The sequence below is a fragment of the Roseateles depolymerans genome (assembly GCF_003387155.1).
Classification (GTDB): domain Bacteria; phylum Pseudomonadota; class Gammaproteobacteria; order Burkholderiales; family Burkholderiaceae_C; genus Roseateles; species Roseateles depolymerans.
This window is the reverse complement of sequence record NZ_QUMT01000002.1, coordinates 1,162,563-1,219,208: the sequence shown is the minus strand read 5'-3', so window position 1 is coordinate 1,219,208 and position 56,646 is coordinate 1,162,563. Positions and strand designations below refer to the sequence as shown.

The window sequence follows — 56,646 nt, the reverse complement described above, 5'->3', positions numbered from 1 at the left end:
GCCATGACGGCGCCCCGCGATGAGCGTGCGTCCGGTGCCCCCGGCGCGTCCAGTGCTGGGCCGACCGCACCGAACGAGCGGGACGCGCAGCTGGAGCGCCTGATGCAACGCGTGGCCCGCGCGGACCGTCAGGCCTTCCAGTCGCTGTACGAGCTCACCAGCCCCACGCTGTTTGCGGTGGTGCTGCGCATCAACCGGGATCGCAGCGCCGCCGAGGAACTCCTGCAGGAAGTGTTCATGGCGGTGTGGCGGCAGGCGGAGCGGTATGACAGCACGCAGAGCCGTGTCATGACCTGGCTCACCACCATTGCCCGCCACCGGGCCATCGACAGCCTGCGGCGCAAGTCGTCAGAGCCGGTCACCATCAGCCGTTTCTCGAGCCTCGGCGGCGGTGCGGGCGGTTCGGGCGGTGCGGGTGATGACGACGATGTCGATGTGCTGGCGACCCTGCGCAGCGACGAGCCCGGCCCGCTCGAATTGCTGGACGACGCCACTCGGGCCAACGATCTGGAGCGATGCATGCAGCATTTGACGGGGGAACAGCGCAGTTGCCTGGCCCTGGCCTATTACCAGGGGCTGTCCCACGCGGAAGTCGCCCAGCACATGAGTCAGCCGCTGGGCACGGTCAAGAGCTGGGTGCGACGCGGGCTGCAAAGCCTGCGCAGCTGCCTGGACCGCGCGGTGCGGCAGGTGCGTGCCGAGGGAAGGGTGGCCTGATGGATTACGGACATCCCGAGCGCGCGGATCGCCTCGCCGCCGAATACGCCGCGGGCTTGCTGCGCGGTGGCGCCCGAAGGCGGTTTGAACGGCTGCTTCCGGCGCATCCCGCCTTGGCTGCGGCGGCCGCTCAATGGGCTGATCGGCTGGAACTGCTGGGCAATCGCATCCAGCCGGTGGAGCCGCCTGCCCGCGTGTGGATCGGCATCCAGCGCAAGCTGTTTGGTGCCGCGAATGACGCGCAGGCGCCGTCGCCCGTGTCACCGGTGTCGCTGGTGCGGCCGGATCGTCATCAGGATCGTCAATTGAGGGTCTGGCGGGTGATCGGCTCGGCGGCGCTGGCAGCGTCGGTGGCGCTGGGCTTCCTGGTGATCCGCCCGGTCGAGCCGCAGGCGCCGATCGTGGTGGTGCTGCACGAGACGCCGCAGGGCTTGGCCTTGTCCAAGACCGGCTTCGTGGCCAGTGTGTCGCCGGACGGCCGGGCCCTGGTGCTCAAGCCGCTGGGGCCGATGAAGATCGAAGCATCTCAGGCGCTGGAGTTGTGGGCCGTGCCCGCCGAAGGCACGCCACGGTCGCTGGGCTTGCTGGCCTCCGGCGACGGCGCGACAACCGTGGTTCGCGCGGGGTTGCTCAAGGGGACCAAGGCCTTTGCAGTCAGCCTGGAGCCTGCCGGTGGATCACCGACGGGGCAGCCGTCTGGCCCGGTCGTGTCCGCCGGGAACGTCTGAGGGGCCTAGCCGGTTGCGCGTCGGGGCAGCGTCAATGACAGGGCGTGGGCCTTTCCCGGGAGGGCCGCGCTATTCGCGGTCCGACGTGGCTCGCGCGCGCTCCACCCGGTAGCGTTCCTGAGGAACACTCGTTCGGTCCATGCATTGACGGTAGTCCGACTGGCTCCGCAACGCCCCGCATTGTTGTCGTTCTCTGGCCTGGAGAAGCGGATAGGCCGATTCAGGATTGATGCCGCAGGCGCTGAGGGGGAGCAGCAGGGCCAGGATCAATGAGGTGCGCATCGTTGGGTTTGGGCGGTTCAAAGGGGCTGAACCAAGGATAGCCTGTTCCCAGCCGGCACCAGGCCCCTCAGGCCGCCCGCGGCCTCACAAACACCGGCCGCCGGTCCAGATGCCCGATCCAGTGGTGATACACCGCCCGCGCCGCGCGACGCAGCCGGGCCAGCCGCTCCGGCAGGTCCGCCAGGATTTCCTGCTCCGTCTGGACCGTGGGCCCGTGGCATTGCGCCAGCTCGGCGCGGCCCTGGGCGCACCAGGCCCGCAGCCCCGGGTCGGTGACCTCCAGGTGGCTTTGCAGGCCCAGATGCGGGCCAAGGGCAAACCCCTTGTTGAGGTTGTGCACGCCAAACAGGGTGCGGGTGGCCCCAGGCGGCATCTGGAAGCTGTCGTGGTGCCAGTTGAAGCTGAGCAGCCGGTCCTGGCCGTCGAACAAATGGCGGGCCGCCGGCGTGATCCACAGCTCGCGCCAGCCGATATCCGGCCGCGGATTGCGGTGGACCGGCGCCCCCAGCGTTCGTGCCAGCTGCTGGGCGCCGAAACAGTGTCCCAGCACCGGGCGGCCCAGCCGCAGGGCGTCCGCCAGCAGCAGCCGCTCCCGGGCAATCCAGGGCAGGTGGTCCTGCACCGAATGGTCGCTGCCCAGCAGCACCAGACCGCTGAAGTCACCGGCATAGGCCGGCGGACGGTCGCCCAGGTCGGGCCGCAGCAGTTCCACGTCCAGGCCATGCTCACGCAGGCATTGCAGCAGATAGCCGGGACCCTGGGCGGGTTCGTGCTGGAGGATGAGCACCGGTCTCATGCAAGGGGCGTCTTCAAGACGCTGTGGTGACGATGCCCGCAGGGTAGGAAAACGGCTGTCCAGACGGTGGCAAGACCTGGCGGCGGCGCGTCAAGAAGTCATCAAGACCCAGGGCAGGGCGCCCCAATGAGAAAATGCGCCGCATGAATTCGCCCCGCGTCCGCATCCAGACCGAAGACTTTGACCTCAGCGCCGAAACCCTGTCCTTGCGGGCGGAGGACGGCGGCGTGGGGGCGGTGGTGAGTTTTGTCGGGACGGTGCGGGACGGCGCGGACGGCAGCCCCGTCACGCTGATGGAGCTGGAACACTACCCGGGCATGACCGAAGCCTCGATCGAGGCGATGGTGGACGAAGCCTTCCGGCGCTTTGACATTCGCGGTGCGCGGGTCATCCATCGGGTCGGGCCGCTGGAAGCCCGTGCGCAGATCGTGCTGGTGCTGGTCAGCTCCCGGCACCGCGGGCAGGCCTTCCAGGCCTGTGAGTTCCTGATGGACTACCTTAAGACCCAGGCGCCGTTTTGGAAAAAGGAACATGGGCCGCAAGGGGCCCATTGGGTGGATGCCCGCGTCACGGACGATGAAGCGCTGGCGCGCTGGGGCATCACGACGCCGGGGAATGGGGTCTGAGGGGCCTGAGGGGCCTGAGGTGTAGAGCGCGAAGGACTCGCGCCTGGCGAGGCCCTCAGGGCCCGACCGCGCCCGCCAGCCACATCGACAGCATCACGCCCGCTGCCAGTGCTGCAATCCACAGCCGCATCGGCGCGGGCTCCGTCCGTGGCCGGCGCACCTGGTGCCGGTGACCCAGGAAGCAGGCGACGGCGGCGCCGCCGGCCACCAGGAAGACCAGCGCAAAACCCAGGCCCTCCACACTGCGTCCGTGGTGAATCGCCAGGGCCAGGACAATCTGGCCCAGCATCAGTCCGGCGACGCCCGATACGGCGGTCGAGGACAGGGCGGAAGTGGTGGCAGAAGACTTGCTCATGACCGGCGACTCACTGGCAACAACAACGATCCACAAATTGTGGTGTCCCCCCTGGACTTTCATGACGTGGAAAACGGGAGGAAGTCCGCAGTAATTGGCAGTGCGTCGGTTTTCGGATCGTGTTGTTGAGATGCCAATTCGATCCCCCATGAATGCGGGGTCAACCATAGAAACGCTTGGTCTGTAGTCCCCCCTGGAGGTGACAAGTGCCCGGGCACTGTGGGTGGGCGCACAGACGTGAATTTCTCACGGTGGCGAAATGCCGTTGGTCCGCGAGGTGCGGACATCTTTATATCGGAGCAACCACCATGACCCTGCCTTTGCTCTCCCGGAAGTCTCCGGCGTTCCAGCGTACCCTGCTGGCTCTCGCCCTGGCTGCCGCTAGCGCCAGTGCTTCTGCACTTCCTTCGTTCACCTGGGACCCGTCCAAAGCTGGTCTCGCCGGTGACGCCTTCACGGCTGACAACCTGCTGATCTCGAACTACTCGACGATCAACTTCACGGGTGCCAACACCTTCACTGAAGAAGGTTACCTGGCCGTCAGCGCTGCCCAGCTGGGTGGCACCTCGGTGCTGCCCGCTGGCCTGAACAGCGACTACGGCATGTACATCAAGTTCAGCGGCACGGGCACCATCAGCTCGGGCGACCCGGCCACCACGGTGACCCTGGGTCAGCTGACCTCGCTGACCTACACGCTGTACGGCTTCAACGGCACCTCGAACTACACGTTCGACGGCACCCAGTGGAGCGAGTCCGCCACCGGCGAAGTGGCCCTGGCTTCGGGCAACCTGAACTGGGGCAACGTGGCCACCGTGCCCGCTGGCAACGGTTCGTTCAATCCGTCGGCCAACGCCGGCCTGAACATCAACTGGCTGGTGGACGGCTTCTCGAGCCCCACCTACCTGCTGGGCCTGACCTCGTTCTCCAACACCACGTCGCAAGTGACGGTCACCCCCACTGGCTTCGTGATCAGCCAGGGTGGCGGCTCGATCAACTTCGCTTCGCCGGTGCCGGAACCCGCCAGCTACGCCATGCTGATCAGCGGCCTGGCTGCTGTGGGCTTCGTGGCCCGTCGTCGTAACCGCGGCGAGAAGTAATCGGACGGCAACCTCCGGGGCTTCGGCCCTGGTGGTGGCAAGGCTTGGACGGGACGTCTTCGGAGGTCCTGCCCAAGCCGTCCTTCCAGTGCCGGGTGAAGGCCTTTCGGGGTGATCGCCCGGCACAGGGAAGGGCAGTAGGACCCGTGACCCACAAGGTCGCGATTCATCGGCCGCAAGGCCAATGAAAAAAGGCCCTTACAGGCCTCTTTGCGTGGAATGTGGAATGACCGCGGACGTTGCTCAGGCACCGGCCGTTTTCTTGCCACGTTTTTTCCACGCGCCAAAACCGCAGCCGCGTGGCTGCAGTTTTTGGGAGTGAACGGGTTTGTTGAAGTGACGGAGTGGTTCCGTCTCAGGCTTGGACAGCAACTGGCGCGAAGGCGGCAGAGGTGGTCGCGTGAGTTTCAGTCACAGCTTGAGGCAGCAGCCGCTGGAAGTCCGGCTTCAGCAGGGCATAGCATTCGCAAGCCCGTGCTTCCAGCCCCGGCCGATCCAGGACCGCGATATGACCTCGCGTGTACCGGATCAGGCCGGCGGCCTGGAGGCGTTGTGCCGCTTCGGTCACCCCTTCGCGGCGCACCCCCAGCATGTTGGCGATCAGCTCCTGCGTGACAGAGAGTTCCTGATGCCCATGCTGACGATCCAGCACCTGCAACAGCCACCGGCACAGCTGACGCTCCAGCGAGTGATGGCGGTTGCACACCGCCGTCTGCGCCATCTGCGTCATCTGGGACTGCACATAGCGCAGCACGGTATGCGTGACGAGACCGCCACGCAGGAATTCTTCCTTCAGCACATTCAGTCGCAGCCGATAGGCCAGGCCGGCCCGCTGCACCACGGCGCGGGAGGCGGGAGATTCACCGCCGAGCAGCGACGAGACGCCCACCAGACCCTCAGGACCGATCATCGCGACCTGCGAGGAGGCCCCGGCGTGCGTCGTATAGATCAGCGACACGATGGAGCTGGCGGGAAAGAAAACATGCGGCGACGGAGCGCCGGCTTCAAACAGCACCCGGCCCTTGAGCAGTTCCACTGCTTCAAGATGGGGCAGCACGCGAGCGAGTTCCTCCTGCGGCCATTGGGCCAGGAGGTAGTTGCCACGGGGGACCGTCGCACTGATTGTTGTAGAGGACATGACCATGAATTCGCTCCAACGTGTTCCAAGGAAGAGCAGTGGCAAACCGCGTGCCCGTTCCCAGGGACGAGAGATTTCATCGATGCCCAACTTCAGGAAAGTTGAACCGCAATTCGGCATCGGAGGCATTGAGCAACCGACGTGCCCGGCGTCGCACAGGCGATCAACCGCACTGCAGATGTGCAGCGGACCGCAGAAGTGTCCTGCAAGCTGGACACACTGCGTGCAACCGATTGCAATTTCATGGCAACAGCTTCATTCCCCCTCCCGGGGGATGGATGCCCGATGGAATCAGGGATCTGCGCGGTTTTGAATGAACACGCCGCTACGTCCGAAACAGTTTTGGACGTGAATTCAGGTGCGCATTTCCAGCACGTAGCCCATGCCGCGCACGGTGTGGACCAGGGGCGTGTCAAAGGGCAGGTCCAGCTTGGTCCGCAAACGCCGCACGGCCACTTCCACCACGTTCGTCTCGCTGTCGAAATTCATGTCCCAGACCTGCTCAGCCAGCTCGGTTCGGGACAGCACCTCCCCCTGGCGCCGCAGCAGCAGCGTGAGCAGGCTGAATTCCTTGGCGGTGAGGTCCAGGCGCTGCCCCTGGCGCTGGGCCTTGCGGCGCAGCAGGTCCAGTTCCAGGTCGCCCAGCTTGAGCACGGTGGCGTCCCCGCCGTGCTGCCCCTGGCTGCGGCGCATCAGCACATGCAGTCGCGCCACCAGTTCTGAGAAGGCAAAGGGCTTGACCAGATAGTCGTCGGCGCCGGATTGCAGCCCCTTGACCCGGTCTTCCACATCGCCGCGTGCGGTGAGCATGAGCACTGGCAGGGATTGCGTCTGCTTGTGCTGCCGCAGGGCGGCCAGTACGGCCAGGCCGTCCAGGCCGGGCAACATGCCGTCCAGCACCATCAGGTCGTACTGGCCTTCGCAGGCTTGATGCAGCCCCTGCATGCCGTCGTTGGCAACGTCCACGATGAAGCCTTCCTGCGTCAGACCATGGCGCAGGTAGTCGGCCAGCTTGATTTCGTCTTCCACCAGCAAAAGCTTCATGATCCCCATTCTGCACAAACGACTGCTGACATTGGCTTACCGTTTTGTCATCTCGACGGAAGGTCGGCAATGAAGAGCGACTGCACGCAAAGGGCGATTCACGATCCGCTTTCGCGTTTATCCCACTGCCGCCGGGCCAGGCAAAGAATCGACCGGCCTCTAGAATCCGTCGATGCCCTCCGCCGCCGCAGTCACTGCCCCGCCATTGAGGTCCAGTTCCATCAGCGGCAAGTTGAAGGCCATGGTGTGGCTGATGGTGCTGCCGACCTTGCTGCTGTCGATGATGGCGGGGGTGGCTGTCTTCCAGACGGAGCAGCGGGCGGCCATCAATGCCGCCATGGAAACGGCGGAAGCGCTGAGCCTGGTGACCGACCGGGAAATGGCGGTGCGCAGCGCCATGCTGCAGGCGCTGAGCATCGCGCCCAGCCTGGCGGAGGGGCGCCTGGACCAATTCCATGCGGAAGCCCGCCGGCTGGTGGCAGGGTCGGCCAGCACCATCGCGCTGACGCGCGAAGATGGTCAGCAAATGATCAATACCCGGGTGGACTGGGGCGTGGCGCTGCCCAAGACCTCGATCTTCCGGACGGGCGTGACGCCCAACAGACCCTTGATGGTGTCGGATCTCTACACCGGCCCTCATGACAAGCGGCTCAGCTTCGCCGTCCGGGTGCCGGTGACCGTCGCCGGTCAGCCGATGCGGCTGGGCCTGGGCAGCCCGGTGACGGATTTGCAGCAGATCTTCCGCCAGCAACCGCTGCCCAAGGGCTGGCTGGGCGTGGTGCTGGACAGCCAGGGGTATGTCGCCGCCCGCACGCTGGACCCCGACAAGCGCGCCGGCCAGCGGGCCAGCGCTGCCATGCTGGAGGCCATGGCCAAGGCCGACCGCGGCGTGGTGGAAACCAAGACGCTGGACGGCGTGCCGGTGTTCACCGTGTTTGCCCGCGCGCCGGACTCCGGCTGGCTGGTGCTGATCGGCCTGAGTCGAGGCCAATTGGCCCATACCGCCTGGATGGCGTTCGGCGTCACGCTGTGCGTGTCCTTCATCTTCATCGTGGTGGCCACCCTGGTGGCGCGGCGCATCGGCGGGTCCATCGTGCGCCCGCTGCAGGGGCTGCGGGACGATGCGCTGGCCATGGGCAGCGGCGAGCGGGTGCAGGCCACGGCCAGCGGCCTGGAGGATGTGGACATCGTGCAGCGTGCGCTGGTGGCGGCCAGCGAGGAACGCTCCGGCCATGAGCAGCGCATGCGCGCCGAGATCGAAGCGGCGGTGGCGCAGGCCCGGCTGGCGCAGGAAGCCGCCTTGCGCAGTCAGAAGCTGGAAGCGCTGGGCCGCTTGACCGGCGGCATCGCCCACGACTTCAACAACCTGCTGCAGACCATGACCACCGGCCTGCAACTGGCCAAAAAGCTCAGCGCGGACCCGCGGGCCGACCAGGCGCTGGCCGCCTGCCAGCGTGCCACGGCCAAGGCGTCGCAGTTGACGCGTCAGTTGCTCGCCTTTGGCCGGCAACAGGTGGGCCATGAATCGGTGCTGGATTTGCGCGAACAGCTGCCCGAGCTGATGGAGCTGGTGCGCGGCGCAGTGGGCAGCGCCATCGACAGCAGCCTGGAGATGGAGGACGGCCTCTGGCCGGTCCGGACCGACCCGGTGCAGCTGGAGCTGGCCATCCTGAACCTGGCGCTCAATGCGCGGGATGCCCTGCACGGACGCGGACGCTTGACCATCCGCGCAGCCAACCGTCAGGTGGTGGCGGGCGAGGTGACCGATCTTCTGGCGGGGGACTATGTCTGCATCACCGTCGTGGACGATGGCGACGGCATGACGCAGGACCAGATGGCCCATGCCTTCGAACCCTTCTTCACCACCAAGCCGGTGGGGCAGGGCACCGGACTGGGCCTGGCGCAGGTGTATGCGCTGGCCCGTGCGACCGGCGGCACCGCCACGCTCAACAGCAAGATCGGCCTGGGGACGGAAGTGGTGCTGTGGCTGCCGCGTTCGCTGGGCCGGACGCGCGCGCTGGAAGCGCAGGCCCCCGCCAGCGGCCAGCGCTACGGCGGCACCGTGCTGCTGGTGGAGGACGATGCCTCGGTGCGCGAACTCACCGCCCAGGCGCTGGAAGACCTCGGGTTCAGTGTGATGACGGCCCCCACCGCGGACCAGGCCCTGGACCTGCTGCGCGGCGGCGCCCAGGTGGACGTGGTGCTGTCGGACATCGTCATGCCCGGCACCCGCAGCGGCGTGGATCTGGCCCGCACACTCAAGGTGCTCAAGCCGACGCTGCCGGTGGTGCTGGCCAGCGGCCATCCGGTGCGCATTGAAGAAGCACCGGATGTGCCGCTGGTGGCCAAGCCCTACGACACCGACCAGGTGGCGGCGCAACTGGCCGCCGCCATGGACCTGGCGCGCAGCAGCCTGCCGCCGGCAGGGGCCTCGGCCCCCGCAGCGGCGGACTGAGCGCTCAAGCCACGCGCGGCATCTTCGCCAGCAGCTTGTCCAGGGTGACCGGGTACTCCCGCACCCGCACGCCGGTGGCGTTGTAGATGGCGTTGGCCACCGCGGCGCCGACGCCGCAGATGCCCAGCTCGCCCACGCCCTTGGCCTTCATCGGGGAGGAGATCGGATCGGTCTCGTCGAGGAAGATCACGTCCTGGTGGGGAATGTCGGCATGCACCGGCACCTCGTAGCCCGCCAGGTCGTGGTTGACGAAGAAGCCGCGCTTCTCGTCCACCTGCAGCTCTTCCATCAACGCCGCGCCGACGCCCATCGTCATCGCACCGATCACCTGGCTGCGGGCGGCCTTGGGGTTGAGAATCCGGCCGGCAGCGCAGACGGCCAGCATGCGCCGCACGCGGATCTCACCGGTGAAGGCGTTCACCGCCACCTCGACAAAATGGCCGCCGAAGGTGGATTGCTGGTACTTCTTGTCCAGGTCTCCGTACTCCATCTTGTCCTCGGCCACCAGGCCTTCATGGCCGGCCGCATCGCCCAGGGTTACCGACTTGCCGCCCTCGCGCACCGCGCCGTCGGCAAACACCGCCTTCTCCGGGTCCATGCCCTGCTTGCGCGCAATGATCTCGCGCAGTTGCATGCAGGCCGCGTACACGCCTGCGGTGGAGCTGTTGCCGCCCCACTGGCCGCCCGAGCCGCAGGAGACGGGCAGGTTGGAGTCGCCCAGCCGCACCACCACCTTGTCCAGGCCGACGCCCATCATCTCCGCGGCGGTCTGCGCCACGATGGTGTAGGTGCCGGTGCCGATGTCGGTCATGTCGGTTTCCACCGTGACCACGCCGCGCTGGTCCAGCCGCACCCGTGCCGCCGACTTCATCACCAGGTTGTTGCGGAAGGCCGAGGCCACGCCCATGCCGATCAGCCAGTGGCCTTCGCGGCGCTGTCCCGGCTTGGTGCGCTGCTGCCAGCCAAACTTCTCGGCCCCCGTGCGCAGGCAGTCCACCAGACGGCGCTGTGAGAACGGACGCTCCGGTTTTTCCGGGTCGACCTGGGTGTCGTTGAGGATGCGGAATTCCACCGGATCGAGCTGCGCCTGCTCCGCCATCTCGTCGATGGCGATCTCCAGCGCCATCAGGCCGGGCGCTTCGCCCGGGGCTCGCATGGCATTGCCTTCGGGCAGGTCCAGCACCGCCAGCTTCATCGCCGAATAGCGGTTGGCGCCGGCATAGAGCAGCCGGGTCTGGGCCACCGCGGTTTCAGGCTGTCCGCCTTCCAGGTCGCCGGACCAGCTTTCATGGGCGATGGCGCTGATGCGGCCATCCTTGCCGCAACCGATGCGGATGCGCTGGATGGTGGCGGGGCGGTGCGTTGCGTTGTTCATGATCAGCGGACGCTGCAGCGCCACCTTCACCGGACGGCCGATCGCCTTGGCGCCGAGTGCGGCCATGACCGCATCCGCGCGCAGGAAGAGCTTGCCGCCAAAACCGCCACCGATGAAGGGCGAGATCAAGCGCACCTTGTCCTTGGGCAGGTTGAGCGTCTTGGACAGGTCGCCCCGTCCCCAGTCGATCATCTGGTTGGAGGTCCACACGGTGAGCTTGTCGCCTTCCCACATGGCCAGCGACGCATGCGGCTCCATCATGGCGTGGGACTGGTCCGGCGTCGTGTAGGTGTGGTCCAGCTTCACCGCGGCCTGGCTGAAGGCTGAGTCGAAATCACCGACCTTGGTCTCGGGCGGCGTCTGCTCATCGCCCTTGGGCGGCTTGGCGCTGTCCATCGCCTTGGCCAGGCTGTAGGCACCAGGCTCGGCCTGGTAGTCCACCTTCACCAGTTCGGCGGCGGCGCGGGCCTGCTCGAAGGTCTCGGCCACCACCACGGCCACGGCCTGGTGGTAGTGCTCGACCTTGGGGCCGGCCAGCAGATGGGCCGTGTTGAACTTGCCCTTGCCGAGCTTGCCGGCATTGCTGGCGGTGACCACGGCCAGTACGCCGGGAGCGGCCTCGGCCGCCTGGGTGTCCATGCGGCGGATCGTGCCCTTGCCGATGCCGGCGCCCACGATCACGCCATAAGCGGCTTGCGGCGCCACGTCATGGCGTTCGTAGGCATACGGCGCGGTGCCGGTGGTCTTGCGGGGGCCATCGATCCGGTCGGTCGGCTTGCCAACCACACGCAGCTGATCGATGGGGTTCTGGGTCGCGGGGCGGTCGAACTTCATGCGCGTGTCCTTGCTTGCCGGGCTTCATCCAGGGCGGCGGCGATGGTTCGCTCCACCAGCGGGATCTTGAAAGCGTTGTCCGATGTGGGATGGGCGTCCGCCAGCAGGCGGGCCGCGATGGCCTGGGAGCCTTGGGGCATGGCGGCATCGGCCGCGTCCATCCGCCAGGGCTTGGGCGCGATGCCGCCCACCGCGATGCGTCCACGGCCGTTGCCCTGCACGATGGCTGCTACCGATACCAGGGCGAAGGCGTAGGACGCCCGGTCTCGCACCTTGTGATAGATGTGCACGCCGGGCACCGGACGCGGCAGCGTGACGGCGGTGATCAGCTCTCCGGCGCTCAGCGTGGTCTCGATGTGGGGCGTGTTCTCCGGCAGCTTGTGGAAGTCGGCGATGGGGATGCGACGGGTCTGGCCGTCGGGCCGCACGGTTTCCACCACGGCATCCAGGGTGCGCATGGCGACGGCCATGTCGCCCGGATAGGTGGCGATGCAGGCGTTGCTCACGCCCACGATGCCCAGCTGGCGGCTGCGGCCGTCGATGGCGCTGCAGCCGCTGCCCGGCTGGCGCTTGTTGCAGGCCTGCTGGGTGTCGTAGAAATACGGGCAGCGGGTGCGCTGCAGCAGGTTGCCGGCGGTGGTGGCCCGGTTGCGCAGCTGACCGGAAGCGCCGGCCAGCACCGCGCGGGAGAGCACGCCGTAATCGCGACGCACGCGAGGGTCGGCCGCCAGGTCGCTGTTGCGCACCAGCGCGCCGATGCGCAGCCCGCCTTCCTGCGTCGGCTCGATGCGGTCCAGCGCGAGGCGGTTCACATCGATGAGATGGGTGGGCGTCTCCACCTGCAGCTTCATCAGGTCCAGCAGGTTGGTGCCGCCGGCAATGAAGCGGGCACCGGGCTGCCGGGCCGCGGCGGCGGCGGCCTGGGCCGGAGTCTCCGGCCGTTCCAGGGTGAAGGGCTTCATGCGGGCCTCCCGGCGACTTCGGTGATCGCGTCAATGATGTTGGAATAGGCCCCGCAGCGGCAGATGTTGCCGCTCATGCGTTCGCGCAGTTCCTCGGCGGACAGCAGCGGGCGCACGTTCAGGTCGGCGCTGACATGGCTGGGCATGCCGGCCTTGAGCTCGTCCAGCACGGCAGTGGCCGAGCAGATCTGGCCCGGCGTGCAGTAGCCGCATTGGTAGCCGTCATGCTTGATGAAGGCAGCCTGCAGCGGATGCAGCTTCTCCGGCGTGCCCAGACCTTCGATGGTGGTGACCTGGGCGCCGTCATGCAGCACGGCCAGTGTCAAGCACGAATTGATGCGGCGGCCGTCCAGCAGCACCGTGCAGGCGCCGCATTGGCCGTGGTCACAGCCTTTCTTGGTGCCGGTCAGACGAAGGTGCTCGCGCAGGGCGTCGAGCAGCGAGGTGCGGTTGTCCAGCGAGAGCGTCTGGCTCTGGCCGTTGACGGTCAGGGTGACCTGGGACGTGGCCATGAGGGCCTCCTGCGAAGCGGGCGGACGGGGGTTGGGAACCTGGGCCTGGGCCTCCAGGGCGAACCCGGAGCCGGCGGCACAGGCGCTGCCGGCGATGAGCATCGTGCGGCGACGTACGCCGGTCAATGGATCTTGCAGGCTATCGGTGCCGAGCCCCGCTTCATGGGCGCGGCAGACATCCGCCGCCAGCGCATCACCGAGGCAGGGCGCGGCGGTGGCGCAGCTGGACGCTGCCAGCGGCAGGCCGGAGGCTGTATCCGTTGCCGCTGGGGTGGGGAAGGGAGAGGGGGAGAGGGAAGTCGGGGATGAGGGCGACGACGGGGTCGCGGGGGAAGATCTGGACGCTGCATCCATGCTGGGACACTCCTGGCTTTGCCGACGTTGGCGCTGCCGGGAGGTGGCAAGGCATGTGCCCGATCAGCGGTGCTGCTGCAGCCACTCCTCCACGCGACGGGCACTGGTGCCCACATCGTCGACGGCCGGCTGGACCAGGTCATGGGCCACGCCCATGCCGTCGCCGGGCTCGGTCCGCTCTTCATCGTCGGTCACGTTGACGCGGTGGGGGTCAGGATTGCGGGTGTCGCTGGCAGTGTCTTTCATGGCGGCTCCTGATGACGTTCAGCGCGGCGAGCCGGAGCGGCTCTGCGGGCGCTGGGGCGGCGGTACCCCGTTGGCATTGTTGTCGAGGCTGGCGCCGGGATCTTCTTCTCCAGCAATGGATTCTTCAAACGCATGGTCCGGCACAGCTGCGGGATGGCCGGCATTGGGCTTGGCCACGCCCGTTGGTTCAGGCAATGGAGACCCTTTGGGCTTGTCGGGAGCAGGGATTTGGGACATCACGAACACCCTTCTGAATGGAACTGAGTCAAACGGCAAACGCAGTGCCCATCGGCATCATTGCAAATCGCGTCATTCGGCGGTCATCCGAAATCAACGCTGTTTTTCAGTGCGAAGCGTCACGGGATGATTTTGCAGGGACATTGAACTGGCAAGGGGGATTCCCTAGTCTCTGCCCACCACAAGCTGGAGGTCCCGATGCGAAGCAATCTGCCGGTTACGCAGCGCGAATACACCTTTCCTGAGGGCGCGACCCTGATGTCCAGTACGGACAAGGACAGCTACCTGACGTATGCGAATGAAGCCTTCATTCAGGTGAGCGGCTTCACCCCCGAAGAACTCATGGGCCAGCCGCACAACCTCGTGCGCCATCCCGACATGCCCAAGGAGGCGTTTGCCGACATGTGGGCGACGCTCAAGGCGGGCATGTCCTGGACCAGCCTGGTCAAGAATCGCCGCAAGGACGGCGACCACTACTGGGTCCGCGCCAATGCCACGCCAGTGGTGCGCGAAGGCCGAGTGGTCGGCTACATGTCGGTGAGAACCCAGCCTTCCCGAGAGGAAGTGCAGGCGGCGGAACAGGCCTATGCGGCATTCCGGGACCAGCGCGCGGGCAGCCGCCGCTTTCACCGCGGGCTGATCGTTCACGGTGGGTGGTCCGCCTGGCGCTCCCTCGGGCAGACGATGCCGCTGAGCTGGCGCCTGCGCCTGGCCATCTTCGGCGTGGTCGCGCTGGCCATGATCGGCGGCGTGCTGGCGGGGCTCGATGCGAAAGAGCTGGGGATCATTGCCGGCCTGATGCTGGTGGGGTCGGTGCTCAAGTGCTGGCTGGTGGAGCAGCAGATCGTCGGGCCGCTGAAAGCGGTGCTGGCCCAGGCACAGGCTGTGGCGGCCGGGCAGGCCGGGCAGAACCTGCATCTGAACCGGGTGGATGAAATCGGCATGCTCATGCGGGCGGTCAACCAGTCCGGCCTCAACCTGAGAAGCCTGGTGGATGACGTGGGCGAGCAGGTGCACGGGGTGCGTCAGGCCAGCGAGGAATTCGCTGCGGGCAACCGGGAGCTGAGCGAGCGGACCGAACAGGCGTCCGAGCGGCTGCAGCAGACCGCCAGCTCCATGAGCGAGATGACAGTGGCCGTGCGGGCCAACTCGGACACGGCGCGGGCCGCCGCCTCGTTGGCGGGGGATGCCCACGACGCCGCTTCCAAAGGCGGGGAGGTCGTGCAGCGCGTGGTGGACACCATGCATCAGATCAGCGCCAGCTCCAAGCGCATTGCCGACATCATCGGTGTGATCGACGGTATCGCCTTCCAGACCAACATCCTGGCGCTGAATGCGGCGGTCGAGGCTGCCCGTGCCGGCGAGCAGGGCCGTGGCTTTGCGGTGGTGGCGGGCGAGGTGCGCAGCCTGGCCCAGCGTTCAGCTTCCGCCGCCCGTGAGATCAAGCAGCTGATCCAGGACAGCGTTGAGCGGGTGAGTGTGGGCAGCGCCCTGGTGGATGATGCGGGCCAGTCGATGGCCGCGATCGTCGGTAAGGTGGGGGAGGTCAATACGCTCATCGAGCAGATCAGCCGTGCGTCTGCCGAGCAGTTGCTGGGCATCGACCAGGTCACGCAGGCCGTCTCCGCGCTGGATCACGCCACTCAGCAGAACACCCAGCTGGTGGCGGCGTCCGCTGAAGCGGCCAACGGGCTGCAGACGCGCGCCGGGCGGCTGAGTGAGGCGATCAACGTGTTCAAGTCGGACGGTCATCCGGCGCCGACGGCACCATCGGATCACTCCGCTCCATCCGCGCAGTCGGTTCTGTCGGCGCTGTCGGCCCGTTCGGCGCATACGGCACATACGGCGCATACGGCGCATGCGGCGCACTCAGTCCGGCCCGCGGCACAGACGCATGCTCGCGATGTCGCCGCGCGTCCCACAAGGGCCCTTGAGCCTGCCTGATTGCCAGCAGCGCAAGCGGCGCAAGCGGCGACGGGGTCAATCCAGCGCGATGTTCAAGCGCTTGACGATGTCCGCGTACTTGGATGATTCGGCCGCCATGAAGCGGCTGAATGGATCTCGCGTTACCGGAAATGGCTCATAGCCGAAGGTGGCATAACGCTGCCGCAGGTCCGGCTCGTCCAGCGCGGCTTCGATGTCGCGCTGGATTTTGTCCGCCACCGCCTTGGGCAGATGGCGCGGGGCCGCCAGGGTGGTCCAGCCGGTCACCTCATAACCGGCCGGACCGCCGGACTCGGCAACGGTCGGCAGGTCCGGGAAAGCGGGGAGGCGATGCGGCGCGGCCACGGCAATGAAGCGGATGCGGCCCGCTCTTTGCAGCGGCCCTGCCGTGGCCATGGACCCGAGCGCGAAGTCCAGCTCGCCGCTGGCCACGGCGGCGTAAAGCATGGAGGTGTCCTTGTAGACGACATGCTGCATCTGCGTGTGGGTCAAGGCCTCCAGCTGGGCGGCGCCCAGATGCACCGCATTGCCCACCGACCATGAACCGTAGTTCAGCGCGCCGGGACGGGCCTTGGCTTCGGCCACGAGGTCTGCGACCGTCTTGTACTTGCTGGAGGCGGCAACGCCGACAAAGAAGTAGGTGCGGAACAGGGGCGTGAGGGGGTCGAAATCCTTCACCGGGTCATAGGGCAGTTTCTTGAACAGATGCGGGTAGACCACCAGGTGCACGTTGTCCAGCTGGATCAGGTCGTGGCCGTCCTGCGCGCCTCGCTTGAAGGCATCGATGGCCAGGAAGCCATTGGCGCCCGGCTTGTTTTCCACGATGACTGGCTTGCCCCATTTTTTCTGGAGCTTCTCGGCCACCATGCGCGCCACGGTCTCAGGGCCGGCGCCGGGCGGGAAGGGGGTGAGGATGCGCACGGGCCGGGTGGGCCAGTCGGTGGCGCTGCGGGTGGCGACGCTGCTGGCGGCATTGCCGGTGGCATTGCTGGCGGCGGCGCCGCTGGTTTGGGATTGAGCGCTGGCCGTCGACAGCGCAACTGGACCCAGGGCCGTCGCTGCGGCCAGCACGCCCAGCGCCTGAGCCGTTTGCCGCAGGGCGTGTCTGCGACGCAAGGGGGGAGTCACGGGGGTCAATGCGGTCTCCATCTGTTCTTGTGTGCCGAGGGCGGCGCTTGTCGGTCGATGCCCGCTTGGAGGCTGGTGGCACCGCTCGCTGCGACGGGAGCAAGTTTGCGCGATATCAAGGCCGCGCCAAGCGGCGCGCCTACATTGCAGTCTTGCATCCACTGGAGACTGCCATGCTGGAGATTAACCCGTCCGTTGTGCCGTCCCGGCGCACCCGCGATTGCGGAGCCAAGTCCCCGACCGGCAGTCTCGCCGTCGGCTCCAGTGAAGAGACCCAGGACCCCGCCCTGATCCTGCTGGGCCTGTGGATGGCCTGGCCCAATGCCTGCCTGACCTGGCAGCGTGAGGTGCATGACACCTGGGTCGCCATTTGGTCCGGTGGCGTGCCACTGGACGGATGAGCCCGGCATGCGGGCCTCTGCGGGTCTGACGTCCGCGCAGGTGACCCAGCGCCGCCAGGTGTCGGGCTACAACGACCTGGCGCGCGCCAAGCCCTCTCGGTGGTCGGCCTTGCTCGCCAGCGTCGTGCGGGAGCCGATGTTTGTGCTGCTGCTGCTCGCCGCTTCGCTCTATGTGCTGATTGGCGACCTGGGTGAGGGGCTGATGCTGGGATGCTTTGCGCTCCTGAGCGTGGGGCTGGTGATCTTTCAGGAATGGCGCAGCGCACGGGCCCTGGACGCCTTGCGGGAGCTGAGTGCACCGAAGGTACGGGTGCAGCGAGACGGCGCCGCCTGCGTGATCGACGCCCGGGAGCTGGTGCCCGGTGACACCTTGCTGATCGGCGAGGGCGAGCGGGTGGGGGCGGACGCCGTTGTCATCGCCTCCAGCGGCCTGTCCGTGGATGAATCGATGCTGACCGGCGAGTCGGCGCCGGTCGCCAAGGTGGCGGCGGGCCCCAACTGGCAAGCCGCGTGGCCGACCCGCGAAGGTGCTGCGGACAGCCCGGTAGCGAGTTCCTTTAGCGGCGCCAGGCCTTCTGGCTGCGAGGACAGCCAGGTGTTTGCCGGCACCCTCGTGGTCCGGGGAGAAGGCGTCGCCGAAGTGGTGGCCATTGGCGAAGACTCCCAGCTCGGCCGCATCGGCGCGTCGCTGGCAGGCATGGAACAGGTTCGCTCCCCGCTGGAGGAGCAGATCCGGCGCCTGGCGTTGGCGTTCTCCGTGCTGGCCCTGGCCAGTTGTGCGGCCCTGGCGCTGTGGTACGGGGCCCTGCATGGCCGGTGGCTGGAGGGCCTTCTGGCGGCGATCGCCCTCGGGATGTCCATGCTTCCCGAAGAGTTTCCGATGGTGCTTTCCGTGTTCTTTGCCTTGGGAGCCTGGCGGATGAGCCGGATCCGGGTGCTGGTCAGGCGATCCGCGGTCATCGAGGCGCTGGGGGCGTGCACCGTCCTCTGTCTGGACAAGACGGGGACCATGACCGAGAACCGGATGGCGGTGCGGGCATTGCACGTCGCTGGCAACCGCCTGATGCTGCCGGCGGATCGGAGCCAACGCAAGGCCCAGATCTCGCAACTCTCGCCCAGCGGGCGTGGCCTGATCGTGGCGGCGCAGGCCGCGGTGAGTCCGGGCAGCGTGGATCCGATGGACCTCGACATCCTGTCCCTGCCCATCGAGTCCCACGGGTTGAGTGACCTGCAGCAAGACTGGCTTGCGCAGGACCGACGCCTCGTCAGGCACGATGGGATGACGCCGGAATGCCTGGTCATGGCCAACCTCTGGAGCGGGGCCCATGGCCGCTGGTGTGCGGCCAAGGGTGCTCCGGAGGCGGTGGCGCGGCTCTGCGGCCTTGGCGGCGAGGAGCTGGCCACGTTGAACGCGCAGATCCTTGCGCTGGCCGCGCAGGGCCTTCGGGTCATTGCCGTGGCGCAGTCCCGGTGCGCCGAAGACACGCCTGCCGCGCTGCACGATCAGGCATTCCAGTTCACAGGCCTGTTGGCCTTTGAAGATCCCCTGCGCCCGGCGGTCCCGCCCGCGATCGCTGATGCCCGGGCGGCTGGCATTGCCGTCTTCATGATCACGGGCGATCACGTCGCCACGGCGATGGCCATTGCGGGCCAGGCTGGGATTGACGTCAGTGGCGGGGTGCTGGAGGGCGCTGCCCTGGAGGGTCTGAGCGACCTCGATCTGCGCGAGGCCGTTCGACAGGTGAGGGTGTTTGCCCGCGTGCGTCCGCAGCACAAGCTGCGCATCGTCCAGGCACTCCGAGCCAACGATGAAGTCGTGGCCATGACCGGGGACGGCGTGAATGACGCGCCCGCGCTGCATGCCGCGCATGCCGGCATTGCGATGGGGCGACGCGGCACCGACGTGGCGAGGGAGGCCGCAGGGATCGTCCTGCTGGACGACGACGTCAGTCACATCATCGGCGGTATCCGCCTGGGGCGGAGGATCTACGACAACCTGCTCAAGGCCATCGCCTACATCGCCGCCATCCATGTGCCAATTGCCGGCCTGACCTTGCTCCCGCTGCTCATCGGCTTGCCGCCCCTGATGGGGCCGGTGCATGTGGTGCTGGTGGAGATGGTGGTGGATCCGATGTGCTCGCTGGCGTTCGAGAACGCGCCGGCGTCCTCGGACCTGATGCAGCGTCCACCACGCCGCCGGGGCGGAACCGTCCCGGCCCTTCGGCACCTGACCACCGGGCTCCTCCAGGGAGGGCTGCTGTTGGTCGCCACCCTGGCGGTGTACTGCGTTGCGCTGCGATGGGATCTGCCGGCGGAGGAGGCCCGCACGCTGGCCATTGTTGCGTTGATGGTCGGCAACCTGATGCTGGTCGCGCAGAACGTCATGCTCGGCAATGGATGGCGGTCGCTGACGGAACCCGGCGCACATGCGTATTGGCTGGTGGCCCTCGTGACCGTCGCACTTTTCGCCGGGCTGATCGCCTGGACGCCAGGTCGGACGTTGCTGCGCATGGCGCAGCCGTCGGCGATGGGCCTGGCCGCGGCCATCCTCGCGGTGCTGGTGGTGTCGCTGGTGGCAGCGCAGCTGTCGAAGCGGCGCTTGGTGGCCGCTGCCTTCCCTTGAAGCCCTGGAGGTCGATCATGAGTACCATCCCGCACGCGCGGCTGCAGTTTCTCGGTGCCGTGGGCACCGTCACCGGGTCGCGTTATCTCATTGACCATGAAGGCCGGCGGCTGTTGGTGGACTGCGGACTCTTCCAGGGGCTCAAGCAGTTGCGCCTGCGCAATTGGGCGCCTTTTCCCGTCGAGCCCGCCTCCATCGATGCGGTGATCCTCACCCACGCGCACCTGGATCACAGTGGCTACCTTCCCCGGCTCATGGAGGAAGGGTTCTCCGGACCCGTGCATGTGACGCCCGGCACGGCGGACCTCCTGCCCATTCTGCTGCGCGACGCCGGGCGGCTGCAGGAGGAGGACGCGCGTTATGCCAATCGCCATCATTTCAGCAAGCATGCGGCGGCCTTGCCGCTCTATACCGAAGCGATGGCGGAGCGGGTGCTGAATCATGTGAAGGCCCATCGATTCGGTGAACGCTTTGATGTGTTGCCAGGGTGGCAAGCCACCTTCAGCCATGCGGGGCACATCATCGGTGCTGCCAGCGTGCACCTGGCCGGAGGATTCGGCTCGCTGCTGTTCTCGGGCGACCTGGGACGCTCCGATGATCCCATGATGCTGCCGCCCGCGCCCGCACCGGATGCGGACATCGTGGTGGTGGAGTCGACCTATGGGGATCGGCGTCACCCGGTCCCGCCGGGCGACGATGAGCTCGCACAGATCCTTTCACGCACGGCCGCGCGCGGCGGAACGACGCTGATCCCGGCCTTTGCGGTGGGGCGGGCCCAGGCAGTGCTGCACGCCATCCTCAAGCTCAAGCGGGAACGACGAATCCCCGATCTGCCGCTGTATCTGAACAGCCCCATGGCCATGCGGGTGAGTCAGCTGCTTCGGCCTCATGCCGACGAGCAGCGCCTGACCGAGCAGGATCTGCAAGACCTGGCGGCCGAGGTCCGCTACGTGGCCTCTGAGCAAGCCTCGCGCGAATTGAACCGGCCTGCATATCCGAGCGTGATCGTGGCCGCCAGCGGCATGGCCACGGGCGGGCGCGTGCTGCACCATCTCAAGGCGCTGGCGCCGCACGCCCAGCACACCCTGCTGTTCGCCGGCTACCAGGCGATGGGCACCCGCGGCGCGGCACTGGTGGCGGGCGCGGAGCGCATCCGCCTGCATGGGGAATGGATCCCCGTGCGTGCGGAAGTCCGTCAGCTGCAGGGCATGTCCTCACACGCGGACCAGGAACAGTTGCTGCAATGGCTGGCCACCCCCACGCGGCGGCCCAGGCGCGTGTACGTCACCCATGGCGAGCCGACCGCGTCAGACACGTTGCGCCAGGCCATCGAAGAGCGAATGGGCGGGACGGTCTCGGTGCCGGAGTTTCTCGATCAGGTCGAGCTGCCGCTCGATTGATGCGTCGGCTCAGGGGACCTGGGAAGGGGTGGGTTCCGCGACGCTGATCGTTCGACGTTCATAATGCCCTCCACTCTGTGCATCGAAGAGAACGGAACCCGGATGGAGCAAGTGGACTGCATCGTGATCGGCGCGGGCGTGGTTGGCCTGGCGGTGGCGCGGGAGATGTCGCAGCGCGGCCTGGAGACGCTGGTGCTGGAGCAGGGCACGGACATCGGCACGGGCACCAGCTCCCGCAACAGCGAGGTCATTCACGCCGGCATCTACTACCCCACCGGATCGCTCAAGGCCGAGCTGTGCGTGCGCGGCAAGGCGCTGCTGTATGACTACTGCGCGGCACGCGGCGTGGCGCATCAGCGCTGCGGCAAGTTCATCGTGGCCACGTCCGTGGAACAGCAGGCCAAGCTGGAACAGCTCGCCGACACCGGTCGCCGCAACGGCGTGCAGGAGCTGGCCATGATGACCGGCGCGCAGGCCATGAGCCGCGAGACCTCGCTGCAATGCGTCGCCGCGCTGGACAGCCGTTCCACCGGCATCGTCGACAGCCATGGGCTGATGCTGGCACTGCGGGGGGATTTCGAGGCGTCGGGCGGCATGGTGGCGTTTGATGCGCCGGTGCTGTCCGGGGACTGCGGCGAACAGGGCATCCAGCTGGAGATCGGCGGGGCGGAGCCGATGGAGATCCAGGCTGCTGTGGTGATCAATGCAGCCGGTCTCGGGGCGCAGCGGGTGGCAGCAGGCCTGCACGGCATGCCGCAGGCGCTGGTGCCGCCGCTGCATCTGGCCAAGGGCAACTACTACAGCCTGCGGGGACGGGCGCCGTTCTCGCGACTGGTCTATCCGGTGCCGGAGCCGGGAGGGCTGGGCGTGCATCTGACCCTGGACCTGGGCGGACAGGCACGATTCGGCCCCGATGTGGAGTGGGTCGAGTCGGAGGACTACCGGGTGGATCCCCGCCGGGCGGATGCGTTTTATGCGGAGATCCGGCGCTACTGGCCTGGGCTGCCGGACGGCGCATTGCAGCCCGCGTATTCGGGCATCCGGCCCAAGATCAGCGGCCCTGGCGAAGCCGCCGCGGACTTCCTGCTGCAGGGGCCGGCGCAGCATGGCCAGGCGGGCTTGATGAACCTGTTCGGCATCGAGTCGCCCGGGCTGACGGCCTCCCTGGCGCTGGCCGAGCGCGTGGCCGAGCTGATGGTGTGAGGCCGACTCGGCGCGTCACGCCGCTTTTCGCGGCTTGGGCATCCTGGCCTTGCGCACGAACGACGGCAGGAAGCTGCGCTCTTCACGGCCGAATCGCACCGTCACGCTCTCCGTGCTGGCGCTGATCACTTCTCCAAGGCCATAACGCGGCACGCGCACGATGTCGCCGGGCTGGAAGGCAGGGGGCGGTGATGCTGCCGGGGTGGACCTGGCGGGCGCCTTCGCGCCTTGAGCGTGGCTCGCCCCCTCGCTGCCGATGGCGCCCGTGGACCTGGCGCCGGACAGCGCCGCCTCGATGGGCGTGACGTTGCTACCCGTCTGGGTGTGAGCACGGGCGCCCGTCGCCGCGTCTCCTTTCGCGGAAGATGCCGCCTCCCGCTCCACCTCATCCGCCGCTTCCGCCACCGCTTCCCGGAGCCGCAACTCCTGCTGATGGACGTCCATCCGCTGACAGTTGTCGCAGCCGTGGCACCGCTGGACATCCTGCCCCTCACCAAAGGCCTCCAGCAGCACCTGCCAGCGGCACAGGCCCGTCTGCGCGTAGAACACCATCTGCTCCAGCCGTTTGCGGTCCTGCTCTTCCTTGTCTTCGTAGCGCTGCAGCGTCTCGGCCAGGGCGTCCCGGTCACCCGGCGGCGGATCCACCAGACGCAGGCCGCCGTGCTCATCACGGTCCAGCCAGCCTTCGCGCTCCAGCAGCCCCGTCAGCACCTTCAGCTTGTTGAGCGGGCGCTGCAGTCGTTCATGCAGCGCTTCCAGCGTCCAGGCAGCAGGCCCATCCGCGGGAACGGGCGGGGCCGTGCGAAGCGCCTCCTGCAAGGCTGTCGCATCTTCCGGGCGGGGATACCGGCCGTTCAGGAAGAACTGCTGCACCGCCTTGTCGCTGTGGACAAACAGCAGCGTGCAGTCGGCCGGCTGACCGTCACGGCCGGCGCGGCCGGATTCCTGGTAGTAGACATCCAGCCCGGCGGGCAACTGGTAGTGGATGACCTGGCGGATGTCCGCCTTGTCGATGCCCAGCCCGAACGCATTGGTGGCCACCATCACCGGGGACTGGCCGGACATGAAGGCCTCCTGCGCCGCCTGCCGCTGGGCCGCACGCAGGCGGCCGTGATAGAGCACCGCGTCATGGCCTGCGTCGCGCAGCGCCTGATGGGCTGCCTCGGCGGCCTTCACCGTGGCGGTGTAGACGATGGACGGCCCCTGGCGCTCCGCGACCCGTTGCAACAGGCGCTGGCGCTTGTCGTCCTCATCGGCCAGAGGCTCGACGCGGTAGCGCAGGTTGGCGCGGAAGCTGCTGGCCGCCAGGCAGCCGCTGCGCGGGATGCGCAATTGCTCCGCAATATCGGCCATCACTTCGTCGGTGGCCGTGGCGGTCAGGGCCAGCACGGTTGGCCGGCCCAGTCGCTGGACGGCCTCGCCGATCTTGAGGAAGGCGGGCCGGAAGTCATGGCCCCATTCACAAATGCAGTGGGCTTCATCCACGACCAGGAGGTCGGTCGGGCCGGAGGCGGCGAGGGCAGTCAGCCACTCGTCGTCGCTCAGGCGCTCAGGCGTGACCAGCACCACCTTGGCCGAGCCGTCCAGGGCCGCTTCATTTTGCTGGCGCAGCGTGGCGGCATCCAGGCCGCTGTGGAGCTGGACCGCGGCCACGCCCAGGCCATTGAGGCGTTCGCATTGGTCCTGCATCAAGGCAATCAGTGGGGAGACGACCAGGGTGCGGTGGGGCAGCAAGCTGGCGGGCACCTGGAAGCACAAGGACTTGCCCGCGCCGGTGGGCATGACGGACAGCGTGTTGAGCCCGCGCAGCACCCGGTCCACCACTTCTTCCTGGCCGGGCCGCCAGCGACGCAGGCCGAATCGCTGGAGCTGCTGCTGCAGCTGGCGTGGGGACGGGAGGGCCGCGGCGGCGGCGCGAGGGGCGCGGGAGGGACGTGTGGGCATGACGCTTTCTGGGCAAGTCTCGCGCCCACCGGCCCCGAGTCAGGGGGACTGGGCACAGCCATTGCCAGATGGGCGGACGGGGATCGATCCCCGCTTCGACCCACAACTCAAACGGAGTCCACCCATGATCAGCACCATCCTGCTCGTCATTCTGATCCTGCTTCTGATCGGCGCGCTGCCGACCTGGCCGCACAGCCGCGAATGGGGCTACTACCCCAGCGGCGGCCTGGGCCTGGTGGTGGTGATCCTGCTCGTCCTGCTGCTGTTGGGATACATCTAAGCCCTCTAAAAGCCCCCGCCGCCCGCGCATCGCCTCAGGGCCACGGGCCTGACGGCGATGGCGATGGCGCCACGCACAAACCTTGCGGCGTGGGCCCTTAGGGGCGGACGGGCCAGAGAGCTCTCAACGGGCCCGCCCGTTCAGTTGCCCCGATAGGTCGAGAAGCCGTAGGGGCTGAGCAGCAGCGGCACGTGATAGTGCTGCTGTGCGCTGTCCACGCGGAACACCACCGGGATTTCCGGGAAGAAACTCGGCTGGTGTTTCCTGGCGTAGAAATCGCCCGTGCGGAACACCACGCGGTAGTCGCCAGTCCGCCACTGGTCCAGCGCCTTGGCGGGCACGAGGGCGCGGATGCGTCCCTGTGCATCCGTGGTGCCGCTGCCCAGCGGCTGCCACTCTCCGCCGTCCCCGCGGCGTTCCAGGTCGACCTGGATGCCGGGCGACGGTTGACCGGTTTGCAGGTCCAGTACGTGCACGCTCAGCGGGTTCTGGGCCTCGGCCCGTGCGGGCAGGGCGGCGGTGCCCAATTGGGCGGCCAGCAGGGCGGCAGCAATCATCGACATACGCATCGTCAGACTCCTTTGGGGGTTCATGCAATCAGGTTCAAGGGGTGGCTGTTGTGGCAGCAAACGCTTGTGCGGCGGACTGTGCACAGCGGTCATCGTTCTCCGGACCGCCACCCCCCGCCACGCCAACGGCGCCTACGACTGCCTCTGCACGTCTCACCGGCACGCCGCCGCCGAGCAACAGGAGCTCCGGCAGATATTGCAGCGCGGCCGTGTCCGGTTGGCTTCGGGCCTGCCGACCCAGCATCAGCGTGCTCTGTTTCGTGGACAGGGCGGTGAAGGCCTTGCGCCGGGCCGCCTCCAGGTTGTGGGGGCCGACCGACGGATTGCGCAGCAGCAGCAAGCTCTGCCCACTGGCATCCACCACGCCGACGGCGATCTCACGTCCCAGCGCCTGGCAGGCGGCTTGGGCATTTGACGCCAGCGTCTGGGCCTCCTCCAACGTCAAGGGGTGATTGGCAGGCGCTGCATGGAGGCTGCTGGCGGCCCCGAGAGCCATCGTCAAGGCCCACAGTGAAGGCGATTTTTCGGACGACATTGTGGTCACCAGGGGCCGGGGAGAGCGGTGTTTGGAAGACATGCCGCCACTGTAGAAACCGGTCGCTGCTGCGACGCTGACGGTTTGATGACATCTTTGCCATCGACCCTCTCGCGCGCTTCAGGCATCCTCACGCCCTGGCGAACAAGGAGACTGTTTTGCGCATTCTGGTGGTGGAGGACGAAGCCCGCGCGGGCGACTACCTCAAGCAGGGGCTGGGCGAAGCCGGCTTCGTGGTGGACATGGCCGCCGATGGCCACACCGGCCTGCATCTGGCCGTCGAGCAGCCCTACGACCTGATCGTGCTGGACGTGATGCTGCCCGGGCTGGACGGCTGGACCGTGCTCAAACGCCTGCGGCAGACGGCGGCTGGACGTCAGGTCCCGGTGCTGTTCCTGAGCGCCAGAGACGCGTTGGCCGATCGTGTCCATGGCCTGGAGCTGGGGGCTGATGATTACCTGGTCAAGCCCTTCGCATTTGCTGAATTGCTGGCCCGCATCCGGACCTTGCTGCGACGAGGCCCGCAGCGGGAAGAAGATGTGCTGGTGCTGGACGATCTGCGGCTGAACGTCCCGGCGCGCACCGTCACCCGAGGCGGGCAACGGCTGCATTTGAGCGCTCGCGAATTCAACTTGCTGCACCTGCTGATGCGCCGCCAGGGGGAGGTGCTGTCGCGCAGCGAGATCGCCTCCCACATCTGGGACATGAATTTCGACAGCGACACCAACGTGGTGGACGTCGCCATGCGGCGTCTTCGCCTGCGCATCAATGATCCGGTGCCGGGGCGCCTGATCCATGCGGTGCGCGGCATGGGCTACGTGTGCGAGCTGCGCGAATGAGGCTGGCGCTGTCCCTGACCTGGCGACTGGGCCTGTCCGGCGCGCTGTTGGCCGCGCTGGCGAGTGCCCTGCTGGGGGCTTATCTGTTCAGCTCCTTCGAGCAGCAATTGCTGCGCCGGGACGATGTGCAACTGCTGGGCAAGATGCGCCAGTTGCGCCAGTTGCTCGGTCACAGCGGGACCCCCGAGCTGCTGGTGCTGCAGGCCGATTACCTGCGCGACACCATGAGCGGCGAGAGCAATGCGCTGATCGAGATCCATGCGCCGCCTGCACAAGGCGGGCGCGTGCTGCTGTCGATCAATCCACCGGGACTGCCGCTGCCCGCGACGGCGCCGCTGCCGCTGGATCAGGAACCGGCCCCGCAGCATCTGTCGCACTGGACCACGCCGGACGGCGTGCCCGCCGCCGGCCTCACGGCCTGGGCCCGGCTGGGGGAGGACGCGGTGCCGATGCAGGTAGAGGTGCGTTTGGCCCGGCTCTATCCGGAGCGACGCGCGTTGCTGGCGGAGTATCGGTGGCGCATTGCCGCCGCCAGTCTTGCAGCGGGATGCCTGGCCGCCGGGCTGGTGCTGGCGCTGATCTGGCAGGGCTTGTCCCCGCTGCGCCGGTTGCGGGCGCAGACGGCGGCCATCGGGCCGCAGAGTCTGGGCTTGCGGCTGGAGACGGCAGACGCGCCCGCCGAATTCCGGCCTTGGGTGGAGGGGCTGAATGCGATGCTGTCCCGCCTGGAGCAGGGCTATGCCCAGTTGAATCAATTCGCCGCCGATCTGGCCCATGAGATGCGCACGCCGCTGGCCACGCTCACCGGCCAGAGTCAGGTGATGCTCAGCCGGACGCGGACGGAGGCGGAATACGCCGCCTTGATGGAGTCACAACTGCAGGAGCTGGAGCGCCTGAACCGCATGGTCGATAGCCTGCTGTTCCTGGCGCGCAGTGAGCATCAGGCAATGGCGGGTGCTTTGCAGGCCCAGACCTTGTCTGCCGGTGCGGAACTGGCACGGCAGGCCGACTACTTTGGGGACCTTGCCGAGGAGCGCGGACTGAGTCTGCAGTGCGATGGCGATGCCCAGCTTCAGGCCGAGCCGCAGCTGCTGCGACGGGCATTGGCCAATCTGATCTCCAATGCGTTGCGTCATGCACGGCCTGGGACTTGTGTGGAATTGAGGGTTCGGCTGGAGCCGTCACGGGCATCGGCGTCTGGCTCCGGCTCCGGCACCGGCTTACGACCGAGGCCAGAGCATGAACAGCCCGGTGTGGTCCTGGAAGTGATCAACGAAGGCGACCCATTGCCGCCACAGGTGCTGTCGCGCCTGTTTGACCGCTTCTACCGGACCGACGAATCACGCCACCGCGATGCCGGCGGCAGCGGCCTGGGTCTGGCCATCGTCCGCGCCATCATGGCCTTGCATGGCGGCACGGCGGAAGTGCGGCAGGTGTCCGCGGAGCGCATTGCGTTTGTGCTGCGGTTTCCAGCACTGGCGTCCACGCAGTCGTCTTTGCATGCACAGTCTTGTGAATCGTCGCCGCCCAATCACGAGAACGGTTGACGCCATTTCAATTCGCATGAACAATCGCGCCCGTCTTCAACCTCGCTTTGCCTGGAGCCCCCTCGTGCCCCGCAAGTCCGTCACCCGCTAATCGCCGACGACTGCCTCCTGCAGCCATCGTGTCGGCGCCGTCTGCGCCCATGAAGGCCGCGGCACGGGTTCCTGCTCTCCGCACGCTTGCCATGAAGCGGGCGGCGCCCGAATCCCCCGCTTCTTTCCCCCGCGACTCCGTTGTTCGGCCTTGAGGCCGAAGGCGGTGACCTGTCTGCGCCTTTCACGTTCGTCGGTTCCTCACTTCAGGAATGAATCCGTCTGCGCCAACAAGGCAGACGGCCGACGAAGATGTCTCTAAACGAACTGCACTCCTTGCCGCTGCTGCGGTATCCCCGCACCGTCCATCTGGCAGGCAGCCGCCTGCAGGCCGGTGATTCCGGCCACGACCAGACGCCGTTGGCCGCACTGGCCGGCTGCCATGTCGTCATTGAAGAAAAACTGGACGGCGCCAATGCGGGCCTGTCCTTCAGTGAGGGTGGCGACCTGCTGCTGCAATCCCGCGGCCACTACCTGACCGGCGGTTATGGCGAACGACAGTTCGCGCTCTTCAAGCGCTTTGCCGCGGCGCACGAATCACGTCTGCTGGAGCGGCTGGAGGACCGCTACGTCCTGTATGGCGAATGGCTCTATGCCAAGCACAGCGTCTGGTATGACCGGCTGCCCCACTGGTTCCAGGAGTTCGACATCTTCGACCGCCAGGCCGGTGTGTTCCTCTCGACCCCGCGCCGGCAGGCCTTGCTCGCCGGCTCGCCGGTGATGTCGGTGCCGGTGCTGTATGAAGGGCCGATGCCGACGAGGGCCGACCTGCTGTGGGCCCTGGTGCGTCCGTCGCTGGCGAAGTCGACCGGGTGGCGGGAGGCCTTTGAGGCTGCGGTTCACCGGCAGCAATTGCCGCTGCCGCTGACCTGGCAGCAGACGGACCGGCACGACGAATCGGAAGGGCTCTACCTGAAGGTGGAGGACGCGCAGCAGGTACGCGCCCGCTACAAGTTGGTGCGGCCGTCGTTCACGCAGACCCTGTTGGACGCCGGTGACCATCACGCCAGGCGGCCCATCCTGCCCAACCAGTTGGCGCAGGGAGTAGACCTGTATGCGCAGCAGCCCCTGGTGACTTGGGAGGACCTGGGTCTGGTGACGTTGCGGTCGCTCGAGCAGCTGTCCGCCGCTGTGCGCGAGGGCTCGCGGGCCTCTCGTCGATCGTCGCCCTGAGCGCGGCCCGACCCTCTGGAGAAGAATATGTTGACCTGGAAAAACCTGCGGGCCCTGGTGCCCGCCCTTGGGCAGACTCCCGACTACGCGGCCTGTCTGGATGCGTTCCCGGTCCTGGCGCTGGCCAAGACCACGCCGCAGGACCCCCGGCATCATGCCGAAGGGGATGTGTGGACCCATACCTGCATGGTGGTGGACGCCTTGCTGGCATTGCCGCAATGGCGCGCCGCGAGTCGCGAAGATCAGGAGACCCTGTTCTTCGCGGCGCTGCTGCACGACGTGTCCAAACACGCCACCACGGTGGTGGACCCGGTCACCGGCGCCATCGGCCAGCCGGGACATTCCCGCATGGGCGCGATCGATGCACGCGTATTGCTCTGGGACGCCGGCATGCCGTTTGAACAGCGGGAGGCGGTCTGCCGACTGATCGCCGTCCACCAACTGCCGTTCTATGTGATGGCGGATCTGCGCAGTGCGCGACCGCCGGAGTTCATCGTCCGTCAGCTGTCCTGTCGCTTGAGCCTGCCGCTGCTGGCCACGCTGGCGGAGGCGGACATGCGCGGGCGCATCTGCCAGGACCAGGCCCGGATCCTCGATCACATCGAGCTGTTTCGCGAACTCGCCCGGGAGGAGGGCTGCTACGGCCAGCCTCGTGCATTCGCCGATGCGCATACGCGCGTGAGCTATTTCCGCGGCGCGGACCTGCATCCGGACTACCCGCTGTTCCAGGAGCCCGGATCGAAGGTGACGGTGATGTGCGGGCTGCCCGCCTCCGGCAAGGATTCCTGGGTGGCGGCCCACCGGCCCGGTCTGCCGGTGGTGTCCTTCGATGACGCCCGGGCCGAGCTGGGGCTTGCGCATGGGAAGAATGAAGGTCTCGTGGCCCATGCGGCCACGGACAAGGCCAAGGCCTTGCTGCGCAGCCGCTCGCCGTTTGTGTGGAACGCGACCCACCTGAGCCAGTCCATGCGCGACAAGACCCTGGACCTGCTGTATGCCTATGGGGCCGAGGTGGAGATCGTGTATTTGGAGCAGTCTCGCAGTGAGTTGCTCAAGCGTAATCATCGGCGCGACACGTCCTTGTCGAACAAGGCACTGCTGGGCATGCTGCGCAAGTGGGAGGTGCCGGTGCCGACGGAAGCGCATCAGGTGTCCTACCTGTGCGCACCTGTCGGGTGAAGGGCCGGGGGCGAAGGCAGGTTCAGTGTCTCAGGCGCCCAACAGGGACTGCCCACACACCCGCAGCACCTCCCCCGACAGCGGCTGCGCCTGCGGTGACGCCAGGAAGGCGATGGCCTCGGCCACGTCGTCCGGGCGGCCGCCTTGCTTGAGCGAATTCAGGCGCCGGCCGGCTTCTCGGATCATCATCGGCATGCGGCCGGTCATGGCGGTTTCAATGAAACCCGGCGCCACGGCATTCACCGTGATGCCCCGGTCCCGCAGTTGGTCGGCGCGGCGGGTGACGTAGCCGATCACCCCCGCTTTGCTGGCGCTGTAGTTGGTCTGGCCCGCATTGCCGGCAATGCCACTGATGGAGGACAGGCAGACCTCACGAGCGCCGTCGCGCCACAGCGAGCGTGCATCCAGCGCTTCGTCGATCGCCAGGATGGCGGCCAGGTTCACCGTCAACACGCTGTCCCATTCCGCGGCGCTCATGCGGGCCAGCGTCCGGTCGCGGGTGATGCCGGCGTTGTGCACCATCAGGTCCAGCGGGCCCTGGGCAGCGATGGCAGCGGCCAGCGCGGCCGGCGTGGCCTCGGCAGTCAGGTCCAGCGGCAGCGCTTCCCCACCGATGCGGGCGGCCAGCGCTTCCAGCGCTTCAGACGCTGCCGGTACATCCACACACAAGACACGGAATCCGTCGAGCGACAGCCGCCGAGCGGTCGCAGCGCCGATGCCGCCTGCCGCGCCAGTCACCACCGCCAGGCGGCGCGGTGCGCCCGGGTCCGGCACCTGCCGCGCGGCAGCGTCACTGCGCCACTGCAGCACCTGCCCGGACACATAGGCGGACCGGTCGCCTCCGAAGAAGCGCAGCGCGCCCGCCAGCAGAGGCAAGGCGCCGTGAGGGGCTGCGGCGGTGGGCTCTGCAGTCGCGGACGATGCCACGTGGGGCACCCGCCCGACTTTCAGGAGATTGACCGTGCCGCCGCGCCGGCCCAGTTCCTTGGCCATTGCGCGGGCAAAGCCCTGCAGTGCCTGCGCCAGGGCAGCCAGTCGTGCGTCCAGCGCCGATGCCGGGTCCGCCGCGAACATCACCACCCGCGCTCCTGGCGTCAAGCGGGCTTGCGAGGCCTGCACCTGTCGGAACACGTCGCGCAACTGGTCCAGGGTGTGAACCGCCGTGGCGTCCACGACCAGCGTGGAGACGGGCGACTGCGCGTCTTTCACGACGGTGGCACCTTCGGCCGAGACGGTTTGCGTCAGGGCGCTGAGCAGCGGTGCCTCGCCAATGCCGATGAGATGGACCGGCCGGCCGGCCAGTTCTTCCGGCATGAATGGGCCGTCCCGGCGCGGCAGCCGCCGCGGCTGCGGCAGGCCCAGGGCATTCAGCAGTTGTCGCCCCCAGGGGTGTTGAGCCAGTTCAAGAAGTCGGTCGGTCATGGTGGCGGCGGTTCAAACGCAGAAGAGGAAAAGGCGAAGCCGCAGTGAGGCAGCGACTCAAAGCCGCAGGCGCAGTACAGGATCGGCGGTGCAGTGTAGGCCGCGACATGCAGACGGATGGGGCGCGGCGTCTGCGCCACGCGCTGACGAATCGATGGGTGCGCAACGCCACAACGCCGGTCAGACCGTGTGAACGCCCGCCACCGACTTCTGCCGCCGACGCCGCCAGCGACGCCGGGGCGAGGAGGGCAGTTCTCCGCCCATCACCGTCAGTCCCACCCGCGTCTGCTCCGGCGTCGAGGTGGCGAAGGGCGCGCCGCCATGCATGCGGGCAATGGCCGCCACGATGGACAGCCCCAGCCCGTGATGATCCGATCCGCGGGTTCGCGACGGATCGGCGCGGTAGAAGCGGTCAAACAGCCGGGGCAGATGCTCCGGCGGAATCGGCGGACCGGCATTGGTCACCGACATGCGCAGCAGCCCGCCACCCATCGCATCGATGCAGATCCGCACCACGCTGCCGCTGCGGGCATAGCGGGTGGCATTGCCCAGCAGATTGGAAAGCGCTCGCTTGAGCAGCGCCGCGTCCACGTCCCCCGCCGCATCCCCATCGACCGTCAGCTGAAGACCGGCTTCGGCAATCGCCGCTTCGTGATAGTCCGCCACATCGCGGGCCAGCGCCGCCAGGCTGGGCACGCGCTGACGCCGGGCCGTGGCACCGCTGTTGGCATGACTGAGAAACAGCATGTCGTTGATGATGCCCGCCATGCGCCGCAGCTCTTCCAGATTGGAACCGAGCTGGTCCAGCGTGGCGGCCGGCACGCCGGGCTGGCGCATCGCCAACTCGGTCGCGGTGATCAGGGTGGCGAGCGGTGTGCGCAGTTCATGGGCCACATCCGCATTGAAGCCCTCCAGCTGCGTGTAGCTGCGGTTCAGACGCTCCAGCAGGGCGTTGAACTGCTGCACCAGCGGCCGCAATTCCTCCGGCTGGTCGCTGCCGTCCAGACGCTCGTGCAAGGTGTGGGCGGCCAGCCGTCGCGTCTGGTCCACCAGCGACCGCACCGGCGCCAGCGCCATGCGCACCAGCACCATGCTGCCGACGGACACCAGCAGCGCGCCGATCAGGGAGGCCACCATCAAGGTCATGCCGAGGCGGCGCACGAACGCATCGTCCGCGCGGGTGTCCAGCCGCAGCGTGGCGATGGGGCCTTGGGTCGTGGGGAAGTCGAGGGTCCGGCCGCTGTCGGTACGGGCCTGCGTGCCAGAGATGCGGGCGTGGACGGCCCGGTCGTAGAGCGTGGTGCCGTCGGCCGTGCGCAGGGTCAGACGCAGGTCGCGATGGACATCCAGGAACTCATCCAGGCGTTTGCGCAGGTCCTCGGTGGGCAGTGCCTGGTGTTCATCGAGCAGGTGCTGCAGGAGCACCTGGTTCTGCAAAAGCGTGTCGTCCTGGCGCGTGCGCAGATCCGAGGCGGTGAGCAAATACACCGCCAGGGACATCAGCACCAGGCCGGTGAAGGTCTGCGTGGCCAGCCATAACGACAGGCGCGGCCCGACGCCGTCGGGAATGCGCCACGGCAAGCGTGTGCGTGTGTGTCCGCGTGTGTGTTCACGTGCGTGCTCGCGTGCGTGGTCACGTATGTCGGAAGGGGCCTGCGCGCGTTCAGATCGCTCCGATGAACGGCCCGCAATCACACTGCTCATACCAGCCCCGCCGAGATGACCAAAACGTAATGTGGCGGTTGGGCTGTCGACAGGGCCTGTTGACTAGAGTGGGATCCATGGCGTTGAAAAACACCGCCGCAACGGCCAGACCTTCCAGGCCCGGCCGCCATGGACCCGCTTTCAACAAGGAGAATTCTCATGCGTCGATTCCGTCCCATTCATGCTCCCCTGGGTGCTCTGGCTCTCGCCGCCGCGATCAGCGTTCCCGCATTCGCGCAGGTGGAAGAAGAGATCGCCTCGGGTCCCAAGTCCCGTGAACAAGTCGTCGCCGAGCTGGAGCAGGCCAAGGCAGACGGCGCTCTCGCTCGCATCAACAGCGAAGCCGGCTACTCGCCTGATTTCGATGAGGCAAAGGGCCTGCCCGTCCGCTATTCCAACACCCAGGGTGATGTCGACGTGTCGGTGAGCATGGACACGTCCCGCGACTTGACCTTTGCGCCGCCTGCTGCGGGTGGCAAGTCCCGTGCCCAGGTCATGGATGAGCTGGCACAGGCCCAGGCAGACGGCTCTTTGCAGAAGATGTGGAGCGACTCGGGATACGCGCCGGAGTTCGAGACGGCGCGTTCGTCGCGCTACTGAGATTCGGCTCAGCCAGTGACGACGTGACCGCAGTGCCTTCGGGCGCTCGGTGACAGCTCGGACGAACGGGGTCCCTTCGGGGGCCCCGTTCTTTTTTTTCGTCCGTAAGTCGGATCCGCTTTGGGATCTCCACTGTGGGGTTGGGCTGGCCGGTCTCGCACCGGCCGCATCTGTGTGGGGCAGGGCGCCAAAACAGTTGAAACAAGGGTGGGGCTAGACCTGGGTTACGCAACGATTGCTGACACGATGTCGGGATTTCCCTCATTACAGTCACTGCAAGTGGGAGCAAAGTGGTATTGCCTTCCTGAGGCAAACAAAAGACCAACTACATACCACTAGGCCAAAGCGGGCGCGCGTCGGGCAGCGACGCCCGGTGGGCTGTCCTTCCGCGAGGGCGCGGAGGGACGGCCACTGACGTCGTTTACAGGAGCACTTGCATGAAGCCTTCCCCCTCCGATCGCAACCGCCACAGCATCCCGCTGCGTGAACTGCGCAAGCTGGCGATCCTGAGCGCTGCCGCATTCGCGCTGCACGCCGCCGCGCAGACCTACGCCGCCTGGGCGCCGGACGTGTATTACGCCGCCGGCACCGTGGTGAGCTACAACGGCAAGCTGTATCGGGCCCTGGTCAACCAGACCGACTACGCCAGCACCGGCTGGAATCCCACCAACGCGGCCTTGTGGACCGACCTGGGCGCCACGGCGGGCCCTTCGCCGTCGCCCGGCCCGTCCCCGAGTCCGACGCCTTCGCCGTCGCCGTCTCCTTCCCCGTCTCCTTCCCCCACGCCGTCGGGCAACTGCGCACCGGTCTGGTCCAGTTCCAAGGTCTACAACGGCGGTGACTTGGCCAGCGTGGCCACCACCAACTACAAGGCCAACTGGTGGACCCAGAACAACAATCCGACCACCAGCAGCGGTGCGACCGGCTCCGGTCAGCCGTGGACGGTGGTGGGCAGTTGCTCGGGTTCTCCGTCCCCTGGCCCTTCGCCTAGCCCTTCACCCAGCCCGTCGCCGAGTCCTTCCCCCAGCCCCTCGCCGAGCCCCGCGCCGTCGCCGTCCCCCGATCTGACGGACCCTGCGGCCAAGTCCGCCACGCAGGCGGGCCGGGTCTACACGGTCTACTACCCGTCGTGGAGTGACAACTGGTTCGATGCCACCGGCATGACCAAGAACCAGGTGTTCAAGGCCAGCAACTTCGCCCGCATTCCGGCCAACTACACCCATGTGGTGGCCGCTTTTGCGCAGCCCAATTTCAGCTGGGGCGGCATGAGCGCCAACAACTGGTCGGGCACCGGCATCAACTTCAATGGCCGTCCGTCCGACATCAAGGCGGCCATCGACGTCCTGCATGCCCGCAACATCAAGGTGTTGCTGGCCGTGGGCGGCGCCACCTACAACAGCTGGAGCACGCTGTCCGCCGAAGGTCACGCCGGCAGCGGCCCGACCATCAACGCCCTGGCCAACATCCTGAAGGACGTGGGGTTTGACGGCCTGGACGTGGACTACGAGATCGAAGGTCTCGATGGTTATGCCGGCGCGGTCAAGGCCATGCGCAAGGCGGTCGATCTGGCCGGCGGCAATCGCATCCTGAGCGTGGCAGCCTGGTCCACCGGTGCCGATTGCACGGCGGCAACAGCCAATGATGCGCAGTGTGCGGGTGTGGGCGTCAGCTACTGGGGCGGCAAGGCCGGCCTGGAGCGGCAACTGGTCAGTGCGTATCCGGCGCTGTCCACGGCCTTCAACCTGGTCAACATCATGAGCTACGACGCCCGTTATGAGCATTACGACGGCGTGACCGCATGGCAGCAATACCGCAAGCTGTTCCCGAGCAGCACCATCGTGTCGATCGGCTTCGAGACGGCGCCGGAAGGTTGGGCGGGGGGGCAGCTGGTGGTGAACAATGCCGATGCGCAGTGCACCGGCTCGGTCATCCTGCAAAACAGCTACGGCGCCAATATCAACCAGCCGTATTCGGTGGAGCGCTACCTGAATGCAGTGACGGGCAGCACGCTGAGCAACCGCAACCCGCGTGACGGCGCGATGCTGTGGCAGGCGCTGAAGACCGCTTCGGGCAGTTGTGGCAGCGCGCCGCTGGCGTCGCCGGGCAGCATCGGCAAGAAGGTCTCCGGCTCGCTGGGCCTGGTGGACGACCCGGCGCTGCAGACGGCGCCCTGGAAGTAAGCGCCGCACCGCCCGGGAAGGGCGGTTCTCACGGGCTTACACCCACGGCCCCGCGCCGTACATGAAACCGCCGCCTGGTCATGCACCGGGCGGCGGTTTTTTACTGCACGGGTCGTGGTAGCGCGTCCCCTGGCGCGCCGCTTGCCGACGCCCTCTCACTTGCGACGATCAGCCCCCTCCCAATGGGAGTGTTGGCAAGCGGCCGTGATCGGCACCATGCTGGTGGCCGTCGGCCAGTCCGATGTTCCAGACCCTTCACCTGAAAGTCAGTCATGGCCAAACTCAGCGACTCCAAGAAATCCGACCTCAAGACCCGCCGCAAGGCACCGCTGGCCACCCCCAGCGACCTGTCCGCAGAAGCCACCACCGACATCGGCGCCGCCCTGAACGGCATCTTGGCCGACGTCTTCGCCCTCTACCTCAAGACCAAGAACTTCCACTGGCACATGAGCGGTCCCCACTTCCGGGACTACCACCTGCTGCTGGACGAGCAGGGCGACCAGCTCTACGCCATGACCGATCCGCTGGCCGAGCGCATCCGCAAGGTGGGCGGCACCACGCTGCGTTCCATCGGCCACATCAGCCGCCTGCAGCGCATCAGCGACAACGACGCCGACTACGTCGACCCACTGGACATGCTCGCCGAGCTGCGTGAGGACAACAAGCTGCTGGCCGAGCGCCTGCGCGAAGCCCACAACGTCACCGACGAGCACCGCGACATTGCATCGTCCAGCCTGCTGGAGAACTGGATCGACGAAACCGAGCGTCGCACCTGGTTCCTGTTCGAATCCAGCCGCGTTCAGCGCCAGGCCTGATCATGGGCTACCGCTGTGTGCATGCGGCCGGTATCCGGCAGGTGGAACCCAGCGCCAAAGGCTGTGAGGAATGCCTGAAGCTGGGCAGTGAATGGGTGCATCTGCGCATCTGCCGCACCTGCGGCCATGTGGGCTGCTGCGACGAGTCGCCGCATCGGCATGCGCGGGCGCATTTTCATGAGACGCAGCATCCCATCATCGAAGGCTACGACCCGCCGGAAGGCTGGGGCTGGTGCTTCGCCGACAAGGTGATGGTGGACCTGCAAGGCGATACGACACCACAGAAGGGCCCCATCCCTCGCTACTACTGATCGTCGCGACGGCTGATTCTCGCCACGGCTGACCCCGCGAAAAGACCCACGGGGCAGCCGCCGGCCTCTCAGCCGCGCGGCTTCCCAGTAGACGCACGCACCACCAGCCGCGGCGGCTCGGTGATGGAGATGGGCAGCGGATGGTCCGGCTTGGCCGTGATCTCCGACTGCAGCATCTGCACCGCCAGCATCGCCGCCTCCGCCGTCGGCATGGCCACGGTGCTGAGCGCCGGCCGCATCTGGTGGGCCAGCTGAATATCGGTGACGCCGATGACCGACAGGTCTCGCGGCACTTCCAGTCCCAGCTCGGCCGCCGCCTGCAGCACACCCAGGGCGGGCAGGTCGTTGGTCGCGAATACCGCCGTCAGGCCAGGCACCCCGGCCAGCAGGCTGTGCGCCGCATTGCGGCCATCGTCGATGGTGTCGTGGCCATAACGCAGATGGCTGGCCGGCAGTTCCACCCCGGCCTTTTGCACCGTGTCGATGAAACCGCGCAAACGCCACTGGTGGTTGCCGGTGGGCTCGCTGCCGCAGACGGCGCCCAGACGCTTGTGCCCCAGCCGCAGCAGGTGTTCCGCGGCCAGCACGCCGGCCTGGTACAGGTCTACCGCGACGCAGGGCAGGGGCGGCGGCTCCTGCGGACGCTCCCACATGCACAGCACCACGGGCACGCCGCGGCGGCGCAGGTCCTGCAGGGCGTCGAGCTGGACAAAGTCCGCATTCATGACGATCACGCCTTGCGCCAGCGCGCCGCCCACCGCATCCAGGTAGGCGCGCTCCTGCGCCGGATCGTCGTTGGTGTTGCACACCAGCAGGAAGTAGCCAAGCTTGCGGGCGGCCCGTTCCACCTCCAGCGCAAACTCCGGATAGAACGGGTTGGCGATGCTGCTCACCACCAGCGCCATGGTGTGGGGCTTGCCCTCCACCAGGGCCCGGGCCATGAGGTTGGGCCGGTAGCCCATGCTCTCCACGGCCGCGAGCACGCGCCGGCGCGTCTCCTCGCCGACCTTGCCGCGATTGCGCAGCACATTGGAAACCGTGGCGGCGGTGACGCCGGCGGCCCGCGCCACCTCAACCAGTGTTGTCATGCCGCGATCGTACCCGCTGCCGGCGCGGCCAGCGGCCAGGCTTGGGCCTTGGCGCCCGGACCGGCCTCGCAGAGGTAGACCAGCGCCGGCAGGCCTTCCGGCGACCGGTAGCCGCGCTCCAGCGCTTCCAGCGCCTTGGGCACCAGGTCCTTCTTCAGCAGCGCGATGCAGCAGCCCCCGAAACCGCCCCCCGTCATGCGGGCGCCGCCCTGGTCGCCCACCACGTCCTGCAGCAGCGCCGCGAGCTGGTCCACGGCCGGCACGGTGATCTCGAAGTCGTCCCGCATCGATTCGTGGGACTGCTTCATCAGCTTGCCCAGGCGCACCAGGTCGCCGGCTTGCAGCGCTTCGGTCGCCTCCAGCACGCGGGTGTTCTCGGTGATGATGTGGCGGGCGCGGCGGAAGACCTTGTCCTCCAGCTGCACGCCGGCGAGCATCTCCAGCGTGGCGTCCCGCAGGGCCGGCACGCCCAGGGCGCGCGCCGCCTGCTCGCACTGGGCGCGGCGCTCGTTGTAGGCGGAATCGACCAGGCCGCGCTTGACCCGTGAATGGGCAATCAGCAGGGTCGTGCCTTCCGGCAGCGACACCGGACGGGTCTCCAGCGACCGGCAGTCGATCAGCAGCGCATGGCCGGGCCGGCCTTCAGCGCTGGCCAGTTGATCCATGATGCCGCACTGGCAGCCCACGAAGCGGTTTTCGGCCTGCTGGGCCAGCCGCGCCAGTTGCTTGCCGGTCAGCGCGCTGTCGCCGGCGATCTGCTGGGCCGCGCGCAGCAGCCCCAGGGCCAGCGATGCGGACGAGCTCAGTCCGGCCCCCATCGGCACGTCCCCGGCGATCACCAGGTTCATGCCCACCGGATGGGCCATCAACGGCACCAGTTGCGCCAGGGTGCCCCGCACGTGGTCCCGCCAGCCGCCTCCCTGGAAGTGGGGCGGCGTGGCGCTCAGGGTGAAGCGGTCGTCGGCGGCGGATTCGTCCAGCGCCAGCGCGTCGACCTCCAGGTCCTGCCGCGGGCCGGCGGCAATCCAGGTGTCCCGGTCAATCGCGGCGGGCAGCACGAAACCGTCGTTGTAGTCGGTGTGCTCGCCGATCAGGTTGACCCGTCCCGGGGCGCGGGCCAGGACCGTCGGTGCCACACCATGGCGCTGCGTGTAGGCCTGCACCACCGCTTCGGCGGTGGCCGGCAGCGGCGTGGGGACAGCGTTGAACAGGGAGGAAGCGGGGGAAGCAGAAGTGGCCATCGGAATTCAGCGCTGGCGATAGTGGACGGTGGATTGCTCGCGCAGGCGTGCGGCGGCCTGCTCGGGCGTGAGGTCACGCTGCGATTCGGCCAGCAGCTCAAAGCCGACCATGAACTTGCGCACCGTGGCGCTGCGCAGCAGCGGCGGATGGAAATGGGCATGCAGCTGCCAGTGGGCGCCGTCGCCCGCGTCCGGGCCGGTCGGCGCACCGTGCCAGCCCATCGAGTAGGGGAAGCTGCACTGGAAGAGATTGTCGTAGCGGGTGGTGAGCTCCCGCACGGCCAGGGCCAGGCTGCGCCGCTGCGAGTCGGTCAGCTGCGGCAGGCGCTGGACGGGGAAGCGCGGCAGCAGCAGCGTCTCGAAGGGCCACTCGGCCCAGTAGGGCACGATGGCCAGCCAGTCGTCGTTCTGCACCACCACGCGTTCGCCGTGCTCGGCCTCGGCGCGGGCCAGGGCCAGCAGCATCGGCTCGCCGCGCTGCTGCAGCCAGTCGCGCTGCTGCTGGTCTTCGCGGTGGGGCAGTTCGGGCAGGAAGTCGCAGGCCCAGATCTGACCGTGCGGATGGGGGTTGGAGCATCCCATCATCGCGCCCTTGTTCTCGAAGACCTGCACCCAGCGCCAACGCTGGCCCAGTTCCTCGCTCTGCGCGCACCACATGTCCACCACCCCGCGCAGGGCGGTTTCATCCAGTTCCGGCAGGCTGCGGCTGTGGTCCGGCGAGAAGCAGATCACCCGGCTGGTGCCGCGCGCCGGCATGGCCTGGAAGAGACCGCCGTCCGCCTCGGCGCCCAGGCCGTCCGGCGCCGGCACATCGGCCATCAGCGCGGCGAAGTCGTTGTCGAAGACGAAGGTGCCGGTGTAGTCGGGATTCTTTTCGCCGTTGATGCGGGTGTTGCCGGCGCACAGGTAACACGACGGGTCATGCGACGGGCGCACCGCCGTGTCCGGGCTTTCGGTCTGGCCCTGCCAGGGACGCTGGCTGCGCTGCGGGGACACCAGCACCCAACGTCCGGCGAGCGGGTTGTAGCGGCGGTGCGAATGTTGGTTGCGGTCGAAGGACATCGTGGGGCTTGGATGGGGCTGAACCTGGGGCAGGGCCCGTGCCTGGGCAAGGGGGCGTGCCGGGGTCAGCCGTGGGTCATCGGGGGAGTGGCGTGGGCAACGAATGGGGAAGCGGTCAGGCAGTCATTCAAGGGTGAGCGAAGAGGCCAGGCGCCGAATCAGCGCGACCGTTGCGCCAAACCGGGGACGACCCAGGCGGCCACACCGCCCGGCGGGAGTGTCGCACTCCCCAGCAGCAACGGCACGCCGGTCGGCAACGGAACGTTCGCATCCGCAGGACCGTGATTGATGGCGAACTGCACCGCGCCGCGACGGCGCAGGCGCAGGCCCGGCGTTTGTGCGGAGATCGCCACCGGGGACAGTCCGCCTCGGCGGGCTGCGTCGTCCAGCCATGCCTGCAGCAGGGGCTCGTCCACCAGGGCGGCATGCAGGTCGACACGGCCGGCGCTGACCCGGGCTGGCCAGCCGTCTTCGCAGCGCTCGCGCACCTGGACGTCCTGGCCTTGGGGCGAGGTGTCGAGGTCCAGCAGGTCCCGCCATTGCGTGGCGTGGCCCAGTGCGGCGCCTGATTCGGCCTGCACGGCATAGCGGCGCCCGGGACGCATCGATTCCACTGCACGCACTCGCACCGGCAGCAGCGTTCGCAGCGGGCCTGGGGGCAGCGGGGCGGCGATGGCCAGGTCGGCGGTCTTGCTTCCGGTGCGAGGGCCGGCCACGATGACGCCGGCGTGCTGTGCGAGGCGGCCCGCCAGGGCGTCACTGACATGCAGGGCTTGCGGCAGGACCACCAGCCGGTAGCCAGTGAGGTCGGTGTCGGGGCCGACCACGTCCACATTCAGGCCGAGCCGTCGCAGGGCCGAGTAATAGCGAATGGCCACGCCGAAGCCGGCCATGTCCTTGCCCTGTGGCTGGATCTGGGTCATCCACAGGGAGGGGTAGTCCACCACCAGCGCCACCTCGGCGCGGTCGGTGGCGAGAGCCTTGGCGGGGAGGGCAGCGCCGCCGGCGTGGGTGCTGCTCTGGGCACGGTTCTGGTCGCTGCTCTGGTCGAAGGCATCGCCGCTGACCTGGGCCATGACTTGGGCCATAACCTGGGCGATCTCCCGCGCCACCTGCGCCGCTTCCTCGCCGCCAACGTCCCGCTTGCCGTCGGGCCGGTTCAGGCCGGAATGCATCTGTTCCTGGCCATAGGGCAACTGCCGCCAGCGGAAGTAGGACACCAGCTCGGCGCCGTGGGCAAAGGCTTCCCAGCTCCACGCCCGGACCATGCCGGGCAGCGGCAGTGCATTCCAGTCCGCCCAGTTGACCGGGCCGGCCTGCTGCTCCATCACCCACAAGCGGCCGTGGCCGATGCCGCGATACAGGTCATGGTGGAAGGCGCTGATGTCGGGATGACCGGTGCGGGCCCATTGCTGGCGCTCGGCTTCGGTGAGGAAGGTCGCGGCCGTGTCGACGTGACCCAGCGGGTAGCTGTCCCATGCGGCGATGTCCAGGTCAGCGGCCATGTCATGGTGGTCGAACTCACCAAACAGGCCCATGAAGTTGTGCAGCACCGGTCGGCCGGGCGCATGGCGGCGCAGCAGGTCCACCTGCATGCGGTTGTAGCGCACCACCTGGTCGGAGCTGAAGCGACGGAAGTCCATCGCATGCGTCGGCAGGGCGCTGGTGGGCTGGCCCACCGGGAAGCCGACATGCTCGAAGCCCAGGAACTGCACGCCCCAGAAGGCCGTGCCCCAGGCCTCGTTCAGCGCTTCAATGGTGCCGTAGCGCTGCGCCAGCCAGTGGCGGAAGGCGGCGAGGGCGGCCGGGCTGTAGGACAGCGTGGTGTCGTGGCAGCCATATTCGTTGTCGGTCTGCCAGGCCACCACGGCCGGATGTTGGCCGTAACGCTCGGCCATGGCGGTGACGATGCGCTCGGAAGCGGCCCACATCGATGGGCTGGAGAAGCAGTAGTGGCGACGAGCACCGAAGGGCTTGACCCGGCCCTGCGCATCCACCGGCAGCACATCCGGATGCGCCTGCACCAGCCACTGCGGTGGCGCTGCGGTGGGAGTGCCCAGGATCACCTGCAGGCCCTGCGCCGCGAGGGTGTCGATGGCGGCGTCCAGCCATTCCCAGTCAAAGCGGCCTTCCGACGGCTCCATGCGGGACCAGGCGAATTCGGCGATGCGCACCGTCGAGAGGCCCATTTCGCGCATGGCGCGTGCGTCGTCGGCCCAGCGCTCACGCGGCCATTGCTCGGGGTAGTAGCACACGCCCAGACGCATCGGCGGCGCAGCAGGAGTCGGGGAACTGGAGGACATGTCTCGCTCAGTTAATCGATTAACTCGATTGGAGCAAGGGCGCTGGACGATGTCAACGACAAGCAGGGTACAGGTTGCGCACGGACGGCGACTTGGCGGGTGGCGGGCGCCTGAGGCCGCATAGAATCGCCATCGGCGCAGCCACGGGGCCTGGCGCCGGTTTCAGGAGGGTCCCGGGTGCGCTCATCGGCGGGGCGCCTTGGGGCTTACCCGCATTGCTCCCTCGTGGGCCGCTTGGTCTACTCTTTTAAATTAATCGCTTAACCTGCTTTTCCCATCGCTGGGGGCAGCCCAAAACAATCGTGAGTGAGACATCCCTTTCGGTGGTCGTGCCTGTGCCGGCCACTCTGGCTGCGCCTGAAACCGGCTTCCTGAACCTCGGCCACCATCAGCATCCCACGCGGCAACTGACGGTCAACAGCCGCTATCTCAGCCTGGACGGCCGGCCCTGGATGCCGGTGATGGGCGAGTTCCATTACAGCCGGTATCCCGAGTCCGAATGGGCCACCGAGCTGGCCAAGATGAAGGCGGGTGGCGTGGACATCGTCGCCAGCTACATCATCTGGAACCACCATGAGCCCTTCGAGGGGCAGTGGCACTGGGACGGTCGCCGCGATCTCGCCCGTTTCATCGACCTGGCCGCGCAGGCCGGGCTGCTGGTCTACCTGCGGCCGGGCCCGTGGGTGCATGCCGAGGTGCGGCTGGGCGGCTTCCCGGACTGGCTGCCGGCCACCGGCCCGCTGCGTTGCAACGACCCCGTCTACCTCGGCCATGTGAAGCGCTTTTATGACCAGATCGGCGCCCAGGTAAAGGGGCGACTCTGGTGCGACGGCGGACCGATCATCGGGCTGCAACTGGAAAACGAATACGGCGCCACCGGGCCCGGCGCGGGCAAGGAGCATATTGCCGAGCTCAAGCGGCTGGCCCTCGAGGCAGGCATGAAAGTGCCGCTCTACACCGTCACCGGCTGGCCGACCCTGGACATCCCGCCCACCGAGGTGCTGCCGGTCTCCGGCGCCTATGCCGATGGCTTCTGGCAGGGCTCGCGCGAGGCGCTGCCGCCGTCCGGCGTGTTCCTGTTCAACACCCGCCGGGTGATCGGCGAGATGGGCAATGTCGACGGCACCCCGGCCGCCGGCCTGATCGATACCGAACACTATCCGTTCTGCCTGGCCGAGGCCGGCGGCGGCATGCACCAGAGTTATCACCGCCGCCCGGTGATCAGCACCGAGGACGTCTACGCCACCACGCTGGTGCAGCTGGGCTCCGGCGCCAATCTCTACGGCTACTACATGTACCACGGCGGCACGAATCCGGTCTGCGAGACCGGGCCGCTGAACGAGACCCAGGCCAGCGGCTACCCCAACGATGTGCCGCAATGGGGCTACGACTTCCATGCGCCGCTGGGCCAGTACGGCCAGGTGCGTCCGTCCTGGGGTCGGCTGCGGCTGCTGCATCAGTTCATGCAGGCCTTCGGGGACACGCTGGCTCCGCTGGTGGCGGTGCTGCCGGAGGCGGGCCCGCTGGACCCGGCCGACCGCACTCAGCCGCGCGTGTCGGTGCGCGCCGTGGGCGCACGGGCGGCGGAGATGGAAGGCTTCGTGTTCGTGAACCACCATGTGCGTCACCATCCGCTGCCCGCCATGCCGGGACGGCACTGGATGCTGCAGACCGCCGAGGGCGATGTGCTGCGCATGCCTTCGACCGGCGGTGTGGACCTGCAATCGGGCATGGCCTTCATCTGGCCGGTGGGGCAGCGGCTGGGCGCGGTCCGCATGCGCCAGGCCACGGTGCAGCCCCTGACGCGCTGGACCGATGCACAGGGAGCAGTGACCTGGGTGGGATTCGCCATCGAAGGCGTCCCCGCCGAAGTGGTGTTGGAGGCGTCCGGGCTCAAGACTGTTGAAGCCGTGGACGCGGTGGACGCCAAGGGGGTGACGGTGGACGTGCTGGAGGACGGCGCCACCCGCGTGCAGCTGTCCGCCACGGAGCGCCCGCAGACGATTGAACTGACCGACGCCGATGGCCGGGTCCATCGCCTGCTGATCCTGCCCGAGACGATGGCGGCTGAATCGCAGCGGATCGAACTGGGCGGGCAAGCACGCCTGGTCCGCAGCAGCCATCCGGCCTTCCTGGATTCGACGGACGATCGTCTGCATCTGCAGCGCCCCGCGGGCGAAGCGGGCGAGCTCTGGATTTATCCGGCCGATGGCCTGGGCGGTGAACGCCACACGGCCGGGGTGACCTGGGCCCGTTGGTCCTTTGCCGCCGAGCCTGCGCGTCAGTGGGCGCTGCAAGCTGCTTTGCAACAGGCGGCGGGTGCACCGCCCGCGATCCAATGGGGCCCGCACATCAGCTGGCGCGACGGTCCGGTGCCCCTGGTGCCGGATGAATCCGCCCAAGCCGGCGCGGCCCGCTGGACGCTGACCGTCCCGCCGCAGGCGCTGCAAGCGCTGCACGGCGCACCGCATCAACGCCTGTGGCTGACCCTGGATCTGGTCGGCGACGTGGCCCGGCTCTGGATCGACGGCCAGGTGGTGGACGACCGCTTCTGCGACGGCAGCCGCTGGCAGATCGCGCTGGACCGCTGGTTGCCCGCAGGCACCGCGCCCACGATCGAGATCAGCCTGCTGCCCATTGCGGCCGACCTGCCGGTCTTCCTGGAGCCCGCCGCCCGTGCGCAAGGGGCTGGCGCTGTGCTGCGCGAAGCGGTGCTGAGCCTGTCGCGGACCGACGCGGTGTCGCCGCAGGCCGGGAGCTGACCCATGGCATCGGTTCAACTCGATCGCATCGGCAAGACCTATGTCGAGGGCGGCGTGCCCACGGTGCATGAAGTTTCGCTGGACATCGCCGAGGGCGAGTTCTGCGTGTTTGTCGGGCCGTCCGGCTGCGGCAAGTCGACCCTGCTGCGCATGATCGCCGGCCTGGACACCATCACCCATGGGGAGCTGCGCATCGGCGGCCGGCGTGTCAATGAGCTGGCGCCCGGTGAACGCGATGTCGCCATGGTGTTCCAGAGCTACGCGCTGTATCCGCACCTGGACGTGGCGGACAACCTGGGCTTTGGCCTGCGACTGGCCCGCGTGCCCAAGCCGGAGGCGCGCAAGCGCATCGAGGAAGTGGCGCGGCTGCTGCAGATCGAGCATCTGCTGCAGCGCAAGCCGCGCGAGCTGTCCGGCGGGCAGCGTCAGCGGGTGGCCATCGGCCGCGCGCTGGTGCGCCAGCCCGGGGTCTTCCTGTTCGACGAGCCGCTGTCCAACCTGGATGCCGCCCTGCGGCAGCAGACCCGGCTGGAGATCGCCCGTCTGCACCGCAGCCAGGGCCGCGCCAGCTCCATCTACGTGACCCATGACCAGGTTGAAGCCATGACCCTGGCCGACCGCATGGTGCTGCTGCAACCGCCGCCGCCCGGTGCGACCGAGCCGCAGGCCAGCGTCGCCCAGTGCGGCGCGCCGCTGGCGCTGTATCACCGGCCGCGCAACCTGTTCGTGGCGGGTTTTCTGGGTTCGCCGCGGATGAACTTCCTGCCCGCGACCGTGCGCGCACGCGCGGCGGATGGCGTGCATGTGGCCCTGCAGGACGGCACCGTGCTGTCGCTGCCGATGCGTGCGGACGCGCTGGCCGAGGGCGATGCAGTGACGCTGGGCGTGCGCGCCGAGCATCTGCGTCCGGCCACGGGCAGCGATCCGCGCCTGACCGAGACGATGCTCAGCCAGGTGCAGTGGATGGAGCATCTGGGCGACCAGAGCCTGGCGTATCTGTCCGGGCCTGGCGGCGCGATGGTGCTGCGTCTGCCCGAAGGCGCCGCCGTGCCGCGGGTGGGCGAAGCCCTGCCGGTGGCGGCGCTGCGGGACGATGTGCATCTGTTCGACACGCGCGGCGTGGCCGTGCCTCGACTGCAGGATGAGGTCGCCTCATGCGGATGACCGGCAAGGACGGCCCGATGGGGCTCATTGATGAGGCGGATCCCGCGCAGATCGTGCCGGGTCGCCGGCAATGGCTGCGCGTCGGTGCGGGACTGGGCCTGCAGGCCGGCCTGGGCACGGTCCTGTCGTCGCTGGCCGGCCCTGCATCGGCCGGGCTGCTGGCCGGTCGCGAGCCGCTGCGCATCTGGATCAACGGCGACAAGGGCTACGAGGGCATCGTCAAGATCGGCGAGGTCTTCACCCGCGACACCGGCATCGCCGTGCGGGTGGAGCATCCCGAAAACGGCGTTTCCAAGTTTGAGCAGGCCGCGGCCGCGGGCAAGGGCCCCGATGTGTGGATCTGGCCGCATGACCGGGCCGGCGGCTGGGCCGCCTCGGGCCTGATCCGGCCGGTGGCCCCGTCGCGCCGGCTGCGGGACGAGATCAATCCACTGGCCTGGTCGCCATGGCGCATCGGCGGGCGCACCTGGGGGTATCCGATCGCCATCGAGACGGTGGCGCTGATCTGCAATCTCGACCTGGTGCCGCGTATTCCGCGCACCTGGGACGAGGTCTTTGCGCTGGACCGCCAGCTGCGTCCCTCCGGACGCCGGGCCATCATGTGGCCCTACAACGAGTTCTATTACACCTATCCGCTGATGTCGGCCGGCGGTGGCTTTGCCTTTGCCCGTCGCGACGACGGCAGCTGGGATGCCCGCTGCAACGGCATCGACACGCCGGGCACCCGGCAAGGCATGGCGCTGCTCAAGCGTCTGGTGGACGAGGGCGTGGTGCCCCGCACCGCCACCTATGCCGAGAGCGAAGCGGCGATCAACGAGGGCCGCGTGGCCATGACCATCAATGGCCCCTGGGGCTGGAACAACCTGACCAAGAGCGGCCTGCGCGTGGCCGCCGCACCCTTGCCGTCCCTGCAGGGGCGGCCGGGACGACCGATGGTGGGCGTGCTGGGCGCGATGGTCTGCGCAGCCAGCCGACAGCCGCTGCTGGCCACTGAATTCATCGAGAACTATCTGCTGAGCCTGGACGGCCTGCGGGCCATGCAGGCCCATGTGCCGCTGGGCGTGCCGGCCAACCGCACGCTGCTGGCGGAGCTCAAGGGTGATGCGCTGGCCGCCGGCACGGCCGAGGCCGCCCAACTGGGCGAGCCGATGCCCAACATCCCGGAGATGGCGCGCTTCTGGACCGCGATGAATGCGGCGGTGCAGAGCATCACGCAGGGCCGGGAAGGGGTGGACGAAGGCCTCACCCGGGCGGCGAAGCGCGTGGCGGGGCAGGGGGGTGACGCGGCGGCGGAGGGCCGGAGCGGCGCCTCGGCCGCCTCGGGGTCGCTCGCCTCGACCGGCGCGGGGTCGCTCGCTTCAGCGGCGTCGAGCGGGGAGGTCCGCTGATGCGCGCGCTGAGCTGGGGCCTTCATGCCCTGAACCTCCTGGCGGTCCTCGGACTGCTGTTCCTGTGCCAGCAACTGCTGCGCGGCCACGAAGCTGGCTGGGCCATGGCGGTGCTGGGCCTGGCCGGACTGCTGGTGATGCTGCAGTTCTCCAAGCGCCTGCAGGCCTGGCGCTATGTGACGCCGGGCGTGTTGGCGGTGGCCGTGTTCATCGTGCTGCCGATGGGCTTCACGCTGGCGATCGGCTTCACCAACTACAGCTCGGCTCACCTGCTGTCCTTCACCCGTGCGACCGAGGTGCTGCTGCAGCAGGCCGACAGCGAAGGCCGGGGCATGGACCTGAGCCTGTGGAAGTTGGACGATGCCAAGGGGTCCGGGACAGGGCCCAAGTACGTGGCCACGCTGGTCGATGATGACGAGCAGCCATGGCGCAGCGAGACCTTCGCGCTGGCGGAGGTCGCCGAGGGCGGCAACCCCGTGGCGCTGCTGCCAGACCCGTCTCCTTCCCCCGCGGCGCCAAGTGCGTCGTCGGTGACCCAGGCCGCTGTGTCCGGGGCCCAGCGGCTGAGCAGTCGCGATGTGGTGGCCCTGCTGCCGCAACTGCGCCACCTCGTCCTGCGCAGCCCCGATGCCCGAACCTGGCGACTTGCCAGCCTGCACCGCATCACCGACCAGAAGCCGCGCTACGTCCTCAAGCGTGACGGCCCCGGCGCGGCCCAGGACCCCGACCACCTCGTGGACCTGCGCGACGGCAGCCTGATTACCGCCGACCATGCCGCCGGCGTCTGGCGTGACGCGCAGGGCCGCGCCCTGGAACCCGGCTTCCGCACGACGGTCGGCTGGGCCAACTACGGCCGCATCTTCGGGGACCGCCAGTTCCTCGAACCCTTCGGCCGCGTCTTCGCCTGGACGGTGAGTTTCGCGACGCTCAACACGCTGCTGACCTTCGCGCTCGGGCTGTTCTTTGCCGTCGCGCTGAGCTGGCCGGCGCTCAAGGGGCGCTCCGCCTACCGCATCGCGCTGTTCCTGCCGTATGCCGTGCCGGCCTTCATCTCCATCCCGGTGTTCCGCGGGCTCTTCAACGAGAACCTGGGCGAGATCAACCTGGTGCTGGACCTGCTCTTCGGCGTGCGCCCCGGCTGGTTCAGCGACGCCACCCTGGCCCGGGCGATGGTGCTGACGGTCAACACCTGGCTCGGGTATCCGTACATGATGATCCTGGCCATGGGCCTGCTCAAGGCCATCCCGGAAGACTTGTATGAAGCGTCGGCGCTGGCCGGTGCCGGGCCGCTGACCAACCTGTTCCGCATCACGCTGCCCCTGGTGATGCGGCCGATGGCGCCGCTGCTGGTGGCGTCCTTCGCGGCCAACTTCAACAACCTCACGCTGATCGCCCTGCTGACCGAAGGCGCGCCGGACTATCTGGACACGGTGGTGCCGGTGGGCGCGACCGACCTGCTGGCGTCCTACACCTACCGCATCGCCTTTAACGACGGCGGCCAGAACTATGCGCTGGCCTGCGCGATCTCTTCGATCGTGTTCGTGATCGTGGCGCTGCTGGCCTATGTGAACCTGCGCTTCTTCGGTGGCGCGAAGACGGTGCGGCGCTGAGCGGCATCGACGCAGACTGACCCGGACTGACTCGGACTGACGGAAACCCCTATGCCGATGGTGATGACCTCCTCGCAACGCTGGCGTGTGCTGGCCTTGCATGCCTTCCTGCTGGTGTTCATCGTGCTGAGCCTGTTGCCGCTGCTGATGATCGTCTCGATCTCGCTGCGGCCCGGCAACTTTGCCGGCGGCAGCCTGATCCCCAGCGAGATCAGCTTCGAGCACTGGCGCCTGGCCCTGGGCCTGCCGGTGACCGATGCGCAGGGCCGCGTGACCCAGCCGCCGTTCCCGGTGCTGCAGTGGATCTTCAATTCGATGAAGGTGGCGCTGGTCAGCGCGGCGGTGTGCCTGGTGCTGTCGGTGACCAGCGCCTATGCCTTCGCCCGCATGCGCTTTGCCGGCCGCGACGGCACGTTGACCGCCATGCTGCTGCTGCAGATGTTCCCGTCGGTGCTGGCGCTGGTGGCCATCTATGCCATCTTCGACCGGCTGGGCGACTGGGTGCCCTGGCTCGGCCTGAACAGCCACTGGAGCCTGGCGCTGGCCTACACCGGCGCGGTGGCGCAGCACATCTGGCTGGTGAAGGGGTACTTCGAGAGCATTCCGCCCGATCTGGAAGAAGCGGCCGCCGTGGACGGCGCCAGCCGCTGGCAGTCCTTCGTGATGGTGCTGCTGCCGCTGGCCAAGCCGGTGCTGGCGGTGGTGTTCGTGCTGGCCTTCCTGGGCGCGATGATCGAGTACCCGGTCGCCTCGGTGCTGCTGCATGACGAGCAGCAACTGACGCTGGCCGTGGGCTCGCGCCTGTTCCTGTTCAACCAGCGGTATCTCTGGGGCGACTTTGCCGCCACGGCCTTGCTGGCCGGGCTGCCGCTGACGCTGATGTTCCTGCTGATGCAGCGCTGGCTGGTGGCGGGTTTGACGGCGGGCGGGGTGAAGGAATGAGCGTGGTGGAAGGCACCCCGAACGGCAGCGCCGGCGGCGGCCGTGCCGCGGATGCGTTTGCGGACACGGAGAGCGACCTGGATCTCGATCTGGATTCGAATCCCGAGCCTGATCTGCGCCTACATCCGAACGCTCATCAGGGCCGTGATGTGGACCTGAATCTGGACCTGAATCTGGACGCCTCCCGCCCCGAGGCTCCCGGCGAATGGAATCAGAAGTTCGGCGACTTCGTGGCACCCAGCGACCGTTCGGGGCAGCCCCCCGTGCGCTGTGCCGATGCCGTGGACGCCTGGACCCTGACCGGGCCGGAGGGCCTGCAGATCCGGGTGCTGGGCCTGGGCGCCAGTTGGGTGGGCTGCCGCGTGCCGATGCGCGATGGGGCCAGCCGCGAAGTACTGCTCGGCTTCGACGATCTGGACTCGCAGCGGCGCAACCGCGCCTATGTCGGTGCCACGGTCGGCCGCTGGGCCAACCGTATTGCGGGTCAGCGCCTGCGGTCCGGCGACCGCAGCTGGACGCTCGCCACCGAGCCGGGCGCGAACCACCAGCTTCATGGCGGCCCCGGCGGATTCCATCAGCGTGAATGGACCCTGCTGGAGCAGGCCGGCGATCGTCTGCGCCTGGGCCTGCACTCCGAAGACGGGGACCAGGGCTTCCCCGGCGACCTCTCGGTGGAAGTCCTGTATCGGCTGCTGCCTGGCTATGTCGTGGAGATCGACTACCGCGCCCGTCTGGGCGGCACCCGCGCGTCGCCAGTGGGGTTGACCAACCACGCCTACTTCCAGCTGGACGGTCACCGTGACCGTGATGTGCGCCATCAGCGTCTGCAGGTGACCGCGTCCCGCGTGCTGCCGGTGGATGGACAAGGCCTGCCCACTGGCGACCCCACCTCGGTGGAGCATCTGCAGGCGGGCCGCTGGGACTACCGCAGCGGCCGCACCATCGGCCAGGCGCTGGACAACGCCTTCCTGCTGGAGGAAGGCATCGCCAGCATGGCCCGTGCCGCAGCCACGCTCAAGTCCGCCGACGGGCTGCTGGCCATGGACCTCTTCACCACGCTGCCGGCGCTGCAGGTCTACACCGGCGAGTTCCTGGGCAGCGGCACCCAAGGCTGCCATCCGAACTGGCCGGCCTTCAGCGGCATCGCGCTGGAGCCGCAATACCTGCCCGACAGCCCCCATCACCCCGAATGGCCTCAGCCGGACTGCTGGCTGCGCCCGGGGTCGGTCTGGGCGCACCGCATCCGATATCGCTTCCGGCCCTGAGCACAGAAGGGCCAGCTGCATCCGAATTCCCCCCACAGACCAACCAAAGGAGACAAGGGAATGAAGAAGAGACAGTGGACACGACGCGAAGCCCTGCACACGGGCTTGAAGGGAATGGCCGCAGCCGCTGCGGTGTCCGGCGGCCTGCTGCCGCTGCCCGCGCTGGCGGCAACGCTGGTCAAGGGCGCCGATGTGAGCTGGGTTAGCCAGGAGGAGTCGGCCGGCTACAGCTTCTACAACAGCGCCGGCACCAAGACCGATCCGTTCAAGCTGCTCAGTGACCTCGGCGTCAACACCATCCGTCTGCGGGTGTGGGTCAACCCGAGCGGCGGCTGGTGCGACGGCGCCGACACGCTTTACAAGGCCAAGCGCGCGGCGGCCCAGGGTCAGAAGATCATGCTGACCTTCCACTACAGCGACAGCTGGGCCGACCCTGGAAAGCAGACCAAGCCGGCCGCCTGGACCAGCCACAGCTTCAGCCAGCTGGTCACTGATGTGTATTCCCACACCCAGGGCATCCTGAGCTACCTCAAGACCAATGGTGTGACGGTGGACTATGTGCAGGTGGGCAACGAGATCAACAGCGGCATGCTCTGGCCCAGCGGCCAGGCCTCGGGCAGCAGCTTCTCCAACCTGGTGCAGCTGATCAACAGCGGGTATGACGCCACCAAGGCGGTGTTCCCGAATGCGAAGGTGGTGCTGCACCTGTCCAACGGCTATGACAACGCGCTGTTCCGCTGGTTCTTCGACGGCATGAAGGCCAATGGCGCGAAGTACGACGTGATCGGCATGTCGCACTATCCCACCGCCAGCAACTGGAGCACGCTCAATGCGCAGCTGTCCACCAACATGGCGGACATGGTGTCCCGCTACAAGAAGCCGGTGATCATCGCGGAGACCGGCATGGACTGGCAGCAGGCGGCTTCGGCCAAGGCCATGCTGGCGGATGTGCTCACACGCGTGTCCGCGCTGGGCAGCAATGGGCTGGGCGTGCTGTATTGGGAGCCGCAGGCCTATCCGGGGTGGCAGGGCTACACCTGGGGCGCGCTGGATGGCTCCGGACGATTCACCAGCGCGCTGGACCCGTTCTGATCACCGCTTGACCTGGGACGACAAAGCCCCCAGGGCCGGAAGGCGCTGGGGGCCGTAGGGAGCATGCGTGATGGACGCGCTCGCTGTTACCAGCCGTAGTAGGACTTCTGATTGAAGCAGGTGGCGCTTTTCAGCGCTTCCGGCGACGAGGCCGAAATCTTGGCGTCCCACACGTTGGTGGCGGCCCGCACGCGAGTGGCCTTCAGGTCAGGCATCTTCTGGTTGAAGTAGGCGGTGAAGGCGTTGTAGTAGCTGACCCGCTGCGGCGGACCGTTGTGCCACGAGGACGCGCCGTTGCACTCCAACCCGCCATTGACGATGTTGATGATGCTGCCGATGCGGAAGGCCATCACGTCCTCATCCGTCGTGTCGCCGACGGCCACCGGACCGGTGGGCTGGCCCTTGACGGTCATGCCGGTGCGCAGTTGCGGCAGGCCGGTGTCGTTGCCGTTGGTGGAGATGTGCGTGATGTCGCCATACAGCACATCATGCGACGAGGGCTTCTGGCCCTGGGGCGTCATCCAGAACCAGATGCCGGACAGGATGGACAGGGCGCCGTTGCTGGCCACCAGGTCCGGGCGGCGCAGCAGCACGTCCGGCGCGGTGATCACGTCCCGCATCAGGCCGCTGTCCCACAGCCAGCGGGAGAAGGCCCCATAGTTGTAGTTCCAGGACAGCTGGATCACGCCACGGCCATGGTACGAGCGACCCGGCACCGGCGGGAAGGCGGTGGAGCCGGTGTCCACATAACCGATGGCCGGACTGGTGCCGTCGGGCCGGCTGCTGTAGCCCACTTCCTCCACCCAGTAGAGCCCGCCCTTCCAGACATTCATCCGCGTGCCGTTGTCGTCGCTCATCGAGGTGATCCAGGGCGCGGGCGCATTGGACCAGGAGCCGGAGGTCTCGCGAGAGGACTTGGCCCAGAACACCAGGAATTCCTGGGCCTGCTGCTTCAGCGTGCCTTCGTTCAGGAATTGCTTGTAGTGGTTGGCCTGGGCCCAGGCGTTGTACTCCATCACGGCGCGGCGGAAAGCCGACAGCTGGAAGGTGTCGGTGCTGCCGTCAGGCTGGGCGAACGGAGGCGCATTGCGGGTGCCCCCCGTGGTGTCATAACGACCCGAGCGCAGCGGGAACATCCAGTTCCAGTCCTCGACGGTCACGCGGCGCAGGAAGGCGTAGCCCTGGGCCGGCAGTTCAGCGCCGGGGCTCAGCACCGGCGCTTTGACGGGGCTGGCGGGCGGGGTCTCCACGATCACCGGCGGCACGATCGGTGTACCGGAGGGCAAGGTCGGGTTGGTGGGGTCCGATTGGGGCGGCAGTTTGTCGGTGGGGGGCGGTGCGGGAGGCGCTGGAGGCGCTGGAGGTGCGGGAGGTGCGGGAGGCGGTGCCGAAGGCGGCGTGGCCTGGCCGTTGCCAGTGTTCGTTCCAGTGCTGTTGTCGCTGCTGTTGCCGCTGCCGTTGCCGTTGCCGTTCACCGGTGCGGGGTCCGGGGTGGCGCCAGGGGTGGTTGCAGGCGGGGGGCTCGAATTCGAACCGCCCGTTGCATGGCCATTGCTCGCCGCTGGCGCTGCCGGGCAGGCGGCCAGCGATTCCCACGGCGTTTCCCAGGGCTGGCTGACGGACGTGGTCGGGTCGAAGCCTTGCGTCCAGTACTTGGCCCTGTAGCAGTGACGGCCCGACGGGCTGTCCACCACCACCACACTGCCGCCGGTGTAGGCCGCGGTTGCAAACCAGGGCGGCGCTGCCTCGACGGTGGACGAACCGTCCGCCTGGATCAGCTGCACGGTGCCGACCTGCTTCCAGGGGCCGTCACTGCTGACGAAACTGGGGGGCTCGTTTTGCGTCCACCACGCATTGATGAAGGTGGCCTGTTTGACCTGGCCGTTGACGGTGGCGCGGTAGGTGACATAAGTGCCGGCGGTGTCGTAGGTGGTGGTCGCCGACCAAGGCTGGGCCGTGGCCGCGGACTTGCCAACCTCGGTCGGAGCGGCTGTCGCCAGCGTCACGCCCAGACCCATCACCACGTTCGTGGCCAGTGCCGCCGCAACGGCTAGCACCTGGCGACGCCATCGCAGCGGACGCACGTCACTCGTCTTTCCTTGGGTGTGCAGCTTATTGGCCATGGAGCGCCTCTCCGACACGCGTGTATTGGGCGAGGGCGTCCTGGTAGGAGCCGGGACCACTGGCCGCATAACGAGGCTGCGGCACGACCGGAATGGCCGGTGCGGTGCGGGGGGCTTCGCTGATGGTGGCCGGGGGCGCGACTGCCGAGGTGTCGTTCGCGCTGCTGTCAGCCGAGCTGCCGCCACCGCAGGCGCTCAGCAGCGCCGTGCCAGCCAGTGCCGCGACGGCAAGGAACAGGGTGTGGAGGGAAGAGGCACTGCGGGGACGGACCGGTCGCAGGCGGGTGGAGGAAGACGAGTCGGTGTGGGCCGCGGATGTTTGGGCCGCCTGTGTTTGGGCCGCGGATGGCAGGGTGACCATCGCGCCAAGCCACGGAGAGAGCTGTTTGGACATGAGAACTCACGACAAAGTGGAAGGAGGTTCGCCGCTGATGTGCAGCGACCGGTCATGCTGAGCGAGCGAGCGCCCGGGCACGATGGCTTCGATCTGTGGTGAGTTCTGGCTTGCCTGCTTCGATGTGGGGGTTGCACATCAAAGTTTGCGCATCGCCCATGAAAAAGCCGGCCCCCATCGCTGGAAAGGCCGGCCCCGGCCGACGCGTCTGTCGTCGGCCCCATCGGTTCAGTCACCGCGCTGGATCACAGCTCCGCGCGCAGGCTGATCGCAAAGCGTCGTCCATCGGCATAGGTGCCGCGCGGCAGGTTGTAGTCGCTGAAGTAGCTGCGGCGCACGGTGTTGGTCAGGTTGTTGCCTTCCAGCGCGATCTTGATCTTGTCGGTCAGCGAGTAGCTGAGGTAGGCGTCCACCATGCCGTAGCCCTTCATCGTCACCGGGGTGAGGGCGGTCACACCGTTGTTGGTGGGATAGCTCAGGCGGGAACCGACCGCGTATTCGCTGCGCCAGTTGTAGGCCAGGCGGGCAGAGAAATCGCCGTAGTCATACATGCCCACCAGGTTGGCG

At 67.8% G+C, this 56,646-nt stretch carries 48 protein-coding genes (1 of these 48 cut by a window edge); 26 read left to right on the top strand and 22 right to left on the bottom strand.

From position 1 onward, the window contains the following. Positions 1–3: 3 nt before the first annotated feature. The gene (locus DES44_RS13220) at positions 4–717 is read left to right on the top strand and encodes a sigma-70 family RNA polymerase sigma factor (protein WP_058935346.1); all 714 of its coding nucleotides are present in this window, start codon (positions 4–6) and stop codon (positions 715–717) included. Next, positions 717–1,445, top strand: coding sequence for an anti-sigma factor (locus tag DES44_RS13215; RefSeq protein ID WP_058935345.1), 729 nt, complete (start codon positions 717–719; stop codon positions 1,443–1,445). Before DES44_RS13220 ends, DES44_RS13215 begins: the two co-directional genes overlap by 1 nt. Positions 1,446–1,794: 349 nt before the next feature. Here the strand turns inward: DES44_RS13215 and DES44_RS13210 are convergent, their stop codons facing one another. Then, a complete protein-coding gene (locus tag DES44_RS13210; protein ID WP_058935344.1) occupies positions 1,795–2,523 on the bottom strand; it encodes a type 1 glutamine amidotransferase in 729 nt (242 codons plus the stop codon). A 143-nt stretch (positions 2,524–2,666) separates the two neighbouring features. Between DES44_RS13210 and DES44_RS13205 the strand changes: the two genes are divergently transcribed. Continuing rightward, positions 2,667–3,149, top strand: a complete 483-nt coding sequence (locus DES44_RS13205) for a molybdenum cofactor biosynthesis protein MoaE (protein WP_058937432.1) — start codon at positions 2,667–2,669, stop codon at positions 3,147–3,149. 55 nt (positions 3,150–3,204) lie between these two features. On the opposite strand, the gene DES44_RS13200 is transcribed toward DES44_RS13205, so the two are convergent. Next, positions 3,205–3,504: a hypothetical protein gene (locus tag DES44_RS13200; RefSeq protein ID WP_058935343.1), complete on the bottom strand. Its 300-nt coding sequence runs from the start codon at positions 3,502–3,504 to the stop codon at positions 3,205–3,207. Between the two features lie 308 nt (positions 3,505–3,812). On the opposite strand from DES44_RS13200, the gene pepA reads away from it, so the two are divergent. Beyond that, the gene (pepA, locus tag DES44_RS13195) at positions 3,813–4,601 is read left to right on the top strand and encodes a flocculation-associated PEP-CTERM protein PepA (protein WP_058935342.1); all 789 of its coding nucleotides are present in this window, start codon (positions 3,813–3,815) and stop codon (positions 4,599–4,601) included. Between the two features lie 355 nt (positions 4,602–4,956). On the opposite strand, the gene DES44_RS13190 is transcribed toward pepA, so the two are convergent. Both DES44_RS13190 and DES44_RS13185 read right to left on the bottom strand, forming a co-directional pair. Continuing rightward, positions 4,957–5,739: a Crp/Fnr family transcriptional regulator gene (locus tag DES44_RS13190; protein ID WP_058937431.1), complete on the bottom strand. Its 783-nt coding sequence runs from the start codon at positions 5,737–5,739 to the stop codon at positions 4,957–4,959. 354 nt (positions 5,740–6,093) lie between these two features. Then, positions 6,094–6,783 carry a heavy metal response regulator transcription factor gene (locus tag DES44_RS13185; RefSeq protein WP_083526056.1) on the bottom strand — a complete coding sequence of 230 codons (690 nt, stop codon included), beginning with the start codon at positions 6,781–6,783 and terminating at the stop codon, positions 6,094–6,096. A 172-nt stretch (positions 6,784–6,955) separates the two neighbouring features. On the opposite strand from DES44_RS13185, the gene DES44_RS13180 reads away from it, so the two are divergent. Then, entirely contained in the window at positions 6,956–9,238 is a 2,283-nt protein-coding gene (locus DES44_RS13180; RefSeq protein WP_147307083.1) for a hybrid sensor histidine kinase/response regulator, read from the top strand. 4 nt (positions 9,239–9,242) lie between these two features. Here the strand turns inward: DES44_RS13180 and paoC are convergent, their stop codons facing one another. From paoC to DES44_RS24700, 5 genes are all read right to left on the bottom strand, one after another. Then, positions 9,243–11,447: an aldehyde oxidoreductase molybdenum-binding subunit PaoC gene (gene paoC, locus DES44_RS13175; RefSeq protein WP_058935339.1), complete on the bottom strand. Its 2,205-nt coding sequence runs from the start codon at positions 11,445–11,447 to the stop codon at positions 9,243–9,245. Continuing rightward, positions 11,444–12,409, bottom strand: coding sequence for an FAD binding domain-containing protein (locus DES44_RS13170; protein WP_058935338.1), 966 nt, complete (start codon positions 12,407–12,409; stop codon positions 11,444–11,446). The genes paoC and DES44_RS13170 overlap by 4 nt, the downstream gene beginning before the upstream one ends. Then, on the bottom strand, positions 12,406–13,023 hold the full coding sequence (paoA, locus tag DES44_RS13165) for an aldehyde dehydrogenase iron-sulfur subunit PaoA (RefSeq protein ID WP_058935337.1): 618 nt from the start codon (positions 13,021–13,023) through the stop codon (positions 12,406–12,408). The genes DES44_RS13170 and paoA overlap by 4 nt, the downstream gene beginning before the upstream one ends. A gap of 315 nt (positions 13,024–13,338) precedes the next feature. Beyond that, complete coding sequence (locus DES44_RS13155) at positions 13,339–13,521, bottom strand: DUF3606 domain-containing protein (protein ID WP_058935336.1); 183 nt, start codon at positions 13,519–13,521, stop codon at positions 13,339–13,341. 18 nt (positions 13,522–13,539) lie between these two features. Continuing rightward, positions 13,540–13,758: a hypothetical protein gene (locus tag DES44_RS24700; protein ID WP_147307082.1), complete on the bottom strand. Its 219-nt coding sequence runs from the start codon at positions 13,756–13,758 to the stop codon at positions 13,540–13,542. Positions 13,759–13,956: 198 nt separating this feature from the next. Between DES44_RS24700 and DES44_RS13150 the strand changes: the two genes are divergently transcribed. After that, positions 13,957–15,702: a methyl-accepting chemotaxis protein gene (locus DES44_RS13150; protein ID WP_083525624.1), complete on the top strand. Its 1,746-nt coding sequence runs from the start codon at positions 13,957–13,959 to the stop codon at positions 15,700–15,702. A gap of 36 nt (positions 15,703–15,738) precedes the next feature. Here the strand turns inward: DES44_RS13150 and DES44_RS13145 are convergent, their stop codons facing one another. Beyond that, the gene (locus DES44_RS13145; RefSeq protein ID WP_375137527.1) at positions 15,739–16,800 is read right to left on the bottom strand and encodes a Bug family tripartite tricarboxylate transporter substrate binding protein; all 1,062 of its coding nucleotides are present in this window, start codon (positions 16,798–16,800) and stop codon (positions 15,739–15,741) included. 203 nt (positions 16,801–17,003) lie between these two features. Between DES44_RS13145 and DES44_RS24695 the strand changes: the two genes are divergently transcribed. The 4 genes from DES44_RS24695 to DES44_RS13125 all read left to right on the top strand — a co-directional run bounded on the left by DES44_RS24695 (position 17,004) and on the right by DES44_RS13125 (position 22,457). Continuing rightward, positions 17,004–17,231 carry a hypothetical protein gene (locus DES44_RS24695; RefSeq protein WP_147307081.1) on the top strand — a complete coding sequence of 76 codons (228 nt, stop codon included), beginning with the start codon at positions 17,004–17,006 and terminating at the stop codon, positions 17,229–17,231. 7 nt (positions 17,232–17,238) lie between these two features. Continuing rightward, entirely contained in the window at positions 17,239–19,854 is a 2,616-nt protein-coding gene (locus tag DES44_RS13135) for a cation-translocating P-type ATPase (protein ID WP_058935334.1), read from the top strand. Positions 19,855–19,871: 17 nt separating this feature from the next. Further along, complete coding sequence (locus tag DES44_RS13130) at positions 19,872–21,254, top strand: MBL fold metallo-hydrolase (RefSeq protein ID WP_058935333.1); 1,383 nt, start codon at positions 19,872–19,874, stop codon at positions 21,252–21,254. Between the two features lie 102 nt (positions 21,255–21,356). Then, positions 21,357–22,457 carry an NAD(P)/FAD-dependent oxidoreductase gene (locus DES44_RS13125; protein WP_058935332.1) on the top strand — a complete coding sequence of 367 codons (1,101 nt, stop codon included), beginning with the start codon at positions 21,357–21,359 and terminating at the stop codon, positions 22,455–22,457. A gap of 15 nt (positions 22,458–22,472) precedes the next feature. Here the strand turns inward: DES44_RS13125 and DES44_RS13120 are convergent, their stop codons facing one another. Beyond that, entirely contained in the window at positions 22,473–24,401 is a 1,929-nt protein-coding gene (locus tag DES44_RS13120; protein ID WP_058935331.1) for a RecQ family ATP-dependent DNA helicase, read from the bottom strand. A gap of 124 nt (positions 24,402–24,525) precedes the next feature. On the opposite strand from DES44_RS13120, the gene DES44_RS13115 reads away from it, so the two are divergent. Then, positions 24,526–24,681, top strand: a complete 156-nt coding sequence (locus tag DES44_RS13115; protein ID WP_083525621.1) for a DUF3309 family protein — start codon at positions 24,526–24,528, stop codon at positions 24,679–24,681. Positions 24,682–24,821: 140 nt separating this feature from the next. Here DES44_RS13115 and uraH read toward each other — a convergent pair whose 3' ends face one another. Both uraH and DES44_RS13105 read right to left on the bottom strand, forming a co-directional pair. Beyond that, positions 24,822–25,244 carry a hydroxyisourate hydrolase gene (gene uraH, locus DES44_RS13110; RefSeq protein ID WP_232309777.1) on the bottom strand — a complete coding sequence of 141 codons (423 nt, stop codon included), beginning with the start codon at positions 25,242–25,244 and terminating at the stop codon, positions 24,822–24,824. Between the two features lie 40 nt (positions 25,245–25,284). Then, positions 25,285–25,695 (bottom strand): GlcG/HbpS family heme-binding protein, encoded by a 411-nt coding sequence (locus DES44_RS13105; protein WP_232309776.1) that lies wholly within the window; start codon positions 25,693–25,695, stop codon positions 25,285–25,287. A 248-nt stretch (positions 25,696–25,943) separates the two neighbouring features. Between DES44_RS13105 and DES44_RS13100 the strand changes: the two genes are divergently transcribed. The 4 genes from DES44_RS13100 to DES44_RS13085 all read left to right on the top strand — a co-directional run bounded on the left by DES44_RS13100 (position 25,944) and on the right by DES44_RS13085 (position 30,613). Further along, a complete protein-coding gene (locus DES44_RS13100; RefSeq protein ID WP_058935329.1) occupies positions 25,944–26,624 on the top strand; it encodes a heavy metal response regulator transcription factor in 681 nt (226 codons plus the stop codon). Continuing rightward, positions 26,621–28,171: a heavy metal sensor histidine kinase gene (locus tag DES44_RS13095; protein ID WP_058935328.1), complete on the top strand. Its 1,551-nt coding sequence runs from the start codon at positions 26,621–26,623 to the stop codon at positions 28,169–28,171. The genes DES44_RS13100 and DES44_RS13095 overlap by 4 nt, the downstream gene beginning before the upstream one ends. A gap of 342 nt (positions 28,172–28,513) precedes the next feature. Then, a complete protein-coding gene (locus DES44_RS13090; RefSeq protein WP_058935327.1) occupies positions 28,514–29,434 on the top strand; it encodes an RNA ligase family protein in 921 nt (306 codons plus the stop codon). A 27-nt stretch (positions 29,435–29,461) separates the two neighbouring features. Next, a complete protein-coding gene (locus DES44_RS13085) occupies positions 29,462–30,613 on the top strand; it encodes an AAA family ATPase (protein ID WP_375137518.1) in 1,152 nt (383 codons plus the stop codon). Positions 30,614–30,643: 30 nt separating this feature from the next. Here the strand turns inward: DES44_RS13085 and DES44_RS13080 are convergent, their stop codons facing one another. Together DES44_RS13080 and DES44_RS13075 are read right to left on the bottom strand one after the other, a co-directional pair. Then, positions 30,644–32,035: a 3-oxoacyl-ACP reductase gene (locus DES44_RS13080; protein ID WP_058935326.1), complete on the bottom strand. Its 1,392-nt coding sequence runs from the start codon at positions 32,033–32,035 to the stop codon at positions 30,644–30,646. 180 nt (positions 32,036–32,215) lie between these two features. Further along, the gene (locus DES44_RS13075) at positions 32,216–33,616 is read right to left on the bottom strand and encodes a heavy metal sensor histidine kinase (RefSeq protein ID WP_058935325.1); all 1,401 of its coding nucleotides are present in this window, start codon (positions 33,614–33,616) and stop codon (positions 32,216–32,218) included. Between the two features lie 282 nt (positions 33,617–33,898). Here DES44_RS13075 and DES44_RS13070 point away from each other — a divergent pair, with 282 nt between their 5' ends. The 4 genes from DES44_RS13070 to DES44_RS13055 all read left to right on the top strand — a co-directional run bounded on the left by DES44_RS13070 (position 33,899) and on the right by DES44_RS13055 (position 37,645). After that, positions 33,899–34,339 (top strand): DUF4148 domain-containing protein, encoded by a 441-nt coding sequence (locus DES44_RS13070; RefSeq protein WP_058935324.1) that lies wholly within the window; start codon positions 33,899–33,901, stop codon positions 34,337–34,339. Between the two features lie 437 nt (positions 34,340–34,776). Further along, on the top strand, positions 34,777–36,519 hold the full coding sequence (locus DES44_RS13065; protein ID WP_058935323.1) for a glycosyl hydrolase family 18 protein: 1,743 nt from the start codon (positions 34,777–34,779) through the stop codon (positions 36,517–36,519). 272 nt (positions 36,520–36,791) lie between these two features. Beyond that, on the top strand, positions 36,792–37,334 hold the full coding sequence (locus DES44_RS13060; RefSeq protein ID WP_058935322.1) for a Dps family protein: 543 nt from the start codon (positions 36,792–36,794) through the stop codon (positions 37,332–37,334). Between the two features lie 2 nt (positions 37,335–37,336). Next, positions 37,337–37,645, top strand: a complete 309-nt coding sequence (locus tag DES44_RS13055) for a UBP-type zinc finger domain-containing protein (RefSeq protein WP_058935321.1) — start codon at positions 37,337–37,339, stop codon at positions 37,643–37,645. A gap of 68 nt (positions 37,646–37,713) precedes the next feature. On the opposite strand, the gene DES44_RS13050 is transcribed toward DES44_RS13055, so the two are convergent. The 4 genes from DES44_RS13050 to DES44_RS13035 form a co-directional block, all read right to left on the bottom strand. After that, positions 37,714–38,733, bottom strand: coding sequence for a LacI family DNA-binding transcriptional regulator (locus tag DES44_RS13050; RefSeq protein ID WP_058935320.1), 1,020 nt, complete (start codon positions 38,731–38,733; stop codon positions 37,714–37,716). Then, positions 38,730–39,974: a galactokinase gene (galK, locus tag DES44_RS13045; protein WP_083525617.1), complete on the bottom strand. Its 1,245-nt coding sequence runs from the start codon at positions 39,972–39,974 to the stop codon at positions 38,730–38,732. The genes DES44_RS13050 and galK overlap by 4 nt, the downstream gene beginning before the upstream one ends. Positions 39,975–39,980: 6 nt before the next feature. Beyond that, positions 39,981–41,036 carry a UDP-glucose--hexose-1-phosphate uridylyltransferase gene (locus tag DES44_RS13040; protein WP_058935319.1) on the bottom strand — a complete coding sequence of 352 codons (1,056 nt, stop codon included), beginning with the start codon at positions 41,034–41,036 and terminating at the stop codon, positions 39,981–39,983. A gap of 158 nt (positions 41,037–41,194) precedes the next feature. Next, complete coding sequence (locus tag DES44_RS13035; RefSeq protein WP_058935318.1) at positions 41,195–43,303, bottom strand: beta-galactosidase; 2,109 nt, start codon at positions 43,301–43,303, stop codon at positions 41,195–41,197. Between the two features lie 338 nt (positions 43,304–43,641). Between DES44_RS13035 and DES44_RS13030 the strand changes: the two genes are divergently transcribed. From DES44_RS13030 to DES44_RS13000, 7 genes are all read left to right on the top strand, one after another. After that, entirely contained in the window at positions 43,642–46,101 is a 2,460-nt protein-coding gene (locus DES44_RS13030) for a beta-galactosidase (RefSeq protein WP_147307080.1), read from the top strand. A 3-nt stretch (positions 46,102–46,104) separates the two neighbouring features. Beyond that, a complete protein-coding gene (locus tag DES44_RS13025) occupies positions 46,105–47,265 on the top strand; it encodes an ABC transporter ATP-binding protein (protein WP_058935316.1) in 1,161 nt (386 codons plus the stop codon). After that, the gene (malE, locus tag DES44_RS13020; protein WP_232309775.1) at positions 47,256–48,653 is read left to right on the top strand and encodes a maltose/maltodextrin ABC transporter substrate-binding protein MalE; all 1,398 of its coding nucleotides are present in this window, start codon (positions 47,256–47,258) and stop codon (positions 48,651–48,653) included. The genes DES44_RS13025 and malE overlap by 10 nt, the downstream gene beginning before the upstream one ends. Continuing rightward, a complete protein-coding gene (malF, locus tag DES44_RS13015) occupies positions 48,653–50,263 on the top strand; it encodes a maltose ABC transporter permease MalF (RefSeq protein WP_083525616.1) in 1,611 nt (536 codons plus the stop codon). Before malE ends, malF begins: the two co-directional genes overlap by 1 nt. A 63-nt stretch (positions 50,264–50,326) precedes the next feature. Next, positions 50,327–51,205 carry a maltose ABC transporter permease MalG gene (gene malG / locus DES44_RS13010; protein ID WP_232309774.1) on the top strand — a complete coding sequence of 293 codons (879 nt, stop codon included), beginning with the start codon at positions 50,327–50,329 and terminating at the stop codon, positions 51,203–51,205. After that, a complete protein-coding gene (locus DES44_RS13005) occupies positions 51,202–52,470 on the top strand; it encodes a galactose-1-epimerase (protein WP_083525615.1) in 1,269 nt (422 codons plus the stop codon). The genes malG and DES44_RS13005 overlap by 4 nt, the downstream gene beginning before the upstream one ends. A 60-nt stretch (positions 52,471–52,530) precedes the next feature. Continuing rightward, the gene (locus DES44_RS13000; RefSeq protein WP_232309773.1) at positions 52,531–53,562 is read left to right on the top strand and encodes a glycoside hydrolase family 53 protein; all 1,032 of its coding nucleotides are present in this window, start codon (positions 52,531–52,533) and stop codon (positions 53,560–53,562) included. A gap of 86 nt (positions 53,563–53,648) precedes the next feature. Here the strand turns inward: DES44_RS13000 and DES44_RS25290 are convergent, their stop codons facing one another. The 3 genes from DES44_RS25290 to DES44_RS12980 form a co-directional block, all read right to left on the bottom strand. After that, positions 53,649–55,685, bottom strand: coding sequence for a glycoside hydrolase family 19 protein (locus DES44_RS25290; RefSeq protein WP_198164775.1), 2,037 nt, complete (start codon positions 55,683–55,685; stop codon positions 53,649–53,651). Further along, positions 55,675–56,079 (bottom strand): hypothetical protein, encoded by a 405-nt coding sequence (locus DES44_RS12985; RefSeq protein WP_147307077.1) that lies wholly within the window; start codon positions 56,077–56,079, stop codon positions 55,675–55,677. Before DES44_RS12985 ends, DES44_RS25290 begins: the two co-directional genes overlap by 11 nt. A 245-nt stretch (positions 56,080–56,324) precedes the next feature. Continuing rightward, positions 56,325–56,646 carry the end of a TonB-dependent receptor gene (locus tag DES44_RS12980; RefSeq protein WP_058935309.1) on the bottom strand. The gene runs 2,333 nt beyond the window's last position, so the window shows 322 of its 2,655 coding nt (coding positions 2,334–2,655); the start codon falls outside the window, past its right edge; the stop codon is at positions 56,325–56,327.

Excerpts from the sequence above, each read along its gene's own strand:
- DES44_RS13220 (WP_058935346.1), top strand. The coding sequence starts at position 4 with ATGACGGCGCCCCGCGATGAGCGTGCGTCCGGTGCCCCCGGCGCGTCC.
- DES44_RS13215 (WP_058935345.1), top strand. The coding sequence starts at position 717 with ATGGATTACGGACATCCCGAGCGCGCGGATCGCCTCGCCGCCGAATAC.
- DES44_RS13210 (WP_058935344.1), bottom strand. The coding sequence starts at position 2,523 with ATGAGACCGGTGCTCATCCTCCAGCACGAACCCGCCCAGGGTCCCGGC.
- DES44_RS13205 (WP_058937432.1), top strand. The coding sequence starts at position 2,667 with ATGAATTCGCCCCGCGTCCGCATCCAGACCGAAGACTTTGACCTCAGC.
- DES44_RS13200 (WP_058935343.1), bottom strand. The coding sequence starts at position 3,504 with ATGAGCAAGTCTTCTGCCACCACTTCCGCCCTGTCCTCGACCGCCGTA.
- pepA (WP_058935342.1), top strand. The coding sequence starts at position 3,813 with ATGACCCTGCCTTTGCTCTCCCGGAAGTCTCCGGCGTTCCAGCGTACC.
- DES44_RS13190 (WP_058937431.1), bottom strand. The coding sequence starts at position 5,739 with ATGTCCTCTACAACAATCAGTGCGACGGTCCCCCGTGGCAACTACCTC.
- DES44_RS13185 (WP_083526056.1), bottom strand. The coding sequence starts at position 6,783 with ATGAAGCTTTTGCTGGTGGAAGACGAAATCAAGCTGGCCGACTACCTG.
- DES44_RS13180 (WP_147307083.1), top strand. The coding sequence starts at position 6,956 with ATGCCCTCCGCCGCCGCAGTCACTGCCCCGCCATTGAGGTCCAGTTCC.
- paoC (WP_058935339.1), bottom strand. The coding sequence starts at position 11,447 with ATGAAGTTCGACCGCCCCGCGACCCAGAACCCCATCGATCAGCTGCGT.
- DES44_RS13170 (WP_058935338.1), bottom strand. The coding sequence starts at position 12,409 with ATGAAGCCCTTCACCCTGGAACGGCCGGAGACTCCGGCCCAGGCCGCC.
- paoA (WP_058935337.1), bottom strand. The coding sequence starts at position 13,023 with ATGCTCATCGCCGGCAGCGCCTGTGCCGCCGGCTCCGGGTTCGCCCTG.
- DES44_RS13155 (WP_058935336.1), bottom strand. The coding sequence starts at position 13,521 with ATGAAAGACACTGCCAGCGACACCCGCAATCCTGACCCCCACCGCGTC.
- DES44_RS24700 (WP_147307082.1), bottom strand. The coding sequence starts at position 13,758 with ATGTCCCAAATCCCTGCTCCCGACAAGCCCAAAGGGTCTCCATTGCCT.
- DES44_RS13150 (WP_083525624.1), top strand. The coding sequence starts at position 13,957 with ATGCGAAGCAATCTGCCGGTTACGCAGCGCGAATACACCTTTCCTGAG.
- DES44_RS24695 (WP_147307081.1), top strand. The coding sequence starts at position 17,004 with ATGCTGGAGATTAACCCGTCCGTTGTGCCGTCCCGGCGCACCCGCGAT.
- DES44_RS13135 (WP_058935334.1), top strand. The coding sequence starts at position 17,239 with ATGCGGGCCTCTGCGGGTCTGACGTCCGCGCAGGTGACCCAGCGCCGC.
- DES44_RS13130 (WP_058935333.1), top strand. The coding sequence starts at position 19,872 with ATGAGTACCATCCCGCACGCGCGGCTGCAGTTTCTCGGTGCCGTGGGC.
- DES44_RS13125 (WP_058935332.1), top strand. The coding sequence starts at position 21,357 with ATGGAGCAAGTGGACTGCATCGTGATCGGCGCGGGCGTGGTTGGCCTG.
- DES44_RS13120 (WP_058935331.1), bottom strand. The coding sequence starts at position 24,401 with ATGCCCACACGTCCCTCCCGCGCCCCTCGCGCCGCCGCCGCGGCCCTC.
- DES44_RS13115 (WP_083525621.1), top strand. The coding sequence starts at position 24,526 with ATGATCAGCACCATCCTGCTCGTCATTCTGATCCTGCTTCTGATCGGC.
- uraH (WP_232309777.1), bottom strand. The coding sequence starts at position 25,244 with ATGTCGATGATTGCTGCCGCCCTGCTGGCCGCCCAATTGGGCACCGCC.
- DES44_RS13095 (WP_058935328.1), top strand. The coding sequence starts at position 26,621 with ATGAGGCTGGCGCTGTCCCTGACCTGGCGACTGGGCCTGTCCGGCGCG.
- DES44_RS13090 (WP_058935327.1), top strand. The coding sequence starts at position 28,514 with ATGTCTCTAAACGAACTGCACTCCTTGCCGCTGCTGCGGTATCCCCGC.
- DES44_RS13085 (WP_375137518.1), top strand. The coding sequence starts at position 29,462 with ATGTTGACCTGGAAAAACCTGCGGGCCCTGGTGCCCGCCCTTGGGCAG.
- DES44_RS13080 (WP_058935326.1), bottom strand. The coding sequence starts at position 32,035 with ATGACCGACCGACTTCTTGAACTGGCTCAACACCCCTGGGGGCGACAA.
- DES44_RS13070 (WP_058935324.1), top strand. The coding sequence starts at position 33,899 with ATGCGTCGATTCCGTCCCATTCATGCTCCCCTGGGTGCTCTGGCTCTC.
- DES44_RS13065 (WP_058935323.1), top strand. The coding sequence starts at position 34,777 with ATGAAGCCTTCCCCCTCCGATCGCAACCGCCACAGCATCCCGCTGCGT.
- DES44_RS13060 (WP_058935322.1), top strand. The coding sequence starts at position 36,792 with ATGGCCAAACTCAGCGACTCCAAGAAATCCGACCTCAAGACCCGCCGC.
- DES44_RS13055 (WP_058935321.1), top strand. The coding sequence starts at position 37,337 with ATGGGCTACCGCTGTGTGCATGCGGCCGGTATCCGGCAGGTGGAACCC.
- DES44_RS13050 (WP_058935320.1), bottom strand. The coding sequence starts at position 38,733 with ATGACAACACTGGTTGAGGTGGCGCGGGCCGCCGGCGTCACCGCCGCC.
- galK (WP_083525617.1), bottom strand. The coding sequence starts at position 39,974 with ATGGCCACTTCTGCTTCCCCCGCTTCCTCCCTGTTCAACGCTGTCCCC.
- DES44_RS13040 (WP_058935319.1), bottom strand. The coding sequence starts at position 41,036 with ATGTCCTTCGACCGCAACCAACATTCGCACCGCCGCTACAACCCGCTC.
- DES44_RS13035 (WP_058935318.1), bottom strand. The coding sequence starts at position 43,303 with ATGCGTCTGGGCGTGTGCTACTACCCCGAGCAATGGCCGCGTGAGCGC.
- DES44_RS13025 (WP_058935316.1), top strand. The coding sequence starts at position 46,105 with ATGGCATCGGTTCAACTCGATCGCATCGGCAAGACCTATGTCGAGGGC.
- malE (WP_232309775.1), top strand. The coding sequence starts at position 47,256 with ATGCGGATGACCGGCAAGGACGGCCCGATGGGGCTCATTGATGAGGCG.
- malF (WP_083525616.1), top strand. The coding sequence starts at position 48,653 with ATGCGCGCGCTGAGCTGGGGCCTTCATGCCCTGAACCTCCTGGCGGTC.
- malG (WP_232309774.1), top strand. The coding sequence starts at position 50,327 with ATGACCTCCTCGCAACGCTGGCGTGTGCTGGCCTTGCATGCCTTCCTG.
- DES44_RS13005 (WP_083525615.1), top strand. The coding sequence starts at position 51,202 with ATGAGCGTGGTGGAAGGCACCCCGAACGGCAGCGCCGGCGGCGGCCGT.
- DES44_RS13000 (WP_232309773.1), top strand. The coding sequence starts at position 52,531 with ATGAAGAAGAGACAGTGGACACGACGCGAAGCCCTGCACACGGGCTTG.
- DES44_RS25290 (WP_198164775.1), bottom strand. The coding sequence starts at position 55,685 with ATGGCCAATAAGCTGCACACCCAAGGAAAGACGAGTGACGTGCGTCCG.
- DES44_RS12985 (WP_147307077.1), bottom strand. The coding sequence starts at position 56,079 with ATGTCCAAACAGCTCTCTCCGTGGCTTGGCGCGATGGTCACCCTGCCA.